Raw genomic sequence first — 57,671 nt, forward strand, 5'->3', positions numbered from 1 at the left:
CGGACCCGTTGGCGCCTGACCAGCGTCCAGTGCCCTGGCGGCTGTGTCGGTCAGCCGGGCCAGGGCGTCCCCGTGGCCGGCAATTAGCGCGATGCGGCACCTGCCCTTGCCGCCCGGTTTGCCGCTGCGGAGTTTCTTCGCGAGGGAAGCCTGGGTCGCGCCGGCGGCCCAGTAGAGGTGCGGCGGTGGGCGGAGCGGGTCCGGACTGGGCGGAGCAGGGGCGGCGGCAAGCGTGACGCTGGCGGTGTTCGCCAGGGGGGACGGATAGGTGGCGACCGTGCGGTGGGGCAGGTCGCCTGTCAGGTTGGGAATGGCACCGTCAGGCGTGATGACCTGATCCCGCGCCATCAGCAGGGCGCTGGCGGCGAGTTCGGTCAGGGCGGCGGCGGCGGGGGCCGTTCCATAGGCTGATGCCAAGAGCGGGCAGGGCAGCGCGCCTGCGTTCCATGCGACAGCGCCGACGACACCCAAGATGCGATCGCCGGCGGCCTCGGCGTCTGTGCGGCGTTTCAGGACGAGGGCGGCCGCGGCATCACCCGGTCGGAAGGCGGGATCGATTTCCGTCAGGGCGGCCGTGGCAACGGGCTCGGTGGCAAAGTCTGCTGCGGCGACGACGGCCATGTCGAGCCGCCCTTCGCGCAATGCGGCACAGGCGACGTCGAGTGCGGCAAGTCCGGAATTGGATTCCGCGGAAATGGCGTAGCCCTGGCCACGGAAATCCTCGGCAGAGGTAATCCGGTTGGCCGTCATGTTGGCCATTGCGCCGAGCACGGTGGCGGCCTGCAGGGGCGGGGCGATGCCGGACTGGGCCTCGGCATGTTCGGGGGTGCCGGGCGTCAGGCCGAAGGCTTTCGCGGCCCGTTCGCGCAACAGCCAGCGCGCGGAATCCGCTGCGCAGCCCATGCCGACGAAGACGCCGCAGCGTTCCGGCGCCGGCCGCGTGACAGGTGCCAGCGCAGCGCGCGTGACGGCGAGCACGGCGAGTTGCTGGGCTTCGGCCTGGAGCAGGTCATTGGGCGGGGTGCGCGCATGGCGCGGGTCAACGCCGAGTGTCTCGCGCGCTTTCGCGGGCGTGACGGGATGGTTCATCAACCGACGCAGCACGTCGCGCTCGCCGTGGTCGCTGCCGGCCATCAGGTCGACGCCGCAGATCACGATATCCTCCGGCGCTTCCGGTTCGGGCAGGGCGACCTGAACAGCGCCGGTGGTGGGCTGGTGCTGGTCGAGGATGAGGTGGGCATTGTTGCCGCCAAAGCCGAAATTGCTGATCGCTGCGCGGCGCGGGCCCTTGCCACGGGTCCACGGCGCAGGTGCGTCGAGGGGCCGGAGAGCGGGCGAGGCGAGTGCATCGATCAGGTCGCCGTCGAGCGGCATGGGCGGCAGGGTTTCGTTCGCCATGGCCTGTGTCAGCTTCAGCAGGCTGGCGAGACCGGCGACGGTGATGAGGTGGCCGGTATTGGCTTTCAGCGACCCGATCGTCAGGGCGCGCTCCGTGCCGAACACGCTGGTCGCGGCGGCAATCTCGACGCTGTCGCCCACCGGTGTGCCGGTGGCGTGGCATTCGAGGAAGTTGACGCTCGCCGGGGCAAGGCCTGATGCGGCATAGGCCTGTTGCATGGCTTCGGCCTGGCCCGTGCTGTCCGGCGCCAGAAGGCCCTTGCGCCGGCCGTCATTGGAGAGGCCGACCGCGCGGATGACGCCGTGGACGGTATCCTTCGGTGTGACATCGCACAGGCGTTTGAGCACGACAGCCGCCGCGCCTTCGGCAGGCACAAGGCCGTCGGCGCCGTGGATGAAGGGGCGTGACCGCCCGGTCGGGCTGAGGGCCTGCAAGGCCTCGAAACCGATATGGAGGATGAGGTTGTCGGCAGCGTTGACGGCGCCGACAAGGGCCACGTCGATCTGGCGGGACTGGAGTTTTCGGCAGGCGATCTCGAGGGCGTAGAGGGAGGACGCACAGGCGGCGTCGAGGGAGAGCACCGGCCCGGTCGCGCCGATGGCGGCGGCGAGGAGGTGGGCGGGGTAGCCGGAATTGAGCGCGTCGGTCGGCGGGCGGGACGAGGTGCCCCGGGTCCAGATATCAGCGGCGTAGGCTGCCTTGGCCCGGCTGGGATAGGAGAGGTTGGCCAAGAACACGCCGCGCCTGTCGGGTGAGGCGGCCACCTTGCCCGCTGCTTTCCAGGCGTCGAGTGCGGCATGCAATGGCCAGGCGCAGACAGGGTCCAGCCGGGCCGCGTCGATGCCCTTCACCTTGACCCGCTTCGGATCGAACACGCCATCGAACCCCGTGACGAAACCGGAGACGTAGCGCGAGGCGGCCTGTTCAGCGTCCGTCAGCCCGAATGCGCCGGGCGGCGGCGGCGAGATGAGGCATTCATTCCCGGCGACAGCCTGCCAGAGCGCCTCAAGTGTGAGGGCACCGGGCAGGACACAGCCCTGGCCGACAATGGCAATCGGCTCGAACGGCGTCATCCGCCGCTCCATTCGTCGCCGACGAGGATTTCCACGACGTCATGCGGGCTGTCCAGTAACTGGTCGGCAAAGATGCGGGCACCGTCGGCCTGACCGATGAGGGCGATGCCCTGCTGGGCGAAATGTGCCGCGAGGCCAGCATCGACCATGCCGCCATCCCATGGGCCCCAATTGAAGGATTTGACCTGGGTAGCGGGAAGGTTCGCTGCGAGTTGGCGGGCGAGCTGGTTCAGGCATTCATTGGCCATGGCATAGTCGGCCTGGCCGGTATTCCCGAACAGGGCAGAGGCAGACGAGAAGAGCCCGACATGGGTGAGGTGGCCGGTGTCGAGGGTGCCGAGCAGGGCGAGGAGGCCGTCGACCTTGGGGCCGAAGACCTTGCGGACTTCCGCTTCGGTCTTTTCCATGGCGAGCCGGTCGGCGAGGACACCGGCACCGTGGACGAGGCCGGTGATGGCGCCGTGCCGGGCCTGGATGGCGGCGATGGCGGGCGCGAGCGCGGCGGTGTCGGAGAGATCGAGCTGGACATAGTGTGCCGTACCGCCCGCGCTGGCGAGGGCGGTGAGCGTGGCCTGTATTTCCTGTCCGGCGAGGGCGGCCCGGGCAGCGCGGTCAATGTCGGCGGGCTTGACCTTCTGGCCGCTGGCGACGGCTTGCTGGGCAAGTGCGGCGCGCAGCGTCTTGAGCTCGGTCGTGGGCGGGATGCCTTGCGGCCACGGGCTGAGGGCGGAACGGCCGGCGAGCAGGAAGGTGCCACCCGTGCGGCGGGCGAGTTCCACGGCGCAGGTGGCCGTCACGCCGCGGGCGCCGCCGGTGACCAGCCAGAGCCCGGGCGCGGCCGGCGCGCGCGCGGCAGCAGGCGGGGTGAGCGAGGGGCCGACCTGGGTGAGGTGGGCCTGGCCGTCCAGGGTGATGAGCGCATCGCCCAGCGAGGCGGCGAGCGCGGAGAGGATGTGCGCCGCGCGGGCCTGCGCGTCTGTGGCAGACAGTGTCCATGTGGCGACGGATGTCTCCGGCCATTCCTTTTGCAGCGTGCGTGACAGGCCCGGCAGGCCGGACACGGCATGTGATGGCTGGAGGAAGATGATGCGGCTGCCCGGCGTCCCGGCGTGGCGGGCCTGAGCCAGGGCGGACCAGTGGGCGTCGGCGGGTGCGGCGGCAGCGAGGCCTTCCGTCAGGATCACTGTACTGGCCACGCCGGAGGGGGCGGCGACCTGCTTGGCGATGACGCCATTGGCGCCGAGCGCGCTGGCTACCGCGTGGGCGGCCTGTGGTTCTGCATCGGTGATCTCGACCTGCCCGAGGCCAATGTTTCCGGTCCATGACGGAAGCGCAACCGGCGCGCCGAAGCGGACGGGGCGTACGTCGCTGCCATAGGCGACGACGGGCTGAGCCATGGACGGGGGACGGCGAGATGAGGACGGATCCTCACCGCCCCCTAGCTGAAAAAATCGGCAATCTTCCGGATGGTACGCAGGTCTGCCAGGACTTCCGGGTCGACTTCCGGGAGCGAGGGATGCTGGTCGCGCAGGGCCGAGAGGATTTCCACCTGCTTGATCGAGTCGACGCCAAGCTCGCCTTCGAGGTCCATGTCGTCTTCGAGCATGGTGGACGGGTAACCGGTCTTGTCAGCGACAAGGGCGCGGATGACATCCGGCGTAATCGCGCCGCCATTCGTGGCCGCTGGGGCGACAGGGGCCGACACCGCCGGTGCAGGCGCGGCAGCGGCAGGCGCTGCGGCGGCAACAGGAGCGGGGGCCGCGGCAGCTGCAGCGGGCACGCCGCCAATCATCGCGGCAATGGCGGAAATCGTGCGCAGTTCGACGAGCTGTTCCGGATCGATTTCCGGCAGGTGTGGCAGGCGTTCGCGCAGGCTGGAGAGGATTTCCACCTGCTTGATCGAGTCGACGCCGAGTTCGCCTTCAAGGTCCATGTCTGCGTCCAGCATGTCCACCGGATAGCCGGTCTTGTCGGACACGATCGAGCGGACGAGCGCGACCGGGTCGGCGCCGTCGGATGGGGGTGGTGTGGGTGTGGCAGCGACGGCGACCGGTGCCGGGGCGGCCGGGGCAGGAGCGGCGGGTGCCGGGGTGGGCGCAGGCGCCGGTGCGGGGACTACGGCGCCGTTGGTGTAGGGCTTGGCGGCGACCGGCGCTGCAGCCTGCGGGGCAGGTGCGGCAGGCTGGGCGACCGGAGCCGGCGCAGCGGGCGGCGGGGCGATGCGCTGGATCGGGGCAGGTGCTGCCTGGGCGACGGGCTGGCCGCCGAGCAGCGAGGCCGCTGCATTCAGGAAGGCGGTATGGCTGGCCGCTGTGGTCGAGAGGTATTGGGAATGAAGCTGGGACACTTCGCTCCAGATCCGTTCGGCGGATGAGGAAGCGGGAATCGCTGCGGGATAGGTGTGGGAGGAGTCGGGCATTGGAAGGGTCCTGCTGGGAGTCGGAGCGGGTGAGGCCGGAGTTGGGTGAGGAGCGGTCGGTGGCGCAGTGGACGCAGCAACCGGCGCAGATGGGATGGTCATTGTTGGCACGGTGTTGGGAGCCGCGCGTCCCGCAGCGCCATTCTTCGGCGGGTAGGGTTTGTCGTGATTGGCGCCGGAAATGTAGACGGCGTGCTTTGACGGCGTGGGCGCCGGCACCGGCGCCGGCGTATCGGCGAACAGGGCCGCGAGATCCAGCGAATGGCCTGCGACGCTGAGCTCGCCGACGGCGGACAGGAACTGGGTCAGCCCGTTCGCGCGCTTGTTGTCGAGCGAGACCGCGCGATAGGGGCGGTCACCGAGGACGTCCTTGACGAGGCCGGTCACGATGGCGCCGGGGCCGATCTCGAGGAACAGGCGGGCGCCTGCCTCATACATGGCCTCGACCTGCTCGCGGAAACGGACGGGGGTCGCGATCTGGCCGGCGATGACGGCGGGGAGGTCGGCCACTTTCACGTTGTAGGGCGATGCGGTCGCGTTGGCATAGACCGGCAGCTTCGGCTTGCGCGGGCGCATCGAGGCGAGTTCGGCCGTGAAGGGGGCGACCGCTGCGTGGACGATCGAGGAGTGGAAGGCGGTCGCCACCGGCAGGCGGCGGGCCTTGAGGCCCTTTTCGATGCAGAGCGCTTCAGCCGCCTTGATCGCGTCGATCGGACCGGACAGGACAACCTGGCTGGGGCCATTGTCATTGGCGAGGACGAGATTTGCCACCTTCTTGACGATAGGAGCGATCGTCTGTGCATCTGTCTGGACGGCCATCATGCCGCCCGGTGTGGACTTCGCGGCCTGTGCCATGAGGCGCCCGCGTGCTGCGGCGACCGAGAGGGCGCCGTCAGCATCAAAACTGCGGGCGACATAGAGCGCCATGATCTCGCCGAAGCTGTGGCCGCCCGCCATGTCAGCGTCGATGCCGAGGCGTTCGAGCAAAGCGAGCTGGGCGAGGGCGACGGCTGCGATCGCCGGCTGTGCGTGCTGCATCTCGGTCAGGCGCTGGGTCTGTTCGCCATATTCGACCTGGTCGAAAGCGGCGGGCGGGAACGCGAGGCGGTGCAGACCGAGCGGCCCGGCGGCCTTGTGCCCTGCGGCCTTGTCCCAGACAGCGCGTGCCGCAGGGAATGCCATGGCGAGGTCTGCGCCCATGCCGACATACTGACTTCCCTGGCCGGAGAACATGAAGGCCGTCTTGCCGGTTTCCGGCGGCGACGTGGAGACATGCATGCCGGCACCGAGGGGCGCCGTGCCGAGTGTGCCCGCTTCGATCTGACCGATCAGGCGGGACAGTTTTGCGGCGAGATCCTTCTTGTCGTCAGCAACGATTGCGGCACGGACGCGGGCGTCGGATTCAAATTCTTCATGCGTCTGTTGCGCGAGCGCCGCGAAGCCGTCTTCGGCCACTTCGGTATGCATGATCGCTTCGAGATGCTCGACCAGCGCGTCGGTCTTGCTGGCCGAGAAAAGGAAGAGCTCGGACGGGAAGATGCGCGGCGGGCGAACGGCGTTCGGGCCGGTATATTCTTCCAGCGCGACGTGGAAATTGCTGCCGCCAAACCCGAACGCGCTGACCGAGGCGCGGCGAGGGCGACCATCGGCGGAAATCCACGGGCGCGGTTCGATGTTCACGTAGAAACATTCGCTCTCTTTCAGCGCGTCAGCCGGTTCGCCGATCTTGATGGTCGGCGGAAGGACCTTGCGGCTGAGCGCCTGGGTCGTCTTGATCAGGCTGGCGGCGCCGGCGGCGGCCTTGGTGTGGCCGATCTGGGATTTGACCGATCCGACGGCGCACCACGGTTCGCCCTTGCCCTTGCCGCCGAACACGAGGTTGAGGCCCGCGAGTTCTGCCTTGTCGCCGGCCTTGGTGCCGGTTCCGTGCGCTTCGACGAGGTCGACGGATTCGGGGCCGTAACCGGCCTGGACATAGGCGCGCTCGATGGCGCGGGCCTGGCCGGATGGCAGAGGCGTGTAAATGGCGGTGCCCTTGCCGTCAGATCCGCCGCCGAGGCCACGGATGACGGCATGGATGCGGTTGCCGTCGCGCTCGGCATCTTCGAGACGGCGGAGCGCCAGGATGCCGACGCCTTCGCCCAGCATCGTGCCGTCGGCGTCTGACGAGAACGGCCGGCAGTCACCCGTGGGCGACAGGGCGGGCGTTTTCGAGAAGCACATGTACATGAGGATGTCATTGAGCGCGTCGACACCGCCCGCGAGCACCGTGTCGGAATCGCCCGAGCGCAGTTCGTGCAGGCCGGCCTGGAGGGCTGAAAGGCTGGAGGCGCAGGCTGCGTCGGTGACATAATTGCTGCCGCCGAGATCGAGCCGGTTGGCGACACGTCCGGCCGCGACGTTGCCGAGCAGGCCCGGGAAGGTGCTTTCCTTCCATTCGATGTAATGGGCTTCGATACGGCGGGTGATGTCCTGGACGTCGGTCTCGCTGAGGCCGGCCTGGCGCATGGCGTTCACCCAGACGGGGCGCTGCAGGCGACCGGCCATGTGGGCCGTCAGCTCTGTCGCAGAGGCAACGCCGAGGATGACGCTGGTGCGGGTGCGGTCGATCTCGCAGCCTTCCCGGCTCTCGATGTCGTCCAGCGCATTCTTTGCGGCGATCAGGGCGAGAAGCTGCGACGAGTCGGTCTGCTGCAGGGCGTTGGGTGGGATTCCGAAGGCCATCGGGTCGAACGGGAGCGGCGAGATGAAACCGCCACGCCGCCCATAGGTGCGGTCGGGCGTCAGCGGGTCGGCATCATAATAGTCGTCGAGCAGCCAGTGCGAGGCCGGCGTCTCGGTCAGGAGGTCGCGGCCCTGGAAGATGTCACGCCAGAATCCTGTGGTGCCGCCACGGCCGGGGAAGATCGACCCGATGCCGATGATCGCGATGGGGTCTGCTGGTCTCCGGGACTCGTTAGTCATTTTGCTGTCTCATTCGTCGTCGGAAAAGTGATGGGGGGAATAGCTGAACTGGGAAGGTGACACTGGCAGGCCGAGGGCGCGCAACTGGCCGGCGCGGGTGATCTGGGCGGCGCCTTCGAGCAGGTTCCAGGCAATCTGGCGGACGGTGCGGTTCTCGACCGTTTCGAGGAAAGTGCCGCGGGTCCACTCGTTGAACACGCCCATCGCCGGTCCACACCAGATCTGGTAGTCCATTTCGCGGCCGGGCGTGCCTTCGCGGGCCCATTGGGCCCCCATGAACAGGTAGCGGCGGGCAACGAGCGCGAGCCGCTTGTTGCCATCGGCTGCGGCGCGTTTGGCCTCGGCCGGGTTGGCCTGCTGGATATAGGCTTCGGTCTTTTGCCAGGCTGCGTCAAAGGGCTCGCCGAGCACGTCGTCGAGCCAGTCGCGGTCTTTCTGGGGCAGGGTCTCATAGCTCGCTCCTGACCGGTACATCGCGTGCAGACGCTTGCCGCGCATGGCAAACAGGGTGCCGCGCTTCAGCACTTGAACCTCTACGCCCTGCTCGAACATGTCGGCGGCCGGGGCCATGGTCATGTCTGCCGGACCGGCTTTGGCGAGCAGGCGGCGTCCAGCTTCTGACAGGCCGGATTCTACGGCGCACTGGTTAATGGAACCTGTCAGGACGAAGGCTGCGCCCATCTGGAAGGCGGCGGCGGTGGCCTGGGGCGTGGAAATGCCGCCCGCCAACCCGATCCGGATGGCATTGGCGTCGACCCCGGTGCGGGCCGCAACCCGGTCGCGCGCGAGGCAGAGCGACGGGAACAGGACGCTGGCGGGGCGGTTGTCGGTATGGCCGCCGGAATCGGATTCGGCGGTGATTTCGGCAGCGACGGGCACCTGCGCGGCAAGCTCTGCCTGTTCGGGGGTAATGGCGCCGCTGGCGACGAGCGCAGAGAGGATCTTTGCGGGTGCCGGCGCCATGAAGGGCTCAGCGACTTCGGCGCGGGAAACCTTTGCGAACACATGGTTTTCCCGGCGGATGCTGCCGTCCGGGGCGCGCGACAGGCCAACCGCCGTGTAGCGGACGAGGTCCGGCGAAAGCTGCATGAAGGCGGATGCCGAGACGCGGCGCACGCCCTTGAGGAGGAAGAGGTCGACAACCCGTGCCTCGTAGCCCGGCTGTTGCGGGGCGTGAATGAGGTTGGCGCCCCACGCGGTCTGTTGCGGTGTCAGGTGGTGGCGAATCTCGTCGAGACCGGCCTCGATGGCCTGGGGTGTCAGGCCGGCACTGCCGTAGAAACCGACACATCCGGCCTTCACGGCTTCACAAACCATGCGTGTGGTTGCAATGCCGCGCGCCATCTCGCCGACAACATAATTGAACCGGCAGCCATGCGTGTGGGAGAAAAGGCGGTCGCCGAGCCATTCGGGATAGATGGGCGGGAGGGCGAGTGCGCCAGTGCCGGCGGGCGATGTGGCGCGGTCCTGCAGTATTTCCAGCACGTTTGACGAAGAGTATCCGAGCGCGACCGGCTCGCGCGGACTCGTGATCGCCTTGTCCAGATTCTCTGACACGCTCATTTTCGTCCCTTGCGGACTCTTCATTCCGGAAAAATGAAGCACCCCTTATACCCGTCATTCTGAGCAGGTATTTTCAATTTCTAACTGCACAAAATGTCCCAAACTGTACAGGGTCACTATCGTGCGACTTGCTTCAAACGTGTTTGCCCGATCTTTTAAATTTTACCTACCCCGGCGTTTAGCACAAAATTCGCGCACCGTTCGATCCGGGGGGGGGTGCAATCGCAGCTGGCGCGGCTGTGCCTGTGTCACGCGGTTGTGGCAGCTTCGTAGGATTCCAGCGCCTCGATCCATACTGTTTCGGTGCGTGCGGCTTCGGCGACGAAGTCGGCGCGGCGGCGGAGCAGCTCCTGGACCTTTTCGGATGACTGGCCGGCCTGTGCGAGGTCCACGTCGATGGCGGCGATGCGGGCATTGATTTTTTCCAGCCGTTTTTCGGCATCGTCTGCCTTGCGTTTGAGGCCGGAGGCGGCCTTGCGGCTTTCGGCGGACTGCTGGCGCTGGTCGGCTCTTGCCGCCTTCTGCTGTGGCGCAGGGGAATCCGACTTGTTCCGGTCGGCCTGGAGCACCAGCGCACGATAGTCCTGGAGGTCGCCATCATAGGTCTCTGCGCGACCATCGCGGACCAGCCAGAGCTGGTCGGCGGTGCCTTCGGCGAGGAAGATGTCGTGGGTGATGAGCAGGACAGCGCCCTTGAAGTCGTTGAGGGCGTAGATCAGCGCTTCGCGGCTGTCGATGTCGAGGTGGGAGGTCGGTTCGTCGAGGATCAGGATGTGCGGCTTGTCCATGGCCATCAGGCCGAGGAGCAGGCGGACCTTTTCGCCGCCGGAGAGCTTTTCAACCTTGGTCTCCACCTTTTCATGGCTGAAGCCCATCTGGGAGGCGGTCGAGCGCTGTTTGGAGACCGGCGCGTCCTTCGGCATGGCATGGCGGACATGGTCGAGTACGGTCTCGCCGGGGGTCAGCTCGTCGAGCTGGTCCTGCGAGAAATAACCGATGCGGACCTTGCTGTGCGTGACCCGGTCACCCGCCATCAGCGGCAGGCGTTCGGCGATGGACTTGACCAGCGTGGTCTTGCCCTGGCCGTTGGTGCCGACAATCGCGATCCGGTCGTCCGGATCGAGGCGGAGGGTGACGTTGCGCAGGATGCTGGCATCTTCTCCATAGCCGAGTTCGGCGCCACGCAGTTCGAGCAGGGGCGGGGCCATCTTGTCGCCCGGCTCGGGAAAATGGAACGGCACGGTACGCTCGGCCATCGGGATCGAGATGTCCTGCATTTTTTCCAGCATCTTGACGCGCGACTGGGCCTGGCGGGCCTTGGACGCCTTGGCGCGGAACCGGTCCACGAAGGCCTGGAGGTGGGCCTTGTCGACTTCCTGCTTGGCGCGCTGGCTTTCGAGCTGGGCATATTTTGCCGAGCGCAGGCGGAGCCAGGCATCGTAGCCGCCGGGCACGATGGTCAGCTTGCGGTGTTCGAGCGCCATTGTGTGGGTGACGCAGCGGTTCAGCATTTCCCGGTCGTGCGAGACGATCAGCACGGTGTGCGGATATTTCTTCAGGTAGCCTTCAAGCCAGGCCGCCCCTTCGAGGTCGAGATAGTTGGTCGGCTCGTCGAGCAGGAGCAGGTCCGGCTGCGAGAACAGGACACCGGCAATGGCGGCGCGCATCCGCCAGCCGCCGGAAAATTCACGGGTCGGACGGCCAAGGTCCTTCTGGGTGAAGCCGAGGCCCATGAGGACTTCAGCGGCCCGCGATTCAGCCGACCACGCGTCAATATCGACAAGGCGGGTGTGGATGTCGGCGATGCGCATCGGGTCTTCGGCGGTGTCGGCTTCCTGCATCAGGGCATGGCGCTCAGCATCGGCAGCCAGGACGACGTCGAGGATGGTCTCATCCGTCGGGGCGACTTCCTGGGCAACCCAGCCCAGGCGTGCGCCCTGGTTGAGCCGGATGGCGCTGTCGCCGGTCGGGTGCTCGATCTCCTCGCGGATCAGCTTCAGGAGGGTTGATTTGCCTGTGCCGTTGCGGCCGACCAGGCCGACCTTCCAGCCGGACGCGATCTGCGCTGACGCGCCTTCAAACAAAAGGCGCGCTTCCACGCGGTAGTCGAGGTTGGATATGGTGAGCATTTCGTGGGGTTTAGCGGCCAAAGGCCTGAAGGCAAGAGCCGAAGCTGTGCTGCCTTCAGGCGTGTGCCGGAATGCGGGGCCTATTCGGCCGGAACGGGGGCGATTTCCTCAAGCCTTTTCGGGTCGAGCAGGGCGTCGAACGCAGGCCGTTTGTGGCCGGAGACCAGGTAGCCGAAGAACCGTTTGATATCCGCGCCGATGCCGTACAGGGCCGGAACGAAGAACAGGGTGACGAACAGGGCGAACAGGACACCGAAGGCAAGGCCGACCCCGATGGGGATAAGGAACTGGGCCTGCATGGAGCGCTCCATCATCAGTGGCAGGAGGCCGACAAAGGTGGTGAGGGATGTCAGCAGGATGGGCCGGAACCGGCGCGTACCGGCCTCGATCAGCGCCTGCGCGCCGTCCATGCCGCGGTCGCGGAGCTGGTGGACATAGTCGATGAGGACGAGATTGTCGTTCACCGCGACACCGGCCGCCGCCATGATGCCCATGTAGGACAGGATACTGAGCGGGAACCCCATCACGAGGTGTCCGACCATCGCGCCTGTGAAACAGAAGGGAATGGCCGCCAGCAGGATCAGGATCGGCTCCGCATAGGACTTGAACGCGACCGCGACGAGGAAATAGGCGACCCCGATGGCAATCAGCAACAGCGTCATGATCTCGGCGAAGAATTCCGCCTCGCCCTGTGCCCGGCCAATATTGCCGCGCCGGACAAGCGGGTGGTTCCGGTCGAATTCAGTGAAGAAATTCTCGGCGAGGTCCGACCGGATCTCCTGGATGCGTTCGGCGGCGACTTCGGCGCTGACGACGATCGCGCGCCGGCGCTCGCGGCGATTGATCTGAGAAATGCCTTTCTCGAAGCGGATGTCGGCGACGGCGTAGAGCGGCAGTTCCCGTCCGTCCGCGGTGCGGATGCGGATATTGTTGAGGAAGTCGAGGGACTGGCGATCAGACAACGGGTAGCGGACGAAGACGCGGACATCCTCGCCGTCGCGTGGCAGGCGCTGGACTTCCTCGCCATAGAACCCCTGGCGGACCTGGCGAGCGACGTCTGCCGTGGTGATGCCAAGGGCTTCTGCGCCGGGCTTGAGATCGAACTGGATCTCGTCGGTGGCGCTCTGCACGTCGTTGACGACATTGTAGACGCCGTCATAGGAGCGCAGCTTGACCATCAAGTCTTCGGCAGCGGCGTTGAGCGCGTCCAGGTCGGTGGAATTCAGCATGTACTGGATGGGCGGATCGGTGTCGGCGTTCTTGTAGTTGACCGTGATCGTTTCGGCGTCGGGCACTTCGCCGATCAGGGCGCGCAGGCGTTCGGCCGTTTCCTTGGCCGTCAGCGTGCGGGTTTCCGGCGGCACCAGCTTGACGAGGGCAAGGATATTGTTGTCCCGCGAGCGGGTATACCAGTTTTCGATCAGCTCGCCTTCGCCATTGGTCGACAGGTTGATCTCGTCTTCGAGTGCCTTTTCGCCAGCCTGGATCTGGGCGAGCACTTCGAGCGAACGGGAATAGGGCGTGCCTTCCGGCAGCTCGACCGTGACGGCGACCTGGTCGGATTCCGTCTCCGGAAAGAAGATTGTCTTGACCAGCCCGTTCGTCAGCAGGCCGACGGACAGCACCATGCCGCCGACAAAGATTGCGGCGGTGAGGTAGCGGTGACGCAGGGCACCGATCATCACCGGCCGGTAGACCTTGCGGGCAACCCACAGGATGGAGTCGGCAATGGCGCCCTGAAAACGCGCAATGCGGCTTTCGGGGTTCACGGGCTTGAGATGAGACAGGTGCGCCGGGAGGATCAGGAGGGATTCGACCAGAGAGAATGTCAGGGCCAGGATCACGACCAGCGAGATCGACCGGGTGAACTCGCTGGTGCCGCCCGACAGCATCATCCAGGGCGCGAAGAAGATCATCGTGGTCAGGACGGCGAAGATTACCGGCTTGATGACCATGGTGGTGCCGTTGATGGCCGCGGTGAGGCCCTCCTCACCTTCCTCGGTGCGGGAATGAATTGCTTCGCCGACGATGATGGCGTCGTCGACGATGACCCCGATCACGAGCAGGAAGGCAAAGGTGGAGATCATGTTGAACGAGACGTCCAGCAGGGGCAGCAGGGCGAGCCCGCCAGCGAAGGCGGTGCCGATGCCGACAGCGACCCAGATGGCGATGGCGGGACGCAGGAAGAGGAGCAGGGTGATCAGCACCAGGGTCAGGCCCATCAGGAAGTTGCTGCCGATCAGCCGGATGCGGCTCATGTAATCGAGGGAGGAATCCTGCCAGATGGTCATCGTGATGCCGGGTGGCACGCGCCTGGACGCCGCGTCGAAATATTCGTGCACGTTCTTCGCCATCTTCACGATGTTCATCTGCGGGCCGCTCATGACCTGGACCAGGATCGTGCGCTGGCCATTCACGGTGGCGAGCAGGTTCACCTGTTCGAAGCCGTCAATCACCTTGGCCATGTCGGAGACGCGCACCACGGCGCCATTCGGCATCTGCTTGACGACGATATTCTCGAAGTCGGCCTGGGTGTCGGCCTGTGACCGGGTGCGCAGCTGGACGTTGCCGCCATCACTGCGGACATTACCGGCGGAGATGTTGACGGAGGTGCCACCAACAGCCTGCGCGACTTCCGCGAGGCTGACGCCGTAGCGGCGGAGTTCTTCCTCCGACACCTCGATGGAAATCTCTTCGTTGCGAACACCGAACAGCTCGACGGCGGGGACATGGCCGAGCAGGCCAATCTCTCGCCGGGTGGCTTCGGCAAAGTGTTTCAGGGTCTGCTCGCTGACCGTTTCATCGCCGGATACGGCGATGCGCATCAACTCGCTGCGACTGCGGAAGACCTGGAGCTGGGGCGGTTCGGCGGCGGCGGGAAACGTGCTGATGGAGTCGATCTGGCGCTTCAGTTCTTCGAGAAACTTGCCTTCGTCGAGGTCCTGGTTGCCGATGACGACGAGCGTGGCGACGCCCTCATTCGAATAGGAGCGCAATTCCTTGATGCCCTCGACCGAACTGACGGCTTCTTCCATCCGGACGGTGATCTGTTCCTCGATGTCTTGCGGCGAGGCACCCCGCCAGACAACGGAAATCTGCGCGCCCGGGAATTCGACATAGGGTTCGAGCTCGCGTTCCATGCGGAGGTAGGCAACGATCCCGGCAATGATCAGGGCGATCATGAGAAGGTTTGCGGCGACCTTGTTGTCTGCCCACCAGCGGATGATTGATGACATCGGCCTGCCCCTATTCGGATGTGGAAACGAGTTCGGTTGTCTGCGCCGTGTTGAGGCGGTCGACCGGCTTGATCTTCATGCCGTCGGCTGCAGCGCGGACGGGCGATGTGATGACGCGTTCGCCTGCCGACAGGCCGCCCGTGATGACCACGCGCTCGCGTTCGGAGAAGGCCACCTCGACGGGGCGGACCTCAAGCGTGTCATCGGTGCGTGCAACATAGACGGAGTCCTTGCCGCGCAGTGCCGTGCGCGGGAGGACGATGCTGTCGTCGAGCACGCGGCCGTCGATCTCGGCGGTGACAAACAGGCCGGTGGCGAGCGGCGTGCCATTGTCGGCGTTCCGGCCATAAGGATCCTGCACTTCGATGTAGGCGAACAGGACGCGCGTGTCGGGATCGAACCCGCTGTCCGTGCGGGTGATGCGCCCGGTCCATGTATGCGGCACGCCGCCGACGACGGCTGACAGTTCGGCAGTCGGACCGCGGCGGGCCGGTGTTTCGACAAAGCCGATGCCGAGGCCGAGATTGGCGAGGTCTGAATCCGTCAGCGCAATCGGTACCTCGACGACGTCGCTGGCATAGATTTCGCCAAGGCGCGTGCCGGGGGCGACATAGGCGCCGATATTGACGTTCCTTTCACGGACCCGGCCTGTGAAGGGTGCCGTGATGCGCGTGCGTGACAGCATCAGGCGGGTTTCGTCCAGACGGGCCTCGGCGGAGGCCAGTTCCGCATTGGCCTGGGCAAGCTGGGGACGGCGCAGCGTGAGGTCCGACACTTCAACGCCAAGCTGTTCGGCCCCCTGTGACGCGACCTGGCCTTCCGACTGTTCCTGCACCAGGCGCGTATGTGCCTGTGCGACAGCGGCTTCGGCCTGCACGATGCCGAGTTCGTATTCCTTGGGGTCGAGGCGCACGAGCGTGTCGCCCTTGCGGAACTGGCCGCCGGCAAGGAATTCGGGTGAGACATAGACGACACGACCAGAAATTTCGGAAGCCAGCGAGACTTCGGTGCGGGCGTTGACGGCGCCCTGGCCCCGCACCTTGAGGGAGATGGGTTCGGTGCGTGCCGTGGCGGTCAGCACCGGCAGGGCCTCGATGATGTCGGTTTTCTCTTCAGGGGCCGGGCGCAGCGCCCCCATGGCGACAAATCCGCCGACGGATCCGACAAGCACCAATAGGGGAAGGGCAAGGAATATCAGCCGCTTGATGAGCAGGCCGATCCTGGATCCGGGCCTTGCGGGCGCTTCGGTGTAAGACATGTTTCAACACCCCTAGATGTTTCTGCAAACGGGCCGACACGGACGATCGCGCCGGCATCCTCCTGAGCAGGGATAACATCGGAATTATTGAAAAACAATATGTAATGGTCGATAAACAGAAAAAATTAGTCGATAATCGACTTTCTCGAACGGGCCGGCGCGCGTAATCCAATAGATTCAATGGCCCGGCGAGCAGGGTTGAGATGCGTGCAGGTTCAGGTGCGCGGCTGCGGCGGTATCAGCGCGATCCGGGCTCGCAGGCGCTGAGGCCATAGACCGGGATCAGGGTTTCCCAGCCTTCCTTGCCGACGATCGAGATGCGGCCGGAATCGATGCGCTGGCCACCGTCGAGCTCGGCACCGGGCACGAAACTGATCGTTATGGTTCCGGCGTCTGAATTGAAGCGCATGTCGGTCATGAACTGGCCGAACAGGCCGCCACGCCTCTGGACAAGGGTCAGCGGTTTCTCCGCGCCCTTGAGGCGCATGATGGCCGTGTCCGTGCCGGCGCGGGAAAAGAAGATGAACCGGTTGGGTTGGGCATGTGTCCAGAGGAACAGGCCGCACTCGCCGGGGCCGAGTTGCTGGGGCGACAATTCTCCGCTGTCGCTGAGGGCACTGGCCGGAGGTGTGGGCGCCGGCTTGTCCTGGCTGGAACAGGCCGAGACGAGAGCGGACGCGATGAGCAGAGCCATCACGGCGGGGACAAGGGCCTGTCGCATTCCTATTTCTCTCCTACAAGGGCAACTTCCTGCCGCAATGTGTACCCGTTTCCGGTATTGATGAAGCCGATCTGGCCGAGGACGAGGTTCGCCTGCGGGTCGAGGCCGCTAACATGCACGTCCATGCCGGTGCGTCCGTCTGACAGGGAGCGGAGTGTCACGTCAAACTGTTCGCCCGCCGTGCCCTTGCCGGACATCGGCAGTTGCAGCTCACCCTCAGTGCAAGTGAGCGTGCCATCAAGCAGGGGCCAGTCGCGCCCGTACTGGACTCCGAGCCGGCGGACGAGATCAAGCTGCGCACTGCCACCGGCGTTGATGCAGCGACCATTGGAATCGAAGCGGGCGGCTGCGCGGGAGACTTTCAGTGTGCCCCCGGTGCGGCGCAATTCAGGGTGCAGGCCGTCGAGGCGGCTGATGTCGAGTTCGGCGGAGAGGTCGGACGCACCACTGGAGGACATGCCGAGAGCAAGTTGGCCACGGGCACGGCCCGCGGGCGATGTCCAGCGGACGTCGGATACAATGCGCCCGGTCAGGAGTGAGGCGGGCGACGAGCGGATGTCCAGCGCGCCGGCCGCGCGGCCGCGAAAGCCGAGGCCGGTGACCTGTCCGTGCCAGATCGTGCCGCGTGCCTGCTGCCAGCTGACACCCTGGCTGGTGATGCCGGTCTGGCGCATGACGAATGACAGCGGCACGCTGGACACGCAGCCTACGATCAGCGCGCCGGTGAAGACGAGGATGAGGAGCGTGCGTTTCATCTGCCGGATGTGCTCCCGAATTCGAAGCTGCTGCGAACCTGGCCTGCGCCAGTTTCGTTCATGGCGACCTTGCTGGCTTCGAGGCCGGCGTTCCGCTTCACGTCCAGCAGCCAGGCGAAGATGATGTCGGGGCTGCTGTCGTCGACCTGGACGGTGACAGTGCCATCCTCGCCGACCTGCACCCGTGCGATGGCGAGGCCCCGGCGTGCGGCAGAGTCGAGCACGGCGCGCCGGCGGGCGTCGGTGTCGAGTGGCTGGCCGATGGGGCCGGCGCCTGCTTCGGTGTTTGCGAACCCGCGCGAGGTCATCAGGTCAAGCGTCCGCGCGGCCTGGTCGGCCTTGAGGCGGGCCGCACTCCGGCTCGCCAGCAGCGGCATCAGGACGAGTTGCAGCATCAGGATGATTCCCAGCAGGCCGGCAGCCGCAGCCACGAGCAGCCTTTCGCGTTCGCTGAGCTTTTCCCACCAGGCGATCATTGCGCCACCTGCAGCGTCAGGTCACCGAGAACCTGGCCGTCCTGTTGCCGGGAGTCGCCGAGGGTCACGCCGAGCCCGCGGGATTCAAGGTCGCGCTTGAGATCTATATCCGCGCCGTAGGCGGGATAGACCAGGTTCGCAACCAGGCGGCCGGTCTGGCGGTCATACCGCAGGGCCTGGATGGAGATGCCGCTGTCGACCGGTACGGCTTCGTACAACAGTGCTGCCGCGTCCAGGAAGGACAGGCGGGCGGCAAGGGGCGCCGTCTCCTGTGTTCGGACGGCGGCGGAAAGGTTTGCCGGAACAGGCGTGCCGGGAAACGACGCCGTATAGATTGCGCGGGCCTGACGATCGAGGACGTTTGCAAGGCGGTTCAGGGAAAATGCTTCGATACCGGTCAGCACGAGGAAGGCGACAGCGACGCCGGCGGCGAGGGCGAGTGCAGGACGCCAGGCACCGAGCCGGATGTCGCGCTGGCGGCGCGTGGCGAATTCACCTTGCCGCAGGTCCGTCAGGGCGCCGCCCTGTTCGGCCCAGGCGGCGAGCTGTGCCACAAGCGGCAACGGATCACGGTCCGCGACCGGGCAGCCAAGCCGCTGGGCGAGGGCGGCCGTCGACGCAGTCAGCCCGTCCGGCGCGGTGGCGGCGAGTGCTTTCAGGGCATCGTCCGGCAGGCTGGAATCGATGGCGATCTTCCGTGTGCCAAGGGACAGGAGGATGTGCGCGCTGGCATCGACCGCGACCGGACCGGCCGGCAGGACAGAAGCGTCGGCGACAAGGCGGGCGTCTTTCAGGCCAAGCGTCCCCAGCTGCGATACCCATGCGCGCATCACGTCGGGATCGACGACGTGGACGGGCCGCAGACCGGTGGCCGTTGGAGCGCCGATGGCGACATGCGCCGCTTCGACCGGTACGGCGAGGTCGTCCTCGATGGCGAAGACGGCCGAGCGGCGAAGTTCGGCCGCGCTCTGCGATGGCAGGCGGACCTCGAAGCAGCCGACCTCGGTGGACGGTACGAATACGGTGACGGCGTCCTTGGAATCGAGGCCCGATGGTGGCGTCGGCATCATCCGCACGCCCTTCTCGTCCGCAATTGCGAATTCGAGGGCCTCTCCGGGCTCTGGCAGCAGGGCATAGAGGCGGCGGGCCATCAGAATGCTCCGGTCGAGCGCTGGACGAGGCGCGGTGCGCTGCCCTTGCCGACTTCATAGACGAGATCGAGTGTCTCGCGGCTTGAGCCAGAGACGATGAGGGCTGTCAATCGAACATGGCTCGGCCGGGTCATCAGCAGGGAGTCGCGGCGGGCCGGTTCGGCAATCGCCTTGATCACGCTGTTGTCGACAAAGGCCTGCCGGCTCTGCCAGCCGGAAACGGGGCGGGCGCGGATCACCGTCCGGGCATCTTCCGTCGAGAGTTCGTCGGAATAGAGGGCGACCAGCAGGGGCGCCTGGTCCTCGGTCATGGTGTCGATATTGAGCCAGGGCTGGTAAGTGGCGGCGCGAACGCAGACCAGCGGTGCGATCTGGGCAATGACCTCCGGCGTGAAGCCCCGTACTGCCCGCAATTCGGTGATGTTGACCAGCTGGCTGTTGGCCGGCCGGTAGGGCGTGTCGAGCGTGGTGTAATAGCCATCCTCGGCACCGAAGGTGCGCGGAACCGTGTCATCGTCGATCCAGTCTGCGAGCGCATCGGACAGTTCACGGGCATTGTTCCGGAAGAAGCCGAGGGCGACGAGCAACTCCTGGAATTGCATGTCGGCGACATTGTCCGGCTCGCCGGTGATGCTGTTCAGGTTGAAGCAGTTTGATGCGTCTTGAATGCTGGCCTGAATGACGCCGCGATCGAAAGGCAGGGTGATGGGTTCACGGAAGGTTTCCGGGTTTGACATGGCTTCGAGGCCGAGGTCCTCGAGGCGCCGGATAGCCGTTGCGCCGACCGCTTCGGTCGACCGGGCGGCCCAGAGTGCCTGGGAGCGCTCGGAAGATATGCGTGACAGGTTGAGCGACCGGCCCAGCGAGTCGAGCGCCGCCAGCGCCGCCACGGACATGACTGCAACGATCAGCAGGATCGTCAGCAGCGCGGCGCCGCTGTCCCGGGGGGCGCGGGTACCGGTCACTGGATTGCCCCCACCATGTAAGCGAGGCGCAGCACGTCCTGCTCGGCGAACCGGATTTCGAATTCGACGAGGTCGGGATGGTCACCTTCCGGGGTGGCGGGCCATTCGTCATACCAGCGCCCGGCGCTGCGGTAGTGCACGGTCAGGCTGTCGATGCCGCTCAGCAGGACGCGTTCGACAACCGGCGTGGCGGGGGCGGGATTGGGTCGCAGCCAGGCGGTGCGGATCAGGTTGCCATCCTCGAAACGGTAGGCGACGCGTTGCAGGTCGCTGCGATCACTGTCCTTGCGGCTGTCGCGCCAGCCGGTGCGGACGAAACTGATGATGTCGCCTGCGTCTTCGCCGGTCTTGCCGAGAAAGCCGACGGGGGGTGACAGGTCGTCCGGCGGGGCCGACGCCCGGCGGGTGACTTCGCCCAGGTCGGCGCGGAACAGGCCATTGGCGGCTTCCAGCGTGCGGACCTCGTCCATGCGCGTATCGACCGCGCGGCTGGCCTGCAGCGTCTGCAGCATCATCACGGTGCCACTGGTGGCCAGCGTGGCCGTGACGCCAAGCGCGACCAGAGTCTCGATGAGGGTGAAGCCGGACTCGCGCGCGCTCATGGCTCGGTCCTCAGGCCCTGGAGGTGGGCGAGTACCTGGCCGCTTTCGGCGGATGACACGGTGATGTCGACAAGGATGAGACCGGGTTCCTGCGTCGGCGAGGCGATGCGCCGCCAGTCAAAGCTGCGGCCGCGCTGGTCGGCCGATCCGGCCATCAGGCCGGTCGCGAGTGGTGGCGGCGCCGTCAGCGCGTCGGCCATCAGGTTGCTGGCTTCGATTTCGGCCAATGCCCGCATGTCGACCTGCCTGGCACCGATGCTGGTTTGGGTCGAGAGGTGGATTAGCCCGATCGCTGAAATCGAGAAGACGCCGAGGGCGGCGAGGACTTCGACGAGCGTGAACCCGGAATTCTGTGTGTGGTCAGGCATTCGGCGCCTCCCACGTCACAGTGCCGTCGGGGGCGATGACGAGTTCGATGCGGTCGCGTCCGCGCATCAGGATGATCGGTTCGCTGGCGGCGACGCCGGTGGCGTCGAGCACGATGTCTGGCAGGATGGATGTGGCTTTCGTCCGCGCTGTCGAGCGGTCGCGCGACTGGTCGACGGCGACATTCCGCTTGAACGCCACGGGCGGCACCAGCGCGGGAATCCAGGTTTCGCCTTTCCAGACAAATTGCCGGTAGCCGGTTGGTCCGATCTGCAGGCCCTGCGCATTGCCGGTAACGAGGGCGGTGTCGAGCGCGGCTTCGACATCATGCTGCAGGCGCAGCGCAGCGGCGCTGAGGGCGTCATCCTTCGGTCGGATGGTCAGCACGATCATGCCGGCGGCGAGCGCCATGATGAACACGGCGACCAGCACTTCGATCAGGCTCATGCCTGATTGGGTATCCTGCAAGGGGCCGCGACCGGATGCCATGGGTGGTTCAGTTCCAGTTCCCGATGTCGTCTTCATTGCCGACCTGGCCGTCGGGGCCGGCCGAGAAGACGTCATAGGCGCCGCCCGAGCGCGGGCCGGGGACGACGTAGTGATAGTCATTGCCCCACGGGTCCTGCTGGATGCGCTTGATGTAGCCGCCGGGCCGGTACTGGCCGTTGGTCTCACCTGAGGGGGGAGTCTTGAGGGCGGCGAGACCGGCGTCGGCACCGGGATAGTTGAACATGTCGAAGCTGTACTGCTCGAGCCCGCTTTCGAGGGCCGAGATGTCGGCCCTTGCCCGGTCGATGCGCGACTTGCCGAGCACCGGCCCGACCGAGATGACGACGGCGGTTGCCAGCAGCGCCATGATCGACACCGTGACGAGCAGCTCGACGAGCGAGAAGCCGGCGTCGCGCGGGGGGCAGGTGGTGGGTGGCTCGATGGACGGGTCAGACATGGAGGGCCTCCTTTCGGGGCTGGCGCTATTGCAGCGCCAGTGAGTTGAGCTGGATGATCGGGAGCATGATCGACAGCACGATCGTGCCGACAAGGCCCCCGAGGAAGACGATTATGATGGGCTCCATCAGGCTGAGCGCCGTGGACGTTGCTGTCTCGAATTCCTCTTCCAGGAATTCGGCGGCGCGGGTCATCATGCCCGGCACGTCGCGGCCGGCTTCGCCGCTGGCGACCATGTGAACCATCATGGGGGGGAACGCGCCGGTGGCCTTGAGGGCGGCGGCAAAGGACCCGCCTTCACGGACGCGCGCGCCGATCTCGTCTGCGGCGTTCCTGAACACCACGTTGGACATGGCGCCGCGGGCCGCTTGCAGTGATTCAAGGACTGTGGCGCCGGAGGATGACAGCGTGGCGAAGATCCGCGCAAACCGGGCGGCGGACACGGTGCGCGTCAGGTTGCCGATGATCGGGACCCTCAGGATGAAGCGGTCGAGCTTGTCGCGCACGGCCGGCGTGCGAACGACCTGGGTCAGGGCGATGACGCCCGCGAAAAGGCCGATGGCGATAAGCCAGCCCCAGTTCCGGAGCAGGTTGGAAAAGGCGATCACCTGCTGGGTCAGCCAGGGCAGGTCTGCATTGAACATGTCGAACTGTTCGACGAGGCGAGGCACCACGAGGATCATCAGCGCGACGACCATGCCGATGGCAAGGGCCGCAAGCAGGGCCGGGTAGATGAGCGCCGACTGAACTTTCTGGCGGAGCCGCCAGGTGTTTTCGAGATAGACCGCGAGGCGTTCCATGACTTCGCCCTGGCGGCCCGACATCTCGCCGGCCGCGACGACCGACTTGAACAGGGGCGGGAAGGCGCGTGGCGCCGTGGACAGGGCATCAGCGAAACGCGAGCCTTCTGTGACCTCTGTGCGCACGCGGTGCAGGATAGCGACGGTTTCCGGCTTGGTGCCATCGCTGGCAGCAGCAGTCAGCGCCTGTTCGACCGTCAGGCCGGACTGGAGCAGGACGGCGAGCTGGCGCGCGAGTAGGGCGCGGTCTTTTTCGGAAATTCGCCCACCGGCCCCGGCGACGCCGCGCGAAGACTTGGCGCTGAGCGGTGACACTTCGACGGGCATCAACTCGCGCAGGCGCAGTTCCCTGCGAGCCGCGCGGGGGCTGTCTGCGGAGATCACGCCCTTCATCCGCTTGCCGCCAGTGTCGACGGCCACGTACTCAAACGCCGCCATCACGGGCCTCCTTGCGGCAGACACGCAGGACTTCGGTGACGCTGGTCTCACCGGAGAAAACATAGCGCCGGGCATTCTCGATCAGGCGGTGATGGTCGGCAAAGGCGGTCTTCTCGATCGCGTCTTCCGTTGCGTCTGCATGCAGGAGCGTGCGCACCGCATTGTCGATGACCAGCAATTCATAGATCGCGATACGGCCATGAAAGCCCGTATTGCCGCAGGCCATGCAGCCTTTCGGCGTATAATGGGTGAACGCGTCGGCGGGCGGCAGGTCCAGCGCCTCGTATTCCGCCGGGCCGGCTTCTGCAGGCACCTTGCAGACATCGCAGAGCTTGCGGACGAGGCGCTGGGCCATGACCGCGCGCAGTGTCGAGGCCATGAGGTAGGTTTCGACGCCCATGTCGCGCAGGCGCGTGATGGCGCCGGCGGCGCTGTTGGTGTGCAGGGTGGAGAAGGCGAGGCGGCCGGTCGAGGCGAATTCGAATGCGGCTTCGGCCGTTTCAAGGTCGCGGATCTCGCCGACCATGACGATGTTGAAGTCCTGGCGCAGGATGTTGCGCAGGGCGCGGGCAAAGGTGAGGCCGACCTTGGAATCCATCTGCGTCTGGCTGATGCCCGGCAGGCCGTATTCCACCGGGTCTTCGAGCGTCATGATGTTGACGCTGCCTGTGTTCAGACGAGAGATCGAGGAATAGAGCGTTGTCGTCTTGCCCGAGCCGACAGGGCCGGTCACGAGGATCACGCCATTCGGCTGGTTCAGCACTTCGTCGAAACGCTTGTAGGTGTCGGAATCCATGCCGAGCTGTTCAAGCGTGAGCAGCGCATTCTGGGTGTCGAGCAGGCGCAGGGCGACACGCTCTCCGAAACGGGTCGGCAGGATGGCGACGCGCACGTCGATGGAGCGCCCACCGGCCTGCAGCGAGATGCGGCCATCCTGGGGCAGGCGCTTTTCGGCGATGTCGAGGCGCGCCATGACCTTGATCCGGGACACGAGCGGCGCAGCGAGCTTGCGCGGCGGGGTGAGGACTTCGACCAGGTCGCCGTCGATCCTGTAGCGGATGGACAGTTTGTCTTCGAACGGATCAATGTGGATGTCCGAGGCCCGGCGCTTCATCGCTTCGTAAATCAAGCCGTTGATCAGGCGGATAACGGGTGCGTCATCGCTGCCGCCGAGCAGGTCTGCAGCCTCGGGGATGTCGTCGATCAGGCCCTCGAGGCCGCCCCGGCTGGCGACGGCGGCCTCAATTTCGGTGGCGCCGAGCGGGCCCTGGCTGAACGCAAGCGTAAGTTCGCGGTCAAAGGTTGCCGTGTCCATCGCCTCGATTGCATGCGACTGGCCGAGTGCGCGGCGGGCTTCTACCAGGGCGAGGGGGTCTGCGCCGGCGCGCACGCCGATTGTCGGCGCGTCGCGGCCGGACAATACGATCAGGCCCTTGTCCTTGGCGAAGGCATAAGTGAACTGACGTGAGGAAGCGGTATGTGTACTCATCGATCTATTTCGGAGGGGGCGCCCCCAGAACCTCGCTGACGAAGGCATCAAGCGAGTTTACCTTATCGTCCTTGCCGTTCCAAAGCTCTTCCGCACGTACGAAGCGGTAGCTGCGGGCCGTGACGTCGCGGGCGCTTTCGCGGTCGCGGATCACGGTCGGGCGGATGAAGACCATGAGATTGGTGCGTTTCGTGGACTTGCCTTCGGTGCGGAACAGGCGGCCGGCGATCGGCACGTCTCCCAGGATCGGGACCTTTTCGTTCGCCACCGTGTCGGATTGCTGGATCAGGCCGCCGATGACAATGATCTCACCGCTGTCGGCAAGCACGTCCGTCGTGATCTGGCGCTTGTTGAAAATGAGGTCGGAGGTCGCGACATTGATCGCGCCGGAAATGCTGGAGACTTCCTGGTTGATCTCGAGACGCACCGCGTCATCGGACGAGATGCGCGGTGTAACGTCCAGCCGGACGCCGATTTCCTTGCGATCAACCGTGCGGAACGGGTTGGTGTTGGCGTCGCCGAGGACTTCGCCGGTAACGATCGGGACCTCCTGGCCCACGAGCAGGGATGATGTGCCGTTGTCGAGCGTCATGTTGAACGGCTTGGACAGGACGCGCGAGTTGGTGTCGTTCTCGACGGCCGTCAGGATTGCGCCGAACAATGTATCGCCGTCCTGGCCGCCGACACCGACGCTGAGACCGGTAAGGCCGAGCAGGGACGTTACGGCGGCGGCAGCGAACGGGTTGTTCTCACCGCTGCCGAATGGCGTATCGCCCGCCACTGCGCCGGCAAGCGCGAGCAGGTTCGGCGCGGAGCGTGAAAAATTCGTCGATGCGAAAGGCACTGTGGAATTGCCTGTGCCGCTGAGCAGGAATTGCAGGCCGAGTTCGCGTGCCGTGTCGTCTGACATTTCCACGATGATCGCTTCGACCAGAACCTGGGCGCGGCGCTTGTCGAGATCCTGGATGACCCGTTCGAGCGTCAGCAGCGTTTCGCTCGGGGCGTTGATCACGAGGGAATTTGTTGGTCCGTGGTGGGCGATGGTGCTGGGCGCGAATTCGCCGCCGGTCTCGCTGTGGCGGAAGGCCATCGCATTGGCCACCTTTTCGAGGATCGGGACAATCTCCGCGGCATCAGCGTTCTTGAGCGATATGACGCGCAGCGTGTCTTCGACCCGGTCGGTTGCATCCAGTTGCGCCACGACCTTCATGGCACGCTCGACCGTCTTGTCATCGCCCTTCAATATGATCGAGTTGCCAGTCTGTGCGGCGATGGCCTGGAAGTTGGAGGAATAGGCATCTTCTGACGTTTTCTGGTGAAGCGATGCCAGGATGGATTGAAGCTCTCCTGACGGAATATTCTTAAGCGGGATCGTTTCGATCCGGGTGCGGTCTTCATCGATCCCGGCGACCAGTTCGCGGATGCGCGGAAGGTTTGAGGCATAGTCGACAATGACGAGCGTGTTCGAGCGGGGATTGGCTATCACCTGGCCCTGCGCATCGACGAGCGGCTTGACCATCTGCGCTGCCTCGAGCGCGTTGAAGTTGCTGAGGTGGATGATCTCGGTCGTGAAGCTGTTGGCACCGGACGATCGTGTGCCGGCCTCGCTGACGGCCGATTGCTCGGGGATGATCCTGTAAGTGTCCTTGCCGGCGGGGACAGCGGTGAACCCGTTCACGCGCAGGGTGGACAGGAAGACTTCAAAGACACCGTCCTTTGTCAGGGGTGTCGACGAGGTGACCGTGACGCGCTTGGTGCGGACATCCGGGTGCACGATGAACGTGTATCCGGTGACAATCGACACGTCGGCGATCAGCGAACTCAGCTCCACATCGTCAAAATTGAGAACGTGGCGCGCCGCCTGGGACGACGTCTCCCCTGCAAGCCCGAATGCCGGCAGTGCCGTCGAGGCGAGCAGGATGGCCGAAAGGCCGAACCGGAAGTTCATTCTAATCTCCCTCGGCAAAGCGAAGAGTCACGGCCTGTGGTGTGCCGTTCCGCGTTACCGTCAATGTGATCTCGGCTGCATTCGACAACCGGTCCGTAATGCTTTCGATAGGCAAGTCCTGTACCGAATTGCCGTCAAATTCCGTGATCAGGTCACCCGACTGCAGCCCCGACCCGTCGAGGGCCGCGGGTGATCCCGGCGCTGTCAGGCGGTATCCGACCAGGTTTCCTTCTTTGATAACCGGGTTGATGTCGAGCGAAGCAAGCAGTTGCCGGTCGATTGGCTGGTTTTCGGGTGCGGGTGCGGCGGCACGCGGTGTGCCTTCGATCAAGCCGTCCTGACCCGGAAGTGACAGCACGGCGAGGGCGCCAATGCCGCTCTCCATCATGAGGGTTTCGAGCGAGCCGTTCTTGCGGATCAGGACCCGGTCAGCCAGCACCCGGTCGAGCGACACGCCGTCAATGATCGTGTCGCCGGGATGGTAGGTGCGGGCCTGGTTGTCCGGTGTCTGGATGATGGCGATGGGCGCGTCGGCAGCCGCGTTGTCGCCGGCATTGGTGGAAACCGAGCGCACGCCCTTGAGCTTGAGGTTCAGGCTGGTTGCGGGCGCATCCGGAATGATGGCGGCAGTTTCACTGCTCGCGCCGAACTTGCTGCCGCGGGTCAGCGCCATCAGGTCTGCGCTAGCCGAAGGAGAGGCGGGGCCGGACGAGAGGGGCGCGCCAGGAAGCGGCAGGGGCCGGCTGACCGCACCACCCGGGTCGACCAGGATCCACGCGATACGGGCCAGAAACAGGCCCAGGCAGGCTATCAGAACGAGTTCCAGAACCAGGCGAAGCCGGGGCATCCAGGCGAGAAGGAGAGAGGGAAATTGCATCGTCTGCCTCATGCCGCTTCAGCCATCATGGTTAACGGCCGCTCCACAGCATAAGTCCGCCGCAGTTTCGAAACTGCAGCGGACCATTGCCGGGATCTCGAATTCGCAGATCGTGACACGAGCGTTAGAATTTCCTCTTCAGACCAAAAGAAAAGACAGTACCCTCATCATAGGTGTCAATATCGACGCGGTCACCATTAAGTTCTTGATAGGCTTGGTATCCTTCACCCAGGATGTTCTCAATATTGAGCGAGAATTCGTAGTCTGTACCGTCGCCACCGAAAGACTTGTTCCAGACTAGATCAATGCGTGTGGGCGGCTGTTCGGTGAAGGCGGGGACGCCGCGTGCAACGAATTCGCCTGTCCGGATACGGTCGGAGACATAGTTCACCAACAGATTGAGTTCCGACCCGGCCTCTTCGTTAAGCAGGCCGATCTGGAGGTTGAACAGGTGCTCCGACTGGCCCTGAAGGCGCCGGCCATCTTCGATGCGGCCGGCTGCGGGGGTCAGGCCACGCACCGGGAACAGGGGAGACCCGGCATTGATCGCAACGTCGCCGTTCGCATCAATCTCAGAGTCAGACCACGTGTAGTTTGTCTTGATCTGCAGATCGCGGCTGTCGAAGAACGACCAGCCTGTCCACCGCTGCATTGGCAGTTTCTGTTCATATTCGATCTCGAAACCGTAGAGCTTGGCGGACGGTACGTTGATGAACGACGTGCGGACCGGCTCCAGGCTGACCAGGAATTCCTCGATCGGGTTTTCCAGTTCCTTGTAGAACACGCCAAACGTCGCGAACTGGTCCCGGGCGAAATAGTACTCGGCCCGGATGTCATAGTTCTTGATCGCTGCGTTCTTCAGGTAGGGGTTGCCGACGAAGTTCAGGTCAGTCTCGGTGTCCACGAATTCCGGCGGAGCCAGTTCGCGGAACTGCGGCCGGGTAATGGTTTCGGAATAGCCACCGCGAACCTGTATATCCTCGACCGGGTTCCAGGTCAGGGTGAACGCCGGGAGCAGGTCCTCGGATTCGTTGACGCCTTCCACCACGTTGCCGGTGAGGTCCTTGAGGTCGGTCAGGACGTCCACGGCCTGGATGGACTTCTCGTAGCGTGCGCCAATCGCAGCGCGAATGTAGGGGGTCAGCTGGATGTCAGCGCCGACATATCCCGCGTCGGTTTCGAGCGTTGCGCGATAGTAGGGCGGAAATTGCGGGCCAACCACCTGGGAGACGTTCCCGAGGCCATTGGCGAAGATGTAATTGTAGATGTAGTCGAGGCGGTTCAGGCCGTCTGTCGCGCCAGTGCCCTCGATATTGTAGATGATCGATTCCGCCACCCGGTCGTTTTCGACATAGGCGTAGCCGGCCTTCAACTCGATCTCGCAGAAATACCTGCATGCCGCCCCGCCCCGGGCCAGCGGCAGCGTGAAGTCAATGCCGAAATCTGTCGTGTCGTCGTCAACCCGGCTGAACTGGATGCGGTTGGCGGCGGGCGACGTGTTGAGGCGGAACGAGCCGTCCGGAAGCACTGCGTACTGATTGCTCAACTGGTATGGCGCATTGCGGAGAGCTTCGGAATAGGAGCCGCGCCATTCGATTTCGAGGCCGAGAAGGTCCGGGAAGACATGTTCGCCCAGAACCTGCGTCGTCCATAACTGGCGTTCGAACCATTCGAGCGCGTCGGTCCGGAGGTCTACGCCTTCATTGTTGATGCCTTGAACGGTGCGGCCTTCCTTGTCGGTCGATCGCGTAATCAGGCCTGTGAAGGTGATCTGGTGATTGTCGAAAAGGTCAAAGCCGAGGACGGCGAGCCCGTTCATGCCGACCGTGTTTTCCGTGCTTTTCCGGTCGACCCGGTACTGTTCTGCGAGTTCGCCGGCCTGATCGAACGCAAGCGCGCGCTCGCCAACTCTGGTTTGCCATTTGTTGGAATAGCCGAACGCCCCGAGAATACCGACCGAGAGGTCGCTGGAGACGTCGTAACGGTCGCCCGCCGTCAGGCTGGTTTCGACATTCGGGCCGATCTCGCCTTTCTGAAGCACGAGGAGTGAAGAATTGTCTGTCAGTTGCTGGCCGAAGTCGCGGGTCAGTCCGTCTGCCAGGGACGGCCGGTCGCGCGCGCCGTCGTCAATCCCGAGATAGTCGGTGTCCGAGCCGTCATAGAGCAGGCCATGCTGCAGCGTGGTTTCCGAATCGAAGCTGAAGCCGCCGCCGATGGTAAGAAAGCGATGATCCGGGATGGCCTTGGTGCGCAGGTCGACGAGTCCGCCACCGAATTCGCCGGGAAGGTTCGGTGAATAGGTTTTCTGGACGAGCACCGATTTGAGCGCAGATGTCGGGAACAGGTCGAGGGGTGCCACCCGGCGGAGCGGCGCTGGGCTCGGTAGCGGCGATCCGTTCAGGAGTGCGCTGGAATAGCGTTCGTTCAGGCCACGGACATAGATGAACTGGTCGTCTGCCGTGGCGATGCCCGCCACCCTTGCGAGGGCGCCCGCGGCGTTGCTGTCGCCCTGCAGCTGGAAGTCGCTTTCATCAATCAGGCTTGAGACCTCGGACGTCGAGCGCTTCTCGTCCGGAATGAATTGCCCCCGGACCACAACTGTTTTCTGGCGCGCCTCAGTGTCTTCCTGCTGGGGCGCGGGTGATGGCGCCTCGACCGGATCTGCGGTCTGCGCGAATGCCGGAGCAAGCCAGGCAAGGCAGGCGCTGGTGAGAAGCAGGGATCGTATGTGTGATCTGCGTAGCATTGTGTTTTCCCCGAAAAGCGCGCCAGGACGTTGTCTGGCTGCGCACTGGACCTCTGAAAATGTGAATGAGGTGGGGCGACAGAACCTGCCACCCCACCCCTGATGGGACCGCCTGACTAGTTGGCCGAGGTGAGGGCACCCGTCTGGTCGATGGACCAGCCGAGGAACCAGGTGTCGTCTGCATCCGCGACGGCGCCGATGTAGGTCGTCGGTTCAAGGCTGCCGATACCTGTCACATCGAACACCGGCACGGCGTTCTCGTTGGCACCGGGAACAACACCCGGCCGCCCGGCACGGAACGCGAAGCCAGACATCGTGATCGGGTCGCCAAGCGCGAAGTCGTTCGCGGCCGTAAACGTCGGCTCGGCTGCCTCGTTCGCGAGGTCCGCTCCGTTGTCGGACAGGAAGAGCGAACGGATAACGAGGGCACCGGCGGCTGACGCGTCCGCCGTACCTGCGTCGGTGTTGGCGATGGTTTGAGTGTCGTCCACATCAAGCCCGAATTGCGCCCAACCAAGGACGATGCCGTTGGCGACTGTGCCCGCCATTCCGCGACGAAGCTTTGCGCCGATTTGCTCGGCAGGGTCGCCACCGGCAATCAGCGTGAAGTTCGAGATGCGGGGTGTGGACACCGGCGTCGCGCTGTTGGCACCGTTCAGGTTGTCACCCTCGAAACCGTTCGGATCCGACGACATGCCGCCAGTTGCCGATGAACGACCACCAGAGGCGATGATGTATTGGGCCGAACCGACCCAGCCATCCGTCCAGTCGAACTGGTCGTCGCCACAGCCTGTCGAGAGGACGTGCTTGACGTTGACCGTGCCACCGAAGAACTCGTAGCAATCGTCGAGGTTGTTGTAGACTTGGACGAAGTCGACCTCGGTGCCGGACCCGACACCCTGGAAGGCGACACCATTGAGCTCGTCCTCGTTGGTCAGACGGACGCCGGCATACTGCACGCGGGTGTAGAACAGTTGGCCGCTGTCATCGTTGGACGTCCCGCCGCCGAACAGGCCTGAGGAGCCTTCGCCCGACTTTTCGCAGTCAACCGATCCGCCAATGGCCGTGCCGTCTTCGCAGGCGTTGATCGGTGCACGGCCGTTGATGACCACGCCGCCCCAGAGACCTTTCGTGTCCGCGTCGATGGGCGCTGTTCCGTCGATGTCACCTTTTGCCGTGAACACGACCGGTGCCGCTGCCGTGCCGTTCGACAGGATTTTCGAACCGCGGGTGACAACCAGGTAGTCGTCATTGCCTTCACCGACGATCGTGACCCCGGCGTCTATGGTGAGCGTGGCACTGGCCGAGCCGGCGAGCGGGGCTGCCGGGTCTGGACCGCGGTCAACACCGATGAAGACCGGCCCTACCAGTTCGTAGACCAGCTGGTCGCCATCCGTCAGGTGGAGGTCGTTCGTGATGGCTTCGGAACCGTCGATTTCGCAGAGTTTCTTGCCATCAAGCGTGCCGTTCTGGCTCGTCCCGCTCGGGCAGGCTGCCTCGTCGATGTCAAAGAACGTGCCGGGGGTCGTAAAGCTCGCCCAGTTGCTGCTCGGCGTTTCTGCGGCGCTGAAGGCACCGATATAGGGCGTGGCGGTAAAGAACGAGTCTGCCGAAAGGGCCGTCGATACCGGAATGCCGAGTTCGACGCTGCCGGGGAAGAATTCGTTGCTCAGCGAATTGTTGACGGCGCGCACGTTGCTTGCCGCCGCGAATGCCGGAACGCCGTCGCCGTCGGCTTCGAAGTTCACACCATTGTCGAGGGCGATCGACTGCAGGACCAGGGACCCGTCACCGAAGTTCGTGAATGTCTGGGTGTCGTCAATGTCGATACCGCTGCCATAACCCGTCGTCACACCGTTGATGATTGTCGCACGCGTCCCGCGCCGCAGCAGGATGCTTTGCTGGTTGCCGGTTGAGCCGACCATCGTGAAGTTGGCGATCTTCGGATCGGAGAACGGCGTAGCCGCATTGGCGCCGTTCAGGTTGTCAGCCTCGATACCGCGTGGGTCAGAGGAAGACGGGTTGTTCGAGCGAACAGCCACGTACTGGAGGCGGCCCGTCCAGCCATCGGTCCAGTCGACCGAGTCGTCACCGGCGCCGGATACGGCGAGGTATTTCACGTTCACCGTGCCACCGAACCATTCGATGCCGTCATCGAGATTGTTGTGGACCTGGATGTGGTCGACCGTCGTTCCTGACCCGACACCCTGGAAGGCGATGCCGTTCAACTCGTCTTCATTGGTCAGGCGGGCACCGGCATATTCAACGGTCAGGTACTGGAGGGTGCCTGAGTTGTCGTTGGCATCGTCGCCGCCGAAGAAGCCCGATGCGCCTTCGCCCGATTTCTCGCAGTCGGCGGAGCCGCCGGTCGCGGTGCCTGAATCACAGGCGTTGATCGGTGCGTAGCCGTTGATCACGAGGCCGCCCCACAGCGCTGTGGATGTGGCCGTGATGAGGTTCGAACCCACTTCCTCGTCATTGATCGCAGCGCGGGCGGTGAGGCGAATGGGGTTTGACGCTGTGCCGATGGCTTCAATCTGCGATCCGCGCGAGATGACGATATAATCGTCGGTCGCGGTCGCTGTGCCGGTGGATGAGGCACCGAATACACGCACGCCTGCGCCAAGCGTCAGTGTCGCTGATACGCCGCCGGATGCTTTCGTGTCGGAGCCGATGAAGACTGGGCCGTTGATGGCGATCGTTGTGTTTGCAGGGATCGAAATGTCAGTCGTGACGCTGGTCGTTGAGCCGTCACCAAGCATGCAGACCAGCACATCGGAGAAGCCGTCTGCGGCAACCGCCGGGAGCGTGGTGGACGTTGTGCCTGCCGGGCAACCGGCGGTCGGCACGAGGTCGATCGTGGCGCTGGCCGGGGGTGGAGGAGGTGGCGGTGGTGGTGGGGGCGAGGTCGGTGTCGACCCCGCGCCAGGCGATGAAATGGTCGTGTCGGAGCAGGCGGCCAGCGTGAGCGCGGCGATGCTTGCGATTGTCGCAAGCTTCCAGGTCTTTCCGGTTATCATGGGAACCCCTTTGAGGTGATTGTTCAATCTCGCAGTGAGTCCAAGCCGCTCCGTCGAATCCCCCGGCCGCGCTCAGACTCGGGGTCTTATCCCACTGGTGTTTGACCTTTTAGGAACAGATAGGTGAAACTTCCGAGACACCTGAATGACGGTTTGACGACAGCAGGTGTCGTGAATTTTCGTCATATATTACAAGAGAATGTAGGGAATCCGGATGAGGCGTGACTCTGCGTGCCCTGAACGCGCGGCGTGCCGTCGTGTCGTTGCGGACTCAGCGCCTGGCGTGGCTAGTTCGAGCTGTCTTTCGCGACGGGGCCGGCCCCGGCAAGGGCGACGCCGAGCGGGATTTCCATGAGGCGGCCATCGCGCGAGAAAAACAAGGTTTTCCCGTCGCCCGACAGGCCAGCGCCGAAATCGACACCAGCCGTGTTCACGGGCGCGCCAAGATTCACCGGTGTCTTCCAGCCTCCCACGCCATCAGCTTCCATCGTCCAGATGTCGACGCTTCCGAGAGTCGGGCGGCGGTGGGAATAGAAGAACAGGCGTGACCCGTCCGGTGTGACAGCAAGATGGGCGTCGACACGCGGGTCGTTGGTGCCTTCGGGCATTTGTCGGACAACCCAGTCGCCGTTTCCGTCGGGCGTGGCGCGCATGATGTCATAGCCGCCACCGCCGGCCCGCGAGTGATTGGTTGCGAAATAGAGTGTCCCGTCGGCCGAGACAGCCGGGCTGGATTCGTTTGCGGCCGTGTTGATGGTTTCGAGCGGCAGCACCTCGGGCACTCCCCAGGTTCCGTCCACGAGGGGGACACGCCAGAGATTGATGTCCTTCCGGCCGGGCCGTTCGGGCAGTTCCGCGTCGCTGCCATAGTAGAGATAGCTGTCCGCAAAGCTGAAGGACGGCGTCGTGAGATAGGCGCGCGCCGGAAAATCGAGCTGCCTGGGCGTGCTCCACTTTTCGCCGGACCTGCGCATCTCGTAGAGGTGGGTCAGGTCGCCGTCTTCCTGCGCGAAGACGCGAACGTCGCCTGCTGCATTCTCTGTCAGGCCGAAGGCTCGCGTGAAGGTCGTCGGGGCAGGCGCATCCGGCAGGACCGCGACCGGTTCCGCCGGAGTGGCCTTGTCGCAGGCGGCAAGCATTGCCGTGCCAGCGACAGCAGCAAGGCACAGGGAGCGCAACCGTTTCATGTCAGAAAAGCACCTCAGCAGGAATTTCCAGCGCGGCAGCCAGTCGCTTGGCTGTCTTGAGCCCGAACGTCTGCCCGCGCTCGATTGCGGATATGTGATTTGGCCGAATGCCGCACTTCTCGCTCAGTTGGCTCTGGGTCAGCAGGCGGAACTCGCGCATCACCCTGACCGGATGCTCGCCGGCGTCGATCCGGGTCTGCACCGAAGCCGGCACGCTGGGCGGAGCTGCCGACAGTTCCGCGACGCGTTTCTCGAGTTCGTTGACTTTGGTTTCCAGGTCGATCAGGCGACCTTCGAATCCGTAAATCAGGTCCTGGTCACCCATCAGATCAACCCTTCCGCTGCGCGTAGGGATAGGGTGCGAATGAAACGCTTTGGTGTCGCTTGGACAAACCTTTTGTGACGAAAAATGGGAACCCGTCACAAAAACGATAAGGAAAGCGCTGGAAGATTCAGGCGGTGCCGAACACGCGTTCGAAAATCGTGTCGACCTGCTTGAAATGGTAATCGAGGTTGAACAGGGCTTCCAGTTCGGCATCGCTGATCTTGCTGGAGACGTCCGGATCCTTCTTCAGGAGGTCGAGCAGGGGCCCCTCGCCACCCCATGTGCGCATGGCGTTGCGCTGGACCAGGCGATAGGCATCGTCCCGGCTGACACCGTGTTCGACCAGAGAAAGCAGGATGCGTTGGGAATTGTGCAGACCGCCCATGCTCTCCAGCGTGCGCAACATCGAGTCCGGGTAGACCACGAGATTTTCGATGACGCCGGACATGCGATGGAGCGCGAAATCAAGGTGGATTGTTGCGTCGGGGCCGATGCCGCGCTCGACAGACGAGTGCGAGATATCGCGCTCATGCCACAGTGCCACGTTTTCGAGTGCCGGCGTGACCGCGGAACGCACAAGCCGGGCGAGGCCTGTCAGGTTCTCGGTGAGGACCGGGTTGCGCTTGTGAGGCATCGCTGACGAGCCCTTCTGGCCAGCCGAGAAGAATTCTTCTGCTTCGAGCACTTCCGTGCGCTGCAGGTGGCGGACTTCGGTTGCCAGGCGCTCGATGGAAGACGCGATTACGCCAAGGGTCGCGAAATACATGGCGTGCCGGTCCCGGGGGATGATCTGCGTCGAGACCGGTTCGATCGAAAGCCCCAGGCTTTTCGCAACATGCGCTTCAATGCGCGGGTCGATGTTTGCGAATGTTCCCACCGCGCCGGAAATGGCGCAGGTTGCGACTTCCTCGCGTGCCAGCAGGAGGCGCGCCCGCGCGCGCTGGAATTCCGCATGGAATGTCGCGAGCTTGATGCCGAACGTGGTCGGTTCGGCGTGAATGCCGTGGCTGCGGCCGATCGTGGGGGTAAGCTTGTGTTCCCGCGCCCGCTTTTCGAGCGCCGTGAGCAGACGGTCGATGCCGGTCACGAGCAGGTCGGCGGCGCGCACCAGCTGAACGCTGAGACAGGTGTCGAGCACGTCCGACGATGTCATGCCCTTGTGCAGGAAGCTGGCTTCCTCGCCGACATGTTCGGCGACACTGGTGAGGAAGGCGATGACGTCGTGTTTTACTTCGCGCTCGATCTCGTCGATGCGGTTCACGTCGAACCCTCCGCGCTTGCGGACGGCCGCCGTCACGCCGGGGGGAATCTGGCCCAGGTTTTCCATGGCTTCTGCGGCGAGCGTCTCGATCTCCAACCAGATGCCGAAGCGTGTTTCCGGCGACCAGATGTCGGTCATTTCAGGACGGGAGTAACGGGGGATCATGGCGCGCCTTTCTCTGTATCCCGCCCGTATAGCCCGGAACGGCCGGAACACCAGTGGGGGCAGCGCCCGAAAGGCAGGCATTTTCTGGCGGGCCAAGTCTGGCCGCTGGCAGGGGGCTGGGGTATGAACGACGCAGGATCAGGCTTGCGCGGCAGAAGCTGCGCCCCGGGGTGTGGCTGGATCCCGGCTTGACCTGTCAGGCCTGTCGAAGGGGATTGGACATGAAGAAACTGCTTTTCGTGACGCTGGCGGCGGCTGGCCTGGCCGGCGGCGCGCTGGCCCAGGGCGCGGGTGACTACCCGCCGGATGCAGACCCGGGAAGCTGTTATGCGCGCGTTCTGATTCCCGAAACCACCGAAGTGGTTACCGAACAGGTGCTCGACACGCCGGAGCGGACCGAACTGACGCTGATCCCGGCGACATTCGAGACGGTCACCGAGCAGGTGCTCGTGAAGGAACAGGCCATCAGCTATTCCGTCGAGCCGGCCGTGTTCGAGACCGTGACAGACCAGATCGTGGAAATGCCCGAGCACACGGAATCTGTGGTCATCCCGGCGGAATACGACACCTATACAGAACAGGTGCTCGTGCGCCCGTCCTACTCGACATGGAAACCGGGCGCGGGCCTTTTCGGGCGCAACGCAGCGGCAGGCACAGCCGAGACGGCAAGCGTCGTCGCGACCGGCGACCTTCTCTGCCGCGTCGAGATTCCCGCCCAGTACGACACGGTCACCCGGACAAGGCTGGTGAGGCCTGAAAAGACTGAAACCCGGATCATTCCCGCCACCTATCGCACGATTACAAAGCAGGTGGTCGTCACGCCGGCCCGCGTCGTGGAAACACTGATCCCTGCGGAATATGAAACGGTGACGGTCCAGAAGATGGTGACGCCGGCGCAGGAGCAGACGGTCGTCATTCCGGCGACCTATCGCACGATCGAAAAGCGTGTCGTGACGGGCGGCGGCGGCCTCGAATGGCGCGAAGTGCTTTGCGACACCAACGCCCCGCCTGCAAAGATTGCCCAGGTTCAGGCGGCTCTGACGGCGAAGGGGTATGAGGTGCCTGCCGATGGCAATTTCGGGCCTGCCACCCTCACGGCGATGGAAAACTACCAGCGCGCCAATGGACTGCCTGTCGGTTACCTGACAATCAGCACCGTCGAGTCACTGGGCGTTCCGGTCGACTAGCCACCCTCCGCCCCCCGGCCGTCTGGTCCGGACCACAGGACAGGAAGACACGCATGAGCCGATTGAAAGTCCACCATGAACACCACCAGCTCGGGCGCATCGGCTGGATGCGGGCAGCTGTGCTGGGCGCCAATGACGGCATTGTGTCGACCGCCAGCCTGATTATCGGCGTGGCGGCGGCGTCGGCAGGGCAGGGTGAGATCCTCGTCGCAGGTGTGGCGGCTCTGGTGGCAGGGTCGATGTCGATGGCCGCAGGGGAATATGTCTCGGTCAGCTCCCAGTCGGATGCCGAACAGGCCGAGCTCGCCAAGGAACGCCAGGAACTGATTGACCTGCCGGAGGCTGAGCATGCCGAACTGGCCGGAATTTACGAGGAGCGCGGCCTGAAGCCGGAGACGGCCAAGGAAGTTGCGCACCAATTGATGGCCGATGACCCCCTTCGGGCCCATGCACGCGACGAGCTTGGCATCACGGACCTTACGGCGGCAAAGCCGATCCAGGCGGCGATTTCGTCCGCGATTTCGTTCGCTGTCGGGGCTGCCTTGCCCTTGGCACTCGTCTGGCTGGTGCCTTTGGGGGCGCTCGTGACCGCGGAAGCCGTGGCGTCGCTGCTGTTTCTCGCCCTGCTAGGGGCTGTGGGTGCCAGGGCTGGCGGGGCGAGTATCTGGAGACCCATGCTGCGGGTTACGTTCTGGGGCGCACTGGCAATGGCGATCACCGCCGGTATCGGCCATTTGGTCGGCGCGGTGATCTGAACCGGAGGCAAAGAAAAACCCCGGCGCCGTCGACGCCGGGGTTCCTGCTTGAATGGTTGGCTTCGCCAGCCGATCAGGCTTTTGCCATCTCGGTTTCGAGGTTCTTTGCCACAGCTTCGATGAAGCCTTCGGTCGTGGCCCATTCCTGGTCCGGTCCGACGAGCAGGGCGAGGTCCTTGGTCATGACGCCGGATTCAACCGTCTTGACGATGACCTGTTCGAGTGTCTGAGCGAACTTGCTGACTTCAGGCGTTCCGTCCATGCGGCCGCGATGGCTGAGGCCCTGGGTCCAGGCATAGATCGAGGCGATGGAGTTGGTGGAGGTGGCTTCGCCCTTCTGGTGGTTGCGATAGTGGCGGGTCACGGTGCCGTGGGCCGCTTCGGCCTCGACCGTGTTGCCGTCCGGCGTCATCAGGACCGACGTCATCAGGCCGAGCGAGCCGTAGCCCTGGGCCACCGTGTCGGACTGGACGTCGCCGTCATAGTTCTTGCAGGCCCAGACATAGCCGCCGGACCATTTCATGCAGGCTGCGACCATGTCGTCGATCAGGCGGTGCTCGTAGGTGCCACCGAATTCCTTGAACTTGTCGGCAAACTCGGCGTCGAAGATTTCCTGGAACAGGTCCTTGAAGCGGCCGTCATAGGCTTTCAGGATCGTGTTCTTGGTCGACAGGTAAACCGGCCATTTGCGTTGCAGGCCGTAATTGAAGCTTGCGCGGGCGAAGTCACGGATCGACTGGTCGAGGTTGTACATGCCCATCGCGATGCCGGCTTCAGGGAAGTCGAATACTTCCTTTTCGATCTTCTCGCCATTCTCGCCGACCCAGCTCATGGTCAGCTTGCCCTTGCCGGGAACGAGGAAGTCCGTTGCCTTGTACTGGTCGCCGAACGCATGACGGCCGATGACGACAGGCCGGGTCCAGCCCGGCACGAGGCGCGGCACGTTCGAAATCACGATAGGCTCGCGGAAAACAACGCCGCCGAGAATGTTGCGGATCGTGCCGTTCGGGCTGCGCCACATTTTCTTCAGCTTGAACTCTTCAACGCGCTGTTCGTCAGGCGTGATCGTGGCGCACTTCACGGCGACGCCGTATTTCTTGGTAGCGTTGGCAGCGTCGATGGTGATCTGGTCGTCGGTCTCGTCACGCTTCTGGATCGAGAGGTCGTAGTACTTGAGATCAACATCGAGGTAAGGATGGATCAGCTTGTCCTTGATCATCTTCCAGATGATGCGGGTCATTTCGTCCCCGTCCATCTCGACAATCGGGTTCTTGACCTTGATCTTCGCCATGTTTTGAAATCCTTGCGGTTGCAGCTATTGGAGTGGCCTATAGCAGAGCGGCTGCCCGCGTCAAAACAGGTTCCATCATGTCAGAACAGCGCAGCCCCTGCGTCATCCTCCATTCCCCGCAACTTGGCGAAAACATAGGCGCTGCGGCGCGTGTGATGCGCAATTTCGGCCTGACAGACCTGCGATTGGTTGCGCCGCGGGACGGGTGGCCGAATCCGGCGGCCGAGACGATGTCGGCGGGCGCCTTTGAGGCGGATGTCACGGTTAATGTCTATGAAACACTACAGGATGCGCTTGAGGACGTGACTTTCCTGATTGCCGCGACGGCCAGGCTGCGCGGGATCGAGAAGCGGGTGACGGATGCGGTGGGGGCGGCAGAGGCGGCGCATGGACGGGCGCTGGGGGGCGGCAAGGGCGTGGCAGGGGTGATGTTCGGCGGCGAGAAGGCGGGCCTGCCGAACGAGGCGGTGGCGCTGTCCGACCTGCTGATGACCTACCCAGTCGATCCGGCGTTCAAGAGCCTGAACCTGGCGCAGGCCGTCTGCGTGTTCGCGCATGAATGGGGCAAGCTGGCCATCGGGGCCCGCGAGACCGGCAGCGAGAGCGGCACCGGCCTCGGTGCGCCGGCATCACGTCAGGACCTTGTCCGGATGTTCGAGCATTTCGAGGGTGAACTGGAGCGGGCCGGCTATTTCTTCCCGCCGGAGAAGACGCCGCTGATGAAGGACAATCTCCGCGCGGCCCTGATCCGGGCGGACTGGACCGAGCAGGAGGTGCAGACTTTCCGCGGCGCGATCAAGGCGCTGGCCATCGGCCGCGGAAAGGCACGTGTGATGCGCGAGGACTAGGCTATTTGCCTTTCCAGACAGGTGCGCGTTTCTCGATGAAGGCACGGGGGCCTTCCTTGAAGTCTTCGGTGCCGACCAGACCGGCAAAGGCCTTGCCGCTGGCGCGCCAGAGATCATCGTCATCACCGGTCAGGGCTGCGGCCGCAACCTTGCGACTTGCCTGAACAGCGAGCGGCGCATTGGCCATGATGCGGTCAGCCAGTTTGGTCGCTTCGGCCATGACTTCAGATTCGGGCACGACCTTGTTGACCATGCCGAGTTCGTAGGCGCGCTGGGATGGCAGCGGGTCGCCTGTCAGGATGACTTCGAGAGCCATTGGCATGCCGATCACGCGGGGCAGGCGAAAGAGGCCGCCAGCTGCTGCGGCGAGCGAGCGCTTCACTTCCGGAAGGCCGAAATTTGTCGTGTCGGCGCAGACAATCATGTCGCAGGAGAGCGCAATCTCGGTTCCGCCAGCCAGGGCGCTGCCTGTGATGGCCGCGATGAGCGGCTTGGTGCGCTCGCGTTTCACGATGCCTGCGAAGCCACCCTTTTCGGTGCCGAGCTTGCCGCCATTCCCTGCATTGATCTCTTTCAGGTCTGCACCGGCGCAGAATGCCTTGCCATTGGCCGTGAGGATGGCAACCCACATCTCGGGGTCGTCTTCGAAGCGATCCAGCGCATGCTCGATGCCGGTCGCCATGATGCCGTTGATGGCGTTGCGCGCTTCCGGGCGGTTGAGCGTGATGATGGCGAGATGGCCTCGGGTTTCATATTCAACTGACATTTGGCGGTCCTCCAGATTGGTTCAGGCGACACTAGGGCGGCTTACGCTGCGTTCAGCAAGCAGAAAGACGCGAAAGCACGGAAGGCCTCTTGGCAGCCCCAAGGGAAGGGCTGTCAGTGTCCGGGAAAATCACGGAGACACGCCGAATGGATCTATCGTTCAGCCCGGAATACGAGGCCTTCCGCAAGGAAGTTGCCGGTATCCTTGCCGCCAATGCCCATCTTGCGCCGACACCAGATGATCGGGGCATGAAAAACCCGACACGTCAGGCGTGGCAGAAACTGCTGATCGAGAACGGCCTGGCTGCGCGGACCATCCCGACCGAGTATGGCGGCTATGGCGCCGAGCCGGATATCCTCAAGTCGCGGATCATCGCCGAGGAGTTTGCCCGCACGGGCCTGCCGCGGGCGATGTCGAACCAGGGTATTTCCATGCTGGTGCCGACGCTTCTGGAACTGGGCACGCCGGAACAGAAGGCGGCCTATATCCGCCCCACCCTCTACGGAGAGATGATCTGGTGCCAGGGCTATTCCGAGCCGGGCGCCGGGTCTGACCTCGCGGCGTTGCGGACAGCGGCGGTAAGCGACGGCGACGACTATATCATCAATGGCAGCAAGATCTGGACCTCGACAGCCAGGCAAGCCGACATGATCTTCTGCCTCGTGCGGACCGATCCGGACGCGAAGAAGCATCACGGCATCTCCTATATCCTGTTCCCGATGGACACGCCGGGGATCGAGGTGCGCCCGCTGGTCGACATGACAGGCGCGGCAAACTTCAATGAGGTGTTCTTCACCGACGTGCGCGTGCCGAAGAGCGGCATCGTGTTCGCCGAAAACAAGGGCTGGCAGGTCGCGAATGCGACACTGACCCATGAGCGCGGCATGCTGGGCGACCCCAACGCCACCAAGGCGCGGCTGGTGGAGCTGGTCGAGCTGATGAAGCGCGAGACGGTGAACGGCGAACGGCTGATCGACAACCCGCTGCTGCGTGACCGGCTGCTGAAGCTGCAGGGTGAAGTCTATGCGATGCAGGCGAACGGCCTGCGGATTACGACGCACAGCCTGAAGAAAGAGAGCGCGGGCCTCGCGGGCCTTGTCGTGAAGCTGATGGGCTGTGAGCTGAACCACGAGATCGCGCGCCTCGCCATCGATGCGCTGGGAGAGTTGGGCGTGATGTACGAGGAAGGCGGGCACTTGCGCGCAAACGGGGCGTGGCAGGCGCGCTACATGTACGATCTTGGCCTGATCATCGGCGGCGGTACGGCGCAGATACAGAAGAACATCATCGCGGAACGGGGCCTCGGCCTGCCGCGCGAACCCAAGCTGGCCAAGGCCTGAGAGGACAAGACCCATGGAATTTGCACTCTCTGAAGACCAGCGCATGTTGCAGGACAGCCTGAACGGCTTCCTGAAGGATGCTGCGCCGCTGGATACGATCCGCAAGATTGCGACGGTGGATGAAGCAGCGGGCGCGGCCCTGGCGTCCGGCCTTGACGGCCTCGGCCTGGCAGGGCTCCACGTGCCGGAAGCGCAGGGGGGCCTGGGGCTTGGCCTGCTGGACGCCTGCGTTGTGCAGGAGGCGCTCGGCAATGCGATCGCGCCCAGCCGATTCCTGGCGACGACGGTGACGGCGCACGCGATGCGGCACGCCGGCGAGGACTTCCTTCCGGGAATAGCCTCGGGCGACATCCGCATGGGACTGGCATTGACCGAACTGTCATCGCGGCGTGATGGCGCCGGTGTGACGATGCAGAAGGACAAGGTGTCGGGCAAGTCGCTGCTGGCTGTCTCGGCAGTGGGATCAACGCATCTGCTGGCGGCCGATGTGGACGGCAGATTGCATGTTGTTGAAACGCCAGGCCTGTCAGTGATGCAGACAATCGACCGGACGCGGATATTCTCTGAAGTCCAGTATGACGGCGACACCAGTGCGATGGCATTGACGCCTGACGACGAAGTGCTGGCAGCGGCGCGGCTGCTGGTTGCGGCTGACACGCTGGGCGCGGCGCAGGCCATGCTGGACAAGGCGGTCGCCTACGCCGCCGAACGCCAGCAGTTTGGCCGGGTGATCGGCTCGTTCCAGGCGGTCAAGCACATGTGTGCCGAGATGGCCGCGCGGCTGGAGCCGTCACGGGCGCTGGTCTGGCATGCGGCGCACGCGGTGGACACGGGCGAGCCGGAAGGCCTTGTCATGGCGACGCTGGCGAAGGCGCACCTCGCCGAGGCGGGCACGTTCATCGCGCGCACGGCCACCGAAGTGCATGGCGGCATGGGCTTCACCGACCTTGTCGGCCTGCACTACTGGTTCAAGCGGATCGGCGTGAACCGGCAGCTGTTCGGCAGCCCGGAACAGTGCCGCCTGGATGCCGCGCGCCTGCAGGGATGGCTGCAAACCGCCTGATCAGATGACCTTGCCGGGCGAGAGGTGGCTGGCCGCCGAGACGATGGCGTCGGCATCAATCTGGAAGTGGCGATAGAGGTCGCCAATCGTGCCGGTCTGGCCGAAATGTTCGACGCCGAGCGGTGTGGTGGCGTGGCCCCTGACGCCGCCGATCCAGGCCAGCGTGGCGGGATGGCCGTCAGTAACGGTGATCAGCGTGCAGTCGCGGGGGACCTGCTCCATGAGCCGTTCGATCTGGCTCTTGGCGCCCTTGTTTCCGCGGGCGCGGGCCCGCCGGGCGGCGTTCCAGCCGGAATTCAGGCGGTCTGCCGAGGTGACGGCTAGGACGCCGATGTCGCGCCGGTTGTTGCCGATGCGGCCAGCGGCCTTGATTGCCTCGGGCGCAACGCAGCCCTGGTAGGCGATCACGATCTCGCAGTTCGGGCCGGGCTTGCGCAACCAGTAACCGCCGTCGATGACCCCCTGGTGGAAGGTTGCGTCGTCGCGGGCGGACCAGCGAACCTGTTCGAGTGGGCGGGTGGTCAGGCGGAGATAGACCGAGCCGCCGGTCTCGTCGCGCAGCCATGTGCGTTCATCCGGGTCGCCGTCACCATCGCGCTGCAGGTAGTCGAAGGACCAGTCCATGATGATCGAGAGTTCGTCGAGGAAGGCCGGTTCGAACGAGACGAGCCCGTCCTGGCTCATGCCGATGAGCTGGGCACCGATCGACTGGTGGGCGCCGCCCTCCGGAGCAAGGGTCACGCCTGACGGGGTGCCGACGATGATGAAGCGGGCATCCTGGTAGCAGGCATAGTTCAGGGCATCGAGACCGCGCGCGACGAAGGGGTCATAAACGGTGCCGATGGGGATCAGGCGTTCGCCGAACAGGGAATGGGACAGGCCCGCCGCGCCGAGCAGCAGGAAGAGGTTCATCTCGGCGATGCCGAGTTCGATATGCTGGCCGGTTGGCGAGAATTGCCACTTCTGCGTCGAGGGGATCTGCTGGTCGCGGAAGGTGTCTCCTCTCACTTCGCGGGCGAACAGGCTGCGCCGGTTCACCCAGGGACCGAGATTGGTCGAGACCGTGACGTCCGGCGAGGTGGTGACGATACGGTCGGCGAGTTCAGATTTCGACTTGGCAAGCGCGTCGAGGATCTTGCCGAAGCCGGCCTGCGTGGACTGGACATCGTCGTCGAGGAAGATGGGGCCGGGGCTGGCGACGGGCGGGGCAGAGAAGCGGCGCGGGCCAGCGGCGAAGAAGGGGTTGGCGCGCAGGAAGGTGTTCAGCGCGTCCGGGTCCGGCACGTTGGCCATGGGGTCCCATTCCTGGCCCTGGGTGATGCCCATCCTTGTCTGGAAATCAGCCATCTGGGCCTTGTTCATCAGGCCGGCATGGTTGTCCTTGTGGCCGGCGAGCGGCGTGCCCCAGCCCTTGATCGTGTAGGCGAGGAAGACCGTGGGCGTGTCGTCCGTGACCGAATCGAACGCGTCGCACAGGGACTGGACGCACTGGCCGCCGAGATTGTTCATGAGTGCGGCGAGGGCGTCGTCGCTGCGCCGGTCGAGCAGGGCCGTGGCGTCGCCCTGGTCGCCGATATCGTTCATCAGGCGGGCGCGCCATGCGGCACCGCCCTTGTAGGTGAGGGCGGAATAATCTGCATTGGGGCAGGACTGGATCCAGGCCTTCAGCGTTTCGCCGCCGGGTTCCTCGAATGCGGCTCGCTGCAGGGCGCCGTGGCGCAGGACGACCGTGCGCCAGCCGAACGCCTGGAAGATGGCCTCAACCCGTTCCCACAGGCCTTCATGGACGACGCCGTCCAGGCTCTGGCGGTTGTAGTCGATTACCCACCACGTGTTGCGCAGGTCGTGTTTCCAGCCTTCCTGCAGGCATTCGTAGACATTGCCCTCGTCGAGTTCGGCATCGCCCACCAGCGCGATCATGCGGCCGAGCGGGCGGTCGGCCGCCCATGGCTTGCCGGCGAGATAATCCTGCACGATCGAGGCGAAGGCGGTTTCGGCGACCCCGAGACCGACCGAGCCGGTGGAGAAGTCGACGTCGTCAATATCCTTGGTACGGCTGGGATAGGACTGCGCGCCGCCATAACCGCGGAAGTTCTGGAGCTTTTCGAGCGTCTGGTTGCCCATCAGGTATTGCATGGCGTGGAAGACGGGCGAGGCGTGCGGTTTCACGGCGACGCGGTCTTCCGGGCGCAGCGTGTGGAAATAGAGCGCGGTCATGATCGAGACCATCGAAGCACAGGAGGCCTGGTGGCCGCCGACCTTCACGTCGTCATCACGCTTGTCGCGCAGGTGGTTGGCGTTGTGGATCGTCCAGGCCGAGAGCCAGAGCAGGCGCTGCTCGAGCGTTTTGAGATGGTCGAGCGAAGTCGGCATGTGGATTCGGTCCTTTTGCGAACGGGTAGTGACCAGCCTTAGCGGGAAAAATTGCCGTCTGGAACACCTGAACTGGGGCGAATATTGCCACCACCTGCCGTTGGCGAGGCAGGGATCGCCGCGTCATGCACCTGAAGTGACGCTTCGCGGATGGACGAACCGCTGCCGGAACCAGGGGGCGGAGGAGGGGGCGAAGGCCTGTTTCAGCCAGTCGAGCACGACCTGGCCCCGCTCCAGGCGCCGCATCCTTTCGCTGTAGGTGAGCCAGAATTCGATCGGTGCGAGGCGCGGAAGGTCGAGCGGGACGAGCGCCGGGTGTGTCTCGCCGATATAGGATGGCAGCACGGCGATGCCGCCGCCCGCCACGCAATCGGCCAGCATCACGGCGGCAGAATTGGTCACGAGGGCAAACGCGACAAGCTGGCGGAGGGGGTCGGCTTCGGCGGCCCATTTTTCGGCCTGGCGCACATAGCCACCGTGGATGAGGCAGCGGTGGCGTCCAAAATCCGTCAGTGCTGTGGGCCGGCCATGCCGGTCGAGATAGGCCTCGGACGCAAAGCAGAGGTAGTGAAGGACACCGATGCGGCGCGCGATCAGGTCGCTGCGCGTGGGGCGCTCGCACTGCACGGATATGTCCGCTTCGTTATTGAGCAGGTCAGGCACATCATCGGAAATCGTCAGCCGGACCGTGATCCGGGGGTAAAGGCGATGAAAGTCAGCGAGGCGCGGTGCGATCCAGTAGGGGCCGAGGCCGTCGCCGGTCACGATATGGATGGAGCCTTCGTCCGGCTTGTCGCTGCCTGCCACGTCGTCATGTGCGGCGGAGACGATGTCGGCGATGAGATTGGCGTGCCGCAGCAGGGCGTGCCCGGCCGATGTCAGGTCTACGCCGCGCGTTGAGCGCAGGATCAATTCGGTGCGGAAGGCGTGTTCGAGTTCACTGATGCGGCGGCTGATGGTCGGCACGGAACCGCCCATCTGTTCAGCCGCGGCCGACATGCTGCCCAGTTCGGCAACGGCGCGGAAGATGCGTATCCTGTCCCAGTCAAACGTCTCTACGAGCACGTCGCGTCCCCTTTCAGGGGTGAAACCCCCCGTTTCATTTCGAGGTAAAGCCACGCGGCAATGCCTGTGGCATCACTCATGTGTTCTTCTAGTGGAGAATATGCATGAACACAATCGTGAATTGTAAAACCAGCGTGGTCGATCTTGATGGGGTCGCCGCGAAAGCGGCGGAACTCGGTTTCCGACGTGCCAGCTTTTCCGAACTGAAACAGGGCGTTGCCGTGGCAGAGGAGCTGATGGCGACAAAAATTGCCACGCCCGATGCCATTGCCGAAATGGACCGGATCACCGGCATGACAGCCTGGGTGACGGGCGACCCGGTGGATGGCGTGTTCCTGTCCCTACCACTGAGCGCCCTCGGCGAATCGGCCGTGCGGAACGGAACCTATGTGCCCGGAAGCCCGGACCCGCGCCATTTGTGCGCTGTGGGTGCGCCCTGCTCGGCCTTCTATATCGGCGTGTATGCCGGCCGGACGCGCGAGGCGCGCAAGCGCGTGATGACCGCCGCCGCAGTCATGCGGGTCGACCTGTTCAGCGCCTTTCCGTGTTTTGCCCGCGGCGCGACGGAAGATGGCAGGCGGTCGATGGAAGGTCTCGGATTCCGGCCGGTCGCCGGCGGGTTGCCTGACCTCTACGTTCAGGAAGCATTGGTGCCGCGGGCGGGCGAGGCCGCATGAGCGCCTATCCGGAAATTGGCGAGCAGGCGCTCTGCCGCCCGGTTCCTGATGGTGCCTTTGCACGGTATTCGGCGCGCCCTGTCCGCACGCTCGATGATTTCCAGAAAGTCGTCGCGATCCGTGCGGCTGTGTTCATGGCCGAGCAGGACTGCCCGTATGAGGAAGAGTTTGACGGCAACGACTTCTGCGCCACGCATTTCGTGGTCTTCGACGGCGACAGTCCGGTGGGAACGTTGCGGCTGCGGTGGTTTGCCGGGTTTGCGAAGCTGGAGCGGGTGGTGCTGTTGCGCGGGCAGCGGGGGCGCCCGGCCCTGCAGGTGATGCTGGCCGAAGCGTTCGAACTGGCGACGCGCAAGGGCTATCGGCGAATGATCGCGCAGATACAGGCGCGCCTGTGGCCTGTCTGGTCGCGCACGTTTCGGTGCCGGTTGACGGCGGACCGTCCGCGCTTCTGGTTTTCCGATTTCGAGTATGCCGAGATCGAAATAGACCTGCCAGAGCATCCTCGGGCACTGGCACCGGACTCCGACCCGATGGTCATGATCCGTCCGGAAGGCGAGTGGGATGCACCCGGCGTGCTCGACGCATCCGTTGCACGGACGGACCGGCCGGACGTGGCGGCCTAGGCGTCAGATCACCGAGGTCCACGGCTTGCTGAGCAAGGCCGCCGAATTGATGATGCCCACCATGCAATAGGTCTGCGGGAAGTTGCCCCAGAGTTCGCCGGTCGCGGGATCGACGTCTTCGGACAGCAGGCCGACATGGTTGCGGGTGGCCAGGACCGACTCGAACATTTCGCGGGCTTCATCGGCCCGGCCGATCCGGTAGAGGGCGTCGATGTGCCAGAAGGTGCAGGCCGTGAAAGCCGTCTTCGGCCGGCCAAAATCGTCTGCCGTCTTGTAGCGATAGACATGGTTGCCTTCGCGCAGGGTTGAATCGATCGCCTCGACGGTGGCGATATAGCGCGGGTCGGTCGCGGCCAGGAAGCCGATCTCGGCCATCAGCAGGACGGACGCATCAAGGGCCGTGCCGCCGAAGGTGGCGGTGAAGGCCTTGACGTCAGGGTTCCATGCCTTGTCCAGGACCGTCTTGTGGATGATGGCGGCGCGCTCTGCCCAATAGACTTGCCGGTCGCCCAGGCCGAGCTGCGCGGCGATCCTGGACAGGCGGTCGCAAGCGGCCCAGCACATGATCGCCGAGGACGTGTGCACGTCGGCAATCGTGCGGAATTCCCAGATGCCTGCGTCGGGCGTGTCGTGCACCGCAAAGGCGCGCTCGCCAACCGGTTCGAGCTGGCGGAATTCCGGCACGCCGGGCGGCGAAAGGAGGCGACGGTCGAAAAAGGACTGTGCAACGCCCAGGACAACCTGCCCGTAAACGTCGTGCTGGATATGTTCGGCGGCCTGATTGCCACGCCGGACCGGCCCCGTGTCCCGGAAACCGGGCAGGTTGGGGGCCAGTTCTTCCGTCAGGACGGATTCGAGGCCGATGCCGTAGACCGGCTGGATATGGCCGCCTTTCGACTGGGTGACGATATTGCGAACCCAGCGCATGTAATGTTCCAGCGTGCCCATTGCCGAAAGGCGATTGAGGGCTGAAACGGAGAAATAGGCGTCGCGGATCCAGCAGAACCTGTAGTCCCAATTGCGCTCGGATCCCTCATGTTCGGGGATGGATGTGGTGAGAGCGGCCACGATACCGCCGGTCTCTTCGAACACGCAGAGTTTCAGCGTGATGGCGGCGCGGATGACCTCGTCCTGCCATTCGAACGGCACGGCGAGGCTGCGTGACCACTTCATCCAGTACTGCCGGGTGCGTTCTTCCCAGTCGAGCGTGATCACGTCGACCGTGTCGGAGAGGGATTCGTCAGCTCCCAGAATGAAGGACACGTCCTGTTCGAGAATGAAGCTGGTGCCGGACATGACGTAGGACACTGGTGCGTCCGTGGTCACTCGGAAGGCAATTTCGCCATCGGTGAACCGGATATGGTTCACGCCGCGCACCGCCGCCAGCTTGCGGCCGCCCCAGTCGGTTTCAGGGGTCAGGGTGATGCGGATGCGCGGCGCGCCGGCCACGACATGGAACCGGCGCACGATCGTGGCGGGGCGGTAGACGCGGCCGCGCTGCTCGAACCGGGGCGCGAAATCGATGATGTCCATCACGGCGCCGTCCTCGGATTCAAGGCGTGTGCGGAGGATCGAAGTGTTTGTATCATAGGATTGAGAGCGAGACTTCAGGTCGTCCATCCAGACGTCGAATCGGCCACCGCCGCCGAGCAGGTGGTTGAAAACGGGCTCGCCATCGAAACGCGGCAGGCAAAGCCACTGATAGTCCCCGCCAGAATTGATGATCCCGGCAATCGTGCCGTTACCGATGATGCCAAGGTCAAGTCCGTTCATTTTGCTGCAAACTCCCTGAGCAGGCGGTGCACATCCTCGATGGATGCCAGGCGCTGGTCGGCAGCAGTGGGCCCGGCCCCGACCTTCACCGCAATTCCGCCGGCGGCGTGTGACGCGATGAACGCATCCTCGTCCGTCGTGTCATCTCCGATCATCACGGGCCTGCGCCCCGCGAAAGGCGCCATCTTCATCGCGCGCAAGAGGCACGCACCCTTGTTCGCCGTCGCCGGCTTGGCTTCGAAGACCATCTTGCCGTGCTGGAGTCCATAGGTTGCGAAAGGTGCAAGCGCCGATCGTAACGCGGTGCCCAAAGCCTGGGCACAATCGGGTGCGGCCCGGTAATGGATGGCCAGTACGAGCCCTTTGGGTTCGACCCTGACACCGGGATAGCGGCGTGCGATGGCGAGCACGGCGTCTTCGAGACCTGGCGGCGGGGTGCCGATGAACGGCTGGGGCGCTTCGCCCGGCGCGGCCCCGCGCAGCCCGTGATTGCCGAACCGCCAGACACCATCCGGCACACGCTGCGCCAGATCATCAAGGTCGCGGCCCGAAAGAATGGCCAATGCCCCTCCCAGCCTTTCCGCGCAGGCGACGACAAGGTCGGATATCAGTGCAGAGATATGCACCGTATCCGCATTGTCCTGCAGGGCGGCGAGCGTTCCATCAAAATCAAGGAACAGGGCATCGCCCTCCCGGAGGGCAGGAACGGCGGCGTGCTCAGGAAGCATGGGCCCCCCTAATCTTGCGATACCTGCATGTCAAACGCAGCGAGGAACCGCTCGCGCCACCAGTTGATGTCTTCGGTGCATATGCCCTTGTACAGGGCCTGCCAGCGTCGCTGGCGCTCTTCCAGCGGCATGGCCAGGGCGGCGTGCACTGCGTCTGCGACGGACTCGGTGTCGTGCGGGTTGATGATCAGGGCTTCAGGCATCTGGTCGGCCGCGCCGGCAAACTGGGAGAGCACGAGGACCCCTGGATTGGCCGGATCCTGGGCGGCGACATATTCCTTCGCGACCAGGTTCATGCCGTCCTGCAAGGGTGTGACGAGGCCAACCCGGGCAAGCCGGTAGAGCCCGGCCAATTCTTCGCGGTCGTAGCCACGCGCGAGGTAGCGGATCGGTATCCAGTCGAGATCGCCATAGTCGCCATTGATGCGCCCGCAGAGCTCGTCGAGTTGCTGGCGCAGCAGGACGTATTCCTCCACCACCGAACGGGACGGCGGCGCGATCTGGGTGAACGAGATATTGCCATGCAGTTCGGGATACTTGTCGAACAGGGTCGCCATCGCCTCGAAGCGTTGCGGCAGGCCCTTCGAATAATCCATCCTGTCCACACCGATGATCAGGTCGCGACTGCCGAGGAAGCGCTCGAGCCGGTGCGACGCCTGAACCGCAGGGGCGCTGGTTGCGGCAGCGCTGAAGCCGCCGGCGTCGATCCCGATCGGGCAGTGACGCAGCACAAGAACATGATCGCCAATCCGGAGGCGATCACTGTCGATCCGTTCGGCGCCCATTTCTTCCTGCAGGTACCGGGCGAGGTTGGCGACGTCATGCCTGCTCTGGAGTCCGACGACGTCATAGGCGCACAGGCCTGCGGCAAGATCGAGGTGGTTGGGAATCGACCGGAACACTTCAGGCGCCGGGAACGGAACGTGCAGGAAAAAGCCGCACTGGCCACGCCACCCGTCTTCCTTCATGTATTTGGCGAGCAGGAGGAAATGATAGTCCTGGACCCAGACCAGGTCGTCTTCGTGCGCGTGTTCGGCAACCAGGGCGGCAAAACGCCGGTTGATGACGCTGTAGGCGGTGAAATAGTCACTGTCGAAGACCGCAAGGTCCAAGCGGTTGTGCATGACAGGCCAGAGGACGCTGTTGGCGTAGCCGAGATAGAAGCCGTCATAGTCAGCTTTCGACATGTCGGCGAGCGCGAACGAAATCCCGTCCTCTTCGACGACCTGCGACCGGCGCCGCGGCACATCGTAGATCTTGCCGCTCCATCCTATCCACAGGCCGTTCGAGGCTGAGAGCGTGTCCCACAGGGCGACGGCGAGCCCACCGGCCCGCGTCTGGCTGCCGAACGCGGTTCGGTTGGAAACAACGACAAGGCGTGACGATGATGATGACAAGTCTTCAGGCATGTTTGCTCCCTGGACCATACACCTAATGGGCCGCCCGGGTTCCCGAAACGCGTGCCACAAAGCAAATCCGTATTGTCGGTGCCTGCACGGTTTCTGGGCGCTAATGGCTGCGAATGGGATGAACCACGGCGCAGCCGGCGCTGCCGCATAGGCGAAGCTGGCAAGCATCCGTTCTGACGAAATGGTGCCCGGGGGCGGAATCGAACCACCGACACGCGGATTTTCAATCCGCTGCTCTACCCCTGAGCTACCCGGGCAGGCCAGCAGGGAAGGCGGTATCTAACGAAGGCAGGAGGGCTTGTCCATGCCGTTTTCAGTCTTCGTCTGCGTTGTCTTCCGATTGCTCCGCCGCCAAAGCAGGGTCGGCCGGATCGACCGGCTGGCCCGGTATGGCGTAGCCGCCCTTGAGCCACTGGTTGAGGTCAACGTCGGCGCATCGCTTGGAACAGAAGGGCCGGTATTCGGCAACAATCGGTTTCTTCCCGCACTGGGCGCATTTCGGCCCCCGTTTTTCCGGCGAAATTGGCTTGCTCATGACTGGAACACCTCCGGACGATCCTTTTCGTGCGGGGTTACCCGCAATCTTGCCCCGAACTTCTCATCAAGGCGGCGTTGCAGGTCAAGGCCGCTCGCCTGCATCCAGGCATGGGCCGGCGCAGGCAGGCCGAGCGTCAATGTTGCCATCGGTTGCGCCAATGCTTCCCGCTGGAGATCCCGCAGGCCATCGAGGCAGAGGGTTTCGGCGGTGGGGCGACCATCACGATCATGCAATCGGTCTGCAATCGGCGTCTCGCCCCACGCGACGGACACTTCCAGCAAGCCGAACGCCGACGGCGGCAGGGCGCGGGCAGTCCGGTGTGACACGTTGGAGAGCGCCGAGAGGAAGGCTTCCTTCACCTGGATGCCGGCATCCCGATTGATCGGGGACACGCAGTCCAGAACCCCGGCGCCGCCGAGATTGCGCAAGCTCAACTGGCGTGCAAACGCCTGCGCCGCCTGCAGGTTGATCCGCAGCGCCCGCGCCGCGGCCCGTCCGGAATCGCTGCGCCCGGCCGTGTCGATGTCGGCGGCAACGAGCGCCGTGGTCGGCTCGATCGTCAGCAGGCCGCCGCCGGTTAGCGTGACCTGGGACGTGAGGGCTTCGTCGAACGCGGCTGCCACCTCCGGGTCGCCGCAGGCAACGTCATCGACCTTTGCCGAACCGCCGCCCGGAAGGGCCGAGACCCAGCGATCTGCGGCGCTGGCAGATTGCCGTGCGTCCCGCGCCAGCTCGACACGCGGCAACTTGTTCCGGCGGGCTTCCGTGACGACGCGGACGGACACGGCGGCGCCTTCGGTCAGGCCGTGCCCGTCTGACAAGCGGACAAACGCCTCGCCGCCACGTGATAGCTCCGCAAAGCCCCCACCTTGCCGGATGTCGATCTTGCGTATCCGCGCATCCAGGACATCGCCACAGCTCGCCCGTGTGTCGCGGTCGCTCAGGCGCTCCAGCCTGAGGGCGACAGGTCGGCCAGTCTCGTCGAGCGCGACCCAGCGTGTTTCGGCGATTGCCGCTTCGCGCAGGATGCGGACAACTGGCACTGACCTAGCGCAGCGCCGCGATCAGCGAGGCAGTGACCGGGTCAGCGGCTGTCCCGGTTCCGGCCAGTGCCGGCTTCAGGCGCGATGCCATGGTCTTGCCGCGCTCGACGCCCCATTGGTCGAACGGGTTGAGGCCCCACAGCTTGCCGGCGAAGTATGTGCGGTGTTCGTACATGGCGACGAGTGCACCGAAGGCTTCCGGGCTGAATGTGGCATGGGTCATGAAGGTGGACGGGCGGCCGCCAGCGTGGACTTTCTGGTGCGCGACGGCATCCGTCAGGTTCGGCTCCTCGGATTTGACGTCTGCGAAGCTCCGGCCATTCGCGAGCACTTCGGCCTGGGCCAGGGCATGGGCGGTGAGGGCGGTGATGCCGTCAGGGTCGCGGTTGCGATCGGGTGCGAGGATGAATTCGCAGGGCACGGCCTGGGAGCCCTGGTGCAGCCACTGGTGATAGGAATGCTGGCCGACGGAGCCTTCACCGCCCCAGAGCGCCGGCGCTGTCGCGACCGGAACGGCGGCGCCGTCCGACCCCACGGTCTTGCCGTTCGATTCCATTTCCAGCTGCTGGAGGTATGTCGGCAGCATCCGCAGGCGGTTGGCATAGGCCAGCAGGACGCGCATCGGCTCGCCACGCACGGACGTGTTCCAATAGTCCAGCAGGGCAAGGCGCATGGGAACGTTGGCCGCGAGGGGCGTGCTGCGGGTGTGCACATCCATGTCATGCGCACCCTTCAGGATGCGCACGAACGTGTCGGCACCGAGATAGATCATGCAGGCGAGCGACGCCGCAGACCAGAGCGAGAAGCGCCCGCCGACCGAGAGCGGCATGTCGAACACGTGCGCATCGCGGCCGCCAAGCCACTCCTTCGCCTTGGCCGGCGCGGCGGTCACAAGGCCGAGATGCTGTGCTGCCGCATCGCCGAGGGCGGCTTCGAGCCAGACCCGGGCGCGCGCCAGATTGTACAAGGTTTCTTCGGTTCCGAAGGATTTCGACACGCCGATGACCAGGGTCGTCGCCGGATTGAGGCCGGCCAGGGCACGGTCGAGGTCGAGCGGATCGACATTCGCGCAAAACCGCAGGTCGATGCCGGGTGCCGCACTGTCGCCGAAGGCGTCCGCGATCAGGCGCGGTCCGAAATCGGAGCCACCGATGCCGATATGGACGATGGCGGCGAAGGGTGCGCCGCCGGAAGACACGATCGTGCCGGATCGCACGTCGCGCGCGAACTGCAAGGCGGGCTGGACGCTTTGCCGGACGGTTTCGGCTTCGCCTTCAAGGCGCGGGGTGGAGCGGAGCGCCCAATGCAGGGCCGGGCGCTGTTCGGACGGATTGACGATGGCGCCCGAGAACAGGTCTGTGGCCGCCTGTTCCAGGCCTGCCTGGGTGCCGAACCGGACCAGCGCGGCGTCGGCCTCGGGATCAAGGAATTGCCGCGCCAGTTCGATCCGCCACCCGGAGGCCGACAGGATGGAATTGCCGGCGCGCGCCGCCGCCAGGCTCGCCAGGGGCTGGTTCCGGAGGCGGGTGGCATGAGCGGACAGGTCGGGCGTCATCTGGTGATTCCTCGGAGCTTGGATTGCACCTTGCCATATCCGGCCTTGGGGTCGCTAGGCAAGCGGGCGCCTCGGTTCAACAGTGCCGATACAAATGCACGCTTGAATCCCATGGCACACATGGGTATGAGGCGCGTTTAACAGGCAGCCCGCCTGCCATTTCGTGATGAATCAACGTCCGGCGGGCCGGACACCAGAACACGCTAAGGAGTAGCCCGATGGGCAAGGCAAAGTTTGAACGCAACAAGCCGCACGTGAACATCGGCACGATTGGTCACGTTGACCATGGCAAGACGACGCTGACGGCGGCGATTTCGATGGTTCTTTCGGAAGCATCGGGCGGCGAAGCGAAATCGTATGCCGACATCGACTCCGCGCCGGAAGAGAAAGCGCGCGGCATCACGATCAACACGGCGCACGTCGAGTACGAGACGGCCAACCGTCACTATGCTCACGTCGACTGCCCCGGCCACGCCGACTATGTGAAGAACATGATCACCGGCGCAGCCCAGATGGACGGCGCGATCCTGGTTGTGAACGCAGCCGACGGCCCGATGCCGCAGACGCGCGAGCACATCCTGCTGGCCAAGCAGGTCGGCGTGCCGGCCATGGTTGTCTTCCTGAACAAGGTCGACCAGGTCGATGATGCCGAACTGCTCGAACTGGTCGAGATGGAAGTGCGCGAGCTCCTGACCTCGTACGACTTCCCGGGCGACGACATTCCGATCATCGCGGGGTCCGCGCTGGCCGCTGTCGAAGGCCGCAATCCTGAAATCGGCCGGGACAAGGTTCTCGAGCTGATGCAGGCTGTGGACGACTATATCCCGACGCCCGAGCGTCCGCTGGACAAGCCGTTCCTGATGCCTGTGGAAGACGTGTTCTCGATCTCTGGCCGCGGCACGGTTGTGACCGGCCGGGTCGAACAGGGCATCCTGAAGGTTGGCGACGAAGTCGAGATCGTGGGTATCCGCGACACGGTGAAGTCGACCTGTACGGGCGTCGAGATGTTCCGCAAGCTGCTCGACCAGGGCCAGGCTGGCGACAATATCGGTGCGCTGCTTCGCGGTATCGACCGTGAAGGCGTCGAGCGCGGCCAGGTTCTCTGCAAGCCGGGTTCGATCACGCCGCACACGACGTTCGAAGCCGAGGCCTATATCCTGACGAAGGAAGAGGGTGGCCGTCACACGCCGTTCTTCACCAATTATCGTCCGCAGTTCTACTTCCGCACGACCGACGTGACGGGCGTGGTGACGCTGCCGGCCGACAAGGAAATGGTCCTGCCGGGCGATAACGTGAAAATGGATGTCGAGCTGATCCAGCCGATCGCCATGGACAAGGGCCTGCGCTTCGCCATCCGCGAAGGCGGCCGTACCGTCGGCGCCGGCGTGGTGTCCGAAATCAAGAAATAGGGACTGGTTCCAGTCCTGACGGCAAAGGCCGCTTCCGAAAGGAAGCGGCCTTTTTCGTTGCGCGTGATGCGGCGTTACACTTAATGTCAGTGGCAAAATGGGGGTACGTGGGATGAAACATCTATTTGGATCTATCTGTCTGGCTGTGCTTGCAGGGGCGCCCGGTGCGTTTGCCGAGCCCATTGATGATGCGCGTGTGATCGTCGACAAGACAGTCACCAGGGACCAATTCAGCGCAGCCTTCACGTCGATCGCCGGCCTCATGCTCGGCAACATGCAAAACGAGGTCGCGAAGAGCGGAAAATCGCTTTCCGACGATGCCGCGGCTGTCGTGGTGGAAATGCTGACGACGCAGATGGTGGATGCCATTCTGGAGCGGATGCGCGAACCCCTGGCGAAAGCCTACGTCCTCAATCTTTCCCCCGAGGCGATTGCGGCTTACCGCGCCTTCCTTGAAACAGAGGCAGGCGGGGAAGTTGCCGCCGCAACTCCCCAGATCATGCTGGAAAGCTCGAAGATCGGGGAGGAGATTGGCGGCGAGATCGCCGGAGAGGCAGTGCGTGCCATGGTCGCCGAAATGGAAGCCGGCAACTGGCCAAGTGGAACACTGAAATCGACCCAGGCGGAACTGCGCGACCTGTATGTTCTGCCCGAAGTGGCCGAGATGCCTGCCGAGCGCTGAAACTTATCGGGTTGGTGGCGGTGGATATTGCGGTAATCGCGTCTTGCGGCCTGCGCCCATTTCGGGCAAACCACCGCTTCGCCTGAAGGGGTATAGCTCAGTTGGTAGAGTACCGGTCTCCAAAACCGGGTGTCGTAGGTTCGAGTCCTACTGCCCCTGCCAGGCATTTCAGCAATCGATCAGTTTGGGCTGGCACGCGTGATGACTCGCAGCCGATCACACCCTAGTCTGGTGCCATGATCACCGGACCGACCTCACAGAGTTT

The 57,671-nt window shown here is 64.5% G+C and carries 45 protein-coding genes and 2 tRNA genes (2 of these 47 only partly in view); 11 read left to right on the forward strand and 36 right to left on the reverse strand.

All coding sequences use genetic code 11. From position 1 onward, the window contains the following. The 25 genes from HJO_RS17510 to purB all read right to left on the reverse strand — a co-directional run. Positions 1 to 2,472: the start of a beta-ketoacyl synthase N-terminal-like domain-containing protein gene (locus HJO_RS17510; protein ID WP_162173759.1), read on the reverse strand. The gene continues 3,621 nt to the left of window position 1, outside the view; only the first 2,472 of its 6,093 coding nucleotides appear in the window; the start codon lies at positions 2,470 to 2,472; the stop codon falls past the left edge of the window. Further along, positions 2,469 to 3,869 carry an SDR family NAD(P)-dependent oxidoreductase gene (locus HJO_RS02970; protein WP_035613351.1) on the reverse strand — a complete coding sequence of 467 codons (1,401 nt, stop codon included), beginning with the start codon at positions 3,867 to 3,869 and terminating at the stop codon, positions 2,469 to 2,471. Before HJO_RS02970 ends, HJO_RS17510 begins: the two co-directional genes overlap by 4 nt. A 41-nt stretch (positions 3,870 to 3,910) precedes the next feature. Continuing rightward, complete coding sequence (locus HJO_RS02975; protein ID WP_051618071.1) at positions 3,911 to 7,855, reverse strand: type I polyketide synthase; 3,945 nt, start codon at positions 7,853 to 7,855, stop codon at positions 3,911 to 3,913. A gap of 9 nt (positions 7,856 to 7,864) precedes the next feature. After that, complete coding sequence (locus tag HJO_RS02980; RefSeq protein ID WP_051618073.1) at positions 7,865 to 9,418, reverse strand: PfaD family polyunsaturated fatty acid/polyketide biosynthesis protein; 1,554 nt, start codon at positions 9,416 to 9,418, stop codon at positions 7,865 to 7,867. A gap of 248 nt (positions 9,419 to 9,666) precedes the next feature. Next, entirely contained in the window at positions 9,667 to 11,547 is a 1,881-nt protein-coding gene (locus HJO_RS02985; RefSeq protein WP_035613356.1) for an ABC-F family ATP-binding cassette domain-containing protein, read from the reverse strand. Between the two features lie 80 nt (positions 11,548 to 11,627). After that, a complete protein-coding gene (locus HJO_RS02990; protein ID WP_051618075.1) occupies positions 11,628 to 14,783 on the reverse strand; it encodes an efflux RND transporter permease subunit in 3,156 nt (1,051 codons plus the stop codon). A gap of 10 nt (positions 14,784 to 14,793) precedes the next feature. Then, the gene (locus tag HJO_RS02995; RefSeq protein ID WP_051618078.1) at positions 14,794 to 16,041 is read right to left on the reverse strand and encodes an efflux RND transporter periplasmic adaptor subunit; all 1,248 of its coding nucleotides are present in this window, start codon (positions 16,039 to 16,041) and stop codon (positions 14,794 to 14,796) included. 238 nt (positions 16,042 to 16,279) lie between these two features. Further along, positions 16,280 to 16,762 (reverse strand): hypothetical protein, encoded by a 483-nt coding sequence (locus tag HJO_RS03000; RefSeq protein WP_035613359.1) that lies wholly within the window; start codon positions 16,760 to 16,762, stop codon positions 16,280 to 16,282. Between the two features lie 2 nt (positions 16,763 to 16,764). Further along, positions 16,765 to 17,517: a type II secretion system protein N gene (gspN, locus tag HJO_RS03005; RefSeq protein ID WP_035613362.1), complete on the reverse strand. Its 753-nt coding sequence runs from the start codon at positions 17,515 to 17,517 to the stop codon at positions 16,765 to 16,767. Beyond that, positions 17,514 to 17,993: a type II secretion system protein GspM gene (gene gspM, locus HJO_RS03010; RefSeq protein ID WP_035613365.1), complete on the reverse strand. Its 480-nt coding sequence runs from the start codon at positions 17,991 to 17,993 to the stop codon at positions 17,514 to 17,516. Before gspM ends, gspN begins: the two co-directional genes overlap by 4 nt. After that, positions 17,990 to 19,144, reverse strand: a complete 1,155-nt coding sequence (gene gspL, locus HJO_RS03015) for a type II secretion system protein GspL (protein WP_035613367.1) — start codon at positions 19,142 to 19,144, stop codon at positions 17,990 to 17,992. The genes gspM and gspL overlap by 4 nt, the downstream gene beginning before the upstream one ends. Further along, a complete protein-coding gene (gene gspK / locus HJO_RS03020; RefSeq protein ID WP_051618080.1) occupies positions 19,144 to 20,109 on the reverse strand; it encodes a type II secretion system minor pseudopilin GspK in 966 nt (321 codons plus the stop codon). Before gspK ends, gspL begins: the two co-directional genes overlap by 1 nt. Further along, positions 20,106 to 20,711, reverse strand: coding sequence for a type II secretion system minor pseudopilin GspJ (gene gspJ, locus HJO_RS03025; protein ID WP_035613370.1), 606 nt, complete (start codon positions 20,709 to 20,711; stop codon positions 20,106 to 20,108). The genes gspK and gspJ overlap by 4 nt, the downstream gene beginning before the upstream one ends. After that, on the reverse strand, positions 20,708 to 21,079 hold the full coding sequence (gene gspI, locus HJO_RS03030) for a type II secretion system minor pseudopilin GspI (protein ID WP_035613373.1): 372 nt from the start codon (positions 21,077 to 21,079) through the stop codon (positions 20,708 to 20,710). The genes gspJ and gspI overlap by 4 nt, the downstream gene beginning before the upstream one ends. Then, complete coding sequence (locus HJO_RS03035) at positions 21,072 to 21,686, reverse strand: prepilin-type N-terminal cleavage/methylation domain-containing protein (protein WP_084141385.1); 615 nt, start codon at positions 21,684 to 21,686, stop codon at positions 21,072 to 21,074. Before HJO_RS03035 ends, gspI begins: the two co-directional genes overlap by 8 nt. Then, positions 21,574 to 22,023: a type II secretion system major pseudopilin GspG gene (gene gspG, locus HJO_RS03040; protein WP_035613376.1), complete on the reverse strand. Its 450-nt coding sequence runs from the start codon at positions 22,021 to 22,023 to the stop codon at positions 21,574 to 21,576. The genes HJO_RS03035 and gspG overlap by 113 nt, the downstream gene beginning before the upstream one ends. Before the next feature lie 25 nt (positions 22,024 to 22,048). Beyond that, complete coding sequence (gspF, locus tag HJO_RS03045) at positions 22,049 to 23,260, reverse strand: type II secretion system inner membrane protein GspF (protein ID WP_035613379.1); 1,212 nt, start codon at positions 23,258 to 23,260, stop codon at positions 22,049 to 22,051. Then, complete coding sequence (locus HJO_RS03050) at positions 23,247 to 24,749, reverse strand: GspE/PulE family protein (RefSeq protein ID WP_035613380.1); 1,503 nt, start codon at positions 24,747 to 24,749, stop codon at positions 23,247 to 23,249. Before HJO_RS03050 ends, gspF begins: the two co-directional genes overlap by 14 nt. A gap of 4 nt (positions 24,750 to 24,753) precedes the next feature. Then, positions 24,754 to 26,697, reverse strand: coding sequence for a type II secretion system secretin GspD (gene gspD, locus HJO_RS03055; RefSeq protein WP_035613382.1), 1,944 nt, complete (start codon positions 26,695 to 26,697; stop codon positions 24,754 to 24,756). Between the two features lies 1 nt (position 26,698). Then, positions 26,699 to 27,574: a type II secretion system protein N gene (locus tag HJO_RS03060; RefSeq protein ID WP_162173760.1), complete on the reverse strand. Its 876-nt coding sequence runs from the start codon at positions 27,572 to 27,574 to the stop codon at positions 26,699 to 26,701. Between the two features lie 124 nt (positions 27,575 to 27,698). Further along, positions 27,699 to 30,320 carry a TonB-dependent receptor domain-containing protein gene (locus HJO_RS03065; RefSeq protein ID WP_035613385.1) on the reverse strand — a complete coding sequence of 874 codons (2,622 nt, stop codon included), beginning with the start codon at positions 30,318 to 30,320 and terminating at the stop codon, positions 27,699 to 27,701. Between the two features lie 116 nt (positions 30,321 to 30,436). Beyond that, the gene (locus HJO_RS03070; protein WP_084141391.1) at positions 30,437 to 33,340 is read right to left on the reverse strand and encodes a hypothetical protein; all 2,904 of its coding nucleotides are present in this window, start codon (positions 33,338 to 33,340) and stop codon (positions 30,437 to 30,439) included. Between the two features lie 287 nt (positions 33,341 to 33,627). Next, a complete protein-coding gene (locus HJO_RS03075) occupies positions 33,628 to 34,527 on the reverse strand; it encodes a TolB family protein (RefSeq protein WP_035613387.1) in 900 nt (299 codons plus the stop codon). 1 nt (position 34,528) lies between these two features. Beyond that, positions 34,529 to 34,852: a helix-turn-helix transcriptional regulator gene (locus HJO_RS18520; protein ID WP_051618086.1), complete on the reverse strand. Its 324-nt coding sequence runs from the start codon at positions 34,850 to 34,852 to the stop codon at positions 34,529 to 34,531. A 127-nt stretch (positions 34,853 to 34,979) separates the two neighbouring features. Continuing rightward, the gene (gene purB, locus HJO_RS03085) at positions 34,980 to 36,278 is read right to left on the reverse strand and encodes an adenylosuccinate lyase (RefSeq protein ID WP_035613388.1); all 1,299 of its coding nucleotides are present in this window, start codon (positions 36,276 to 36,278) and stop codon (positions 34,980 to 34,982) included. A 221-nt stretch (positions 36,279 to 36,499) separates the two neighbouring features. Between purB and HJO_RS03090 the strand changes: the two genes are divergently transcribed. Together HJO_RS03090 and HJO_RS03095 are read left to right on the forward strand one after the other, a co-directional pair. Next, a complete protein-coding gene (locus HJO_RS03090) occupies positions 36,500 to 37,465 on the forward strand; it encodes a peptidoglycan-binding domain-containing protein (protein ID WP_035613391.1) in 966 nt (321 codons plus the stop codon). Between the two features lie 53 nt (positions 37,466 to 37,518). Beyond that, positions 37,519 to 38,220: a VIT1/CCC1 transporter family protein gene (locus HJO_RS03095; RefSeq protein ID WP_035613392.1), complete on the forward strand. Its 702-nt coding sequence runs from the start codon at positions 37,519 to 37,521 to the stop codon at positions 38,218 to 38,220. A 73-nt stretch (positions 38,221 to 38,293) separates the two neighbouring features. Here the strand turns inward: HJO_RS03095 and HJO_RS03100 are convergent, their stop codons facing one another. Next, entirely contained in the window at positions 38,294 to 39,511 is a 1,218-nt protein-coding gene (locus HJO_RS03100; protein WP_035613393.1) for an NADP-dependent isocitrate dehydrogenase, read from the reverse strand. 77 nt (positions 39,512 to 39,588) lie between these two features. Here HJO_RS03100 and HJO_RS03105 point away from each other — a divergent pair, with 77 nt between their 5' ends. After that, the gene (locus HJO_RS03105) at positions 39,589 to 40,359 is read left to right on the forward strand and encodes an RNA methyltransferase (RefSeq protein ID WP_035614408.1); all 771 of its coding nucleotides are present in this window, start codon (positions 39,589 to 39,591) and stop codon (positions 40,357 to 40,359) included. Between the two features lies 1 nt (position 40,360). Here the strand turns inward: HJO_RS03105 and HJO_RS03110 are convergent, their stop codons facing one another. Next, positions 40,361 to 41,125, reverse strand: a complete 765-nt coding sequence (locus HJO_RS03110; protein WP_035613394.1) for a crotonase/enoyl-CoA hydratase family protein — start codon at positions 41,123 to 41,125, stop codon at positions 40,361 to 40,363. Positions 41,126 to 41,271: 146 nt separating this feature from the next. Between HJO_RS03110 and HJO_RS03115 the strand changes: the two genes are divergently transcribed. After that, the gene (locus tag HJO_RS03115) at positions 41,272 to 42,465 is read left to right on the forward strand and encodes an acyl-CoA dehydrogenase family protein (protein ID WP_035613395.1); all 1,194 of its coding nucleotides are present in this window, start codon (positions 41,272 to 41,274) and stop codon (positions 42,463 to 42,465) included. Positions 42,466 to 42,478: 13 nt separating this feature from the next. Further along, entirely contained in the window at positions 42,479 to 43,528 is a 1,050-nt protein-coding gene (locus HJO_RS03120) for an acyl-CoA dehydrogenase family protein (RefSeq protein WP_035613397.1), read from the forward strand. On the opposite strand, the gene HJO_RS03125 is transcribed toward HJO_RS03120, so the two are convergent. Next, entirely contained in the window at positions 43,529 to 45,901 is a 2,373-nt protein-coding gene (locus tag HJO_RS03125) for a transketolase (RefSeq protein ID WP_051618088.1), read from the reverse strand. It abuts the gene before it with no gap. A 123-nt stretch (positions 45,902 to 46,024) separates the two neighbouring features. Then, positions 46,025 to 46,966: a LysR family transcriptional regulator gene (locus HJO_RS03130; protein ID WP_035613401.1), complete on the reverse strand. Its 942-nt coding sequence runs from the start codon at positions 46,964 to 46,966 to the stop codon at positions 46,025 to 46,027. A gap of 104 nt (positions 46,967 to 47,070) precedes the next feature. Between HJO_RS03130 and HJO_RS03135 the strand changes: the two genes are divergently transcribed. Both HJO_RS03135 and HJO_RS03140 read left to right on the forward strand, forming a co-directional pair. Continuing rightward, entirely contained in the window at positions 47,071 to 47,643 is a 573-nt protein-coding gene (locus HJO_RS03135; protein ID WP_035613403.1) for a hypothetical protein, read from the forward strand. Further along, the gene (locus HJO_RS03140; RefSeq protein ID WP_035613405.1) at positions 47,640 to 48,269 is read left to right on the forward strand and encodes a GNAT family N-acetyltransferase; all 630 of its coding nucleotides are present in this window, start codon (positions 47,640 to 47,642) and stop codon (positions 48,267 to 48,269) included. Before HJO_RS03135 ends, HJO_RS03140 begins: the two co-directional genes overlap by 4 nt. A gap of 3 nt (positions 48,270 to 48,272) precedes the next feature. Here HJO_RS03140 and HJO_RS03145 read toward each other — a convergent pair whose 3' ends face one another. The 7 genes from HJO_RS03145 to pgi form a co-directional block, all read right to left on the reverse strand. Further along, complete coding sequence (locus tag HJO_RS03145) at positions 48,273 to 50,042, reverse strand: glycoside hydrolase family 15 protein (protein ID WP_035613407.1); 1,770 nt, start codon at positions 50,040 to 50,042, stop codon at positions 48,273 to 48,275. Then, on the reverse strand, positions 50,039 to 50,770 hold the full coding sequence (otsB, locus tag HJO_RS03150) for a trehalose-phosphatase (RefSeq protein ID WP_035613409.1): 732 nt from the start codon (positions 50,768 to 50,770) through the stop codon (positions 50,039 to 50,041). The genes HJO_RS03145 and otsB overlap by 4 nt, the downstream gene beginning before the upstream one ends. A gap of 8 nt (positions 50,771 to 50,778) precedes the next feature. Next, positions 50,779 to 52,179 (reverse strand): alpha,alpha-trehalose-phosphate synthase (UDP-forming), encoded by a 1,401-nt coding sequence (locus HJO_RS03155; protein WP_035613411.1) that lies wholly within the window; start codon positions 52,177 to 52,179, stop codon positions 50,779 to 50,781. 182 nt (positions 52,180 to 52,361) lie between these two features. Next, positions 52,362 to 52,436, reverse strand: a tRNA-Phe gene (locus HJO_RS03160). A 56-nt stretch (positions 52,437 to 52,492) separates the two neighbouring features. Further along, positions 52,493 to 52,714 carry a DNA gyrase inhibitor YacG gene (locus HJO_RS03165; protein ID WP_051618090.1) on the reverse strand — a complete coding sequence of 74 codons (222 nt, stop codon included), beginning with the start codon at positions 52,712 to 52,714 and terminating at the stop codon, positions 52,493 to 52,495. Beyond that, positions 52,711 to 53,760 carry a ribonuclease E/G gene (locus tag HJO_RS03170; protein WP_035613413.1) on the reverse strand — a complete coding sequence of 350 codons (1,050 nt, stop codon included), beginning with the start codon at positions 53,758 to 53,760 and terminating at the stop codon, positions 52,711 to 52,713. The genes HJO_RS03165 and HJO_RS03170 overlap by 4 nt, the downstream gene beginning before the upstream one ends. Positions 53,761 to 53,764: 4 nt before the next feature. After that, complete coding sequence (gene pgi, locus HJO_RS03175) at positions 53,765 to 55,315, reverse strand: glucose-6-phosphate isomerase (protein WP_035613415.1); 1,551 nt, start codon at positions 55,313 to 55,315, stop codon at positions 53,765 to 53,767. Between the two features lie 218 nt (positions 55,316 to 55,533). Here pgi and tuf point away from each other — a divergent pair, with 218 nt between their 5' ends. The 4 genes from tuf to HJO_RS03195 all read left to right on the forward strand — a co-directional run. Then, a complete protein-coding gene (tuf, locus tag HJO_RS03180) occupies positions 55,534 to 56,724 on the forward strand; it encodes an elongation factor Tu (protein WP_035613416.1) in 1,191 nt (396 codons plus the stop codon). A 112-nt stretch (positions 56,725 to 56,836) separates the two neighbouring features. Then, positions 56,837 to 57,406 carry a DUF2059 domain-containing protein gene (locus tag HJO_RS03185; protein ID WP_162173761.1) on the forward strand — a complete coding sequence of 190 codons (570 nt, stop codon included), beginning with the start codon at positions 56,837 to 56,839 and terminating at the stop codon, positions 57,404 to 57,406. An 86-nt stretch (positions 57,407 to 57,492) separates the two neighbouring features. Continuing rightward, a tRNA-Trp gene (locus tag HJO_RS03190) sits at positions 57,493 to 57,568 on the forward strand. A gap of 74 nt (positions 57,569 to 57,642) precedes the next feature. Continuing rightward, positions 57,643 to 57,671, forward strand: the 5' end (the start) of a protein-coding gene (locus HJO_RS03195; protein ID WP_035613422.1) for an alpha/beta fold hydrolase. It continues 838 nt past the right edge of the window; 29 of the gene's 867 nt are visible here — the first part of the coding sequence; it begins with the start codon at positions 57,643 to 57,645; its stop codon lies off the right edge, out of view.

The organism is Hyphomonas johnsonii MHS-2 (assembly GCF_000685275.1).
In the GTDB taxonomy this organism is placed as follows: domain Bacteria; phylum Pseudomonadota; class Alphaproteobacteria; order Caulobacterales; family Hyphomonadaceae; genus Hyphomonas; species Hyphomonas johnsonii.

What these genes read in the sequence shown, in the direction of transcription:
- HJO_RS02970 (WP_035613351.1), bottom strand. Translation starts at nt 3,869, where the DNA reads ATGGCTCAGCCCGTCGTCGCCTATGGCAGCGACGTACGCCCCGTCCGC.
- HJO_RS02975 (WP_051618071.1), bottom strand. Translation starts at nt 7,855, where the DNA reads ATGACTAACGAGTCCCGGAGACCAGCAGACCCCATCGCGATCATCGGC.
- HJO_RS02980 (WP_051618073.1), bottom strand. Translation starts at nt 9,418, where the DNA reads ATGAGCGTGTCAGAGAATCTGGACAAGGCGATCACGAGTCCGCGCGAG.
- HJO_RS02985 (WP_035613356.1), bottom strand. Translation starts at nt 11,547, where the DNA reads ATGCTCACCATATCCAACCTCGACTACCGCGTGGAAGCGCGCCTTTTG.
- HJO_RS02990 (WP_051618075.1), bottom strand. Translation starts at nt 14,783, where the DNA reads ATGTCATCAATCATCCGCTGGTGGGCAGACAACAAGGTCGCCGCAAAC.
- HJO_RS02995 (WP_051618078.1), bottom strand. Translation starts at nt 16,041, where the DNA reads ATGTCTTACACCGAAGCGCCCGCAAGGCCCGGATCCAGGATCGGCCTG.
- HJO_RS03000 (WP_035613359.1), bottom strand. Translation starts at nt 16,762, where the DNA reads ATGCGACAGGCCCTTGTCCCCGCCGTGATGGCTCTGCTCATCGCGTCC.
- gspN (WP_035613362.1), bottom strand. Translation starts at nt 17,517, where the DNA reads ATGAAACGCACGCTCCTCATCCTCGTCTTCACCGGCGCGCTGATCGTA.
- gspM (WP_035613365.1), bottom strand. Translation starts at nt 17,993, where the DNA reads ATGATCGCCTGGTGGGAAAAGCTCAGCGAACGCGAAAGGCTGCTCGTG.
- gspL (WP_035613367.1), bottom strand. Translation starts at nt 19,144, where the DNA reads ATGGCCCGCCGCCTCTATGCCCTGCTGCCAGAGCCCGGAGAGGCCCTC.
- gspJ (WP_035613370.1), bottom strand. Translation starts at nt 20,711, where the DNA reads ATGAGCGCGCGCGAGTCCGGCTTCACCCTCATCGAGACTCTGGTCGCG.
- gspI (WP_035613373.1), bottom strand. Translation starts at nt 21,079, where the DNA reads ATGCCTGACCACACACAGAATTCCGGGTTCACGCTCGTCGAAGTCCTC.
- HJO_RS03035 (WP_084141385.1), bottom strand. Translation starts at nt 21,686, where the DNA reads ATGACTATCACTACGTCGTCCCCGGCCCGCGCTCGGGCGGCGCCTATG.
- gspG (WP_035613376.1), bottom strand. Translation starts at nt 22,023, where the DNA reads ATGTCTGACCCGTCCATCGAGCCACCCACCACCTGCCCCCCGCGCGAC.
- gspF (WP_035613379.1), bottom strand. Translation starts at nt 23,260, where the DNA reads ATGGCGGCGTTTGAGTACGTGGCCGTCGACACTGGCGGCAAGCGGATG.
- HJO_RS03050 (WP_035613380.1), bottom strand. Translation starts at nt 24,749, where the DNA reads ATGAGTACACATACCGCTTCCTCACGTCAGTTCACTTATGCCTTCGCC.
- gspD (WP_035613382.1), bottom strand. Translation starts at nt 26,697, where the DNA reads ATGAACTTCCGGTTCGGCCTTTCGGCCATCCTGCTCGCCTCGACGGCA.
- HJO_RS03060 (WP_162173760.1), bottom strand. Translation starts at nt 27,574, where the DNA reads ATGCAATTTCCCTCTCTCCTTCTCGCCTGGATGCCCCGGCTTCGCCTG.
- HJO_RS03065 (WP_035613385.1), bottom strand. Translation starts at nt 30,320, where the DNA reads ATGCTACGCAGATCACACATACGATCCCTGCTTCTCACCAGCGCCTGC.
- HJO_RS03070 (WP_084141391.1), bottom strand. Translation starts at nt 33,340, where the DNA reads ATGATAACCGGAAAGACCTGGAAGCTTGCGACAATCGCAAGCATCGCC.
- HJO_RS03075 (WP_035613387.1), bottom strand. Translation starts at nt 34,527, where the DNA reads ATGAAACGGTTGCGCTCCCTGTGCCTTGCTGCTGTCGCTGGCACGGCA.
- HJO_RS18520 (WP_051618086.1), bottom strand. Translation starts at nt 34,852, where the DNA reads ATGGGTGACCAGGACCTGATTTACGGATTCGAAGGTCGCCTGATCGAC.
- purB (WP_035613388.1), bottom strand. Translation starts at nt 36,278, where the DNA reads ATGATCCCCCGTTACTCCCGTCCTGAAATGACCGACATCTGGTCGCCG.
- HJO_RS03090 (WP_035613391.1), top strand. Translation starts at nt 36,500, where the DNA reads ATGAAGAAACTGCTTTTCGTGACGCTGGCGGCGGCTGGCCTGGCCGGC.
- HJO_RS03095 (WP_035613392.1), top strand. Translation starts at nt 37,519, where the DNA reads ATGAGCCGATTGAAAGTCCACCATGAACACCACCAGCTCGGGCGCATC.
- HJO_RS03100 (WP_035613393.1), bottom strand. Translation starts at nt 39,511, where the DNA reads ATGGCGAAGATCAAGGTCAAGAACCCGATTGTCGAGATGGACGGGGAC.
- HJO_RS03105 (WP_035614408.1), top strand. Translation starts at nt 39,589, where the DNA reads ATGTCAGAACAGCGCAGCCCCTGCGTCATCCTCCATTCCCCGCAACTT.
- HJO_RS03110 (WP_035613394.1), bottom strand. Translation starts at nt 41,125, where the DNA reads ATGTCAGTTGAATATGAAACCCGAGGCCATCTCGCCATCATCACGCTC.
- HJO_RS03115 (WP_035613395.1), top strand. Translation starts at nt 41,272, where the DNA reads ATGGATCTATCGTTCAGCCCGGAATACGAGGCCTTCCGCAAGGAAGTT.
- HJO_RS03120 (WP_035613397.1), top strand. Translation starts at nt 42,479, where the DNA reads ATGGAATTTGCACTCTCTGAAGACCAGCGCATGTTGCAGGACAGCCTG.
- HJO_RS03125 (WP_051618088.1), bottom strand. Translation starts at nt 45,901, where the DNA reads ATGCCGACTTCGCTCGACCATCTCAAAACGCTCGAGCAGCGCCTGCTC.
- HJO_RS03135 (WP_035613403.1), top strand. Translation starts at nt 47,071, where the DNA reads ATGAACACAATCGTGAATTGTAAAACCAGCGTGGTCGATCTTGATGGG.
- HJO_RS03140 (WP_035613405.1), top strand. Translation starts at nt 47,640, where the DNA reads ATGAGCGCCTATCCGGAAATTGGCGAGCAGGCGCTCTGCCGCCCGGTT.
- HJO_RS03145 (WP_035613407.1), bottom strand. Translation starts at nt 50,042, where the DNA reads ATGAACGGACTTGACCTTGGCATCATCGGTAACGGCACGATTGCCGGG.
- otsB (WP_035613409.1), bottom strand. Translation starts at nt 50,770, where the DNA reads ATGCTTCCTGAGCACGCCGCCGTTCCTGCCCTCCGGGAGGGCGATGCC.
- HJO_RS03155 (WP_035613411.1), bottom strand. Translation starts at nt 52,179, where the DNA reads ATGCCTGAAGACTTGTCATCATCATCGTCACGCCTTGTCGTTGTTTCC.
- HJO_RS03165 (WP_051618090.1), bottom strand. Translation starts at nt 52,714, where the DNA reads ATGAGCAAGCCAATTTCGCCGGAAAAACGGGGGCCGAAATGCGCCCAG.
- pgi (WP_035613415.1), bottom strand. Translation starts at nt 55,315, where the DNA reads ATGACGCCCGACCTGTCCGCTCATGCCACCCGCCTCCGGAACCAGCCC.
- tuf (WP_035613416.1), top strand. Translation starts at nt 55,534, where the DNA reads ATGGGCAAGGCAAAGTTTGAACGCAACAAGCCGCACGTGAACATCGGC.
- HJO_RS03185 (WP_162173761.1), top strand. Translation starts at nt 56,837, where the DNA reads ATGAAACATCTATTTGGATCTATCTGTCTGGCTGTGCTTGCAGGGGCG.